Genomic DNA, 49489 nt, shown 5'->3' on the forward strand with positions numbered 1-49489 from the left:
CGGCGCGCTCGACCTCATCGCCACGGCGCGGCTGCTGGCGCCGGCCGTCCGCATCGAGGCCATCGGAGCGGCGGATCCCGACGTCCGGGACGTGCTCGCGGCAGCCGACCGGGACGGGGTCCTGCGCTGGTACGGCTTTCTGCCCAACGACCGTGCCCTGGCCCGGCTGGCGGGCGCCCTGGCCGGCCTCTCCCTCCTGCACGACCGGCCCAACTACCGCCACTCCCGGCCCACGAAGGTCGTCGAGTACATGGCCCATGGCGTCCCCGTCGTCACCACACCCGTCCCGCCGGCGGCGGCGCTGGTCGAGCGGCACGGATGCGGTCTGGTGGTGCCGTACGAGGATCCGCCGGCAGCGGCCGCGGCGCTCCGCCGGCTCGCCCACGACACCACGCTGCGGCTCGGCGCCGCACGGCTGGGGCGCGCGGCCGCCCTGTCGGAGCTGGACTGGCGGCACCGCGCGGGCGACTTCGTGGCACAGCTCGAGGCGTGGGCCGAGGAGGGGACGGCCGGTGTCACGGTAGCGGCCGGCACGTCGGGCACCGGCAGCGGCTTCAGGGGCGCACGGCGGCGTCGAGCAGGGGCCCGAGTTCCCGCACGACCGTGGTGAGGGGCCCCACGTCCCGTTCGGCGCGCGCCATCAGGATGGCGCCTTCCAGGGTGCTGATCATCAGCGTGGCCAGGGACTCGGCGCGGGCCGCGGGGACTCCCAGGCCGGTGAGGGCCTCGGCGAGCGGGCCCCGCCAGGCGGCGAACGCGGCGGCCGCCGCCTCCCGCGTGGAGTCACCGCAGGACGCGCCGTCCACCGTGGCGGCGGCGACCGGGCATCCCGCCGCGAACCCTTCCGCCGCGTACTCGTCCGTCCACTGCGCGGCCATCGCCGCGAACAGACCGCTCGGGGTCGGCTCGTCCAGCCCCGCACAAAAGCGTGCGATCCGCTTGCCCGCGTACCGGCCGGCCCAGTCGACGGCCTCGTTGACCAGTTGCTCCTTGCCGCCCGGGAAATAGTGCTGAAGGGAGCCGCGCGGGGCACCGGCGTGGGCGGCGACCTCGCGCATGCCGGTCGCGGTGACCCCGCCCCGCCGGATGAGCTGGGCCGCGCTGAAGACCATCCGCTCCCGCGGTCCGCGCCGCGCCTGCGTCATCGTCGACCTCCGTTCTCCTCTCCCACCCTATGACCGCCGTCATAACTGCCGCTACTATGACCACTGTCATAGTCGGTCCGTGCTGCGAAGGGCGGCCTCCCGTGCGCGTCGGATTCATCGGACTCGGGGTGATGGGCCGCCCCATGGCCCTGCGCCTGGCCTCCGCCGGCACCCCCTTGCTGGTCTGGAACCGCACCCCCGAGCGTGCCGAGCCCCTGCGGGAGGCCGGGGCCGAGGTGGCCGCGGACGCCGGAGAGGTGTTCGCGCGGACCGAGGTGGTGCTGCTGATGCTCGCCGACGAGGCCGCGCTGGATGCGGTGCTCGGCCGGGGAACCCCCGCCCTGGCCGCGCGGGTCGCCGGCCGGACCGTCGTACACATGGGCACGACCTCTCCGGAGTACTCCCGTGCGCTGGAGACCGACGTCCGCGCCGCCGGCGGCCGGTACGTCGAGGCGCCCGTCTCCGGGTCCCGGGTGCCGGCCGAGCAGGGGCAGCTGGTGGCGATGCTGGCCGGTGAGGAGCCCGCCGTGGCCGCGGTACGGCCACTGCTCGCCCCGATGTGCCGGGAGACGTTCGCGTGCGGTCCGGCGCCGGGCGCGCTGCTGATGAAACTGTCGGTGAACCTGTTCCTGATCACCCTGGTCACCGGACTGACCGAGGCGTTCCACTTCGCCGAGCGGCAGGGCCTGGACCGCCGGCTGTTCCTGGACGTCCTGGATGCGGGCCCGATGGCCAGCGGGGTGTCCCGGATGAAGGCACCCAAGCTGCGTGAGCGGGACTTCACGGTGCAGGCGGCGGCGCTGGACGTATTGAAGAACAACCGGCTGATCGCCGAGGCGGCCCGCAAGGCCCACCTCGCCTCGCCGCTCCTCGACGCCTGCCACACGCTGTTCGAGGAGACGGTGGCGCACGGGCACGGCGGCGAGGACATGGTCGCCGTGCTCCGCGCCATCGAGGCACGGACCGCCGAGGCCCCGTAGCCGGGGGACCGCCGCGACCCAGCCCCGCGGGACACCCGGGGACGCCGTACGCCCGCTCGGCGTACGGCCGCAGCACCGACCGACGGTCGCGGACCATGACGGCCCGGCAGTCGCCCCCGTCCGGGTGCCCGCCACGCACGGCGCGACCGACAGACACGGCCCACCACTCCGCGACACCCGACCACTCCCCCACACCCGGCGGCCCCCACGCAGGGCGGTGCGGTCGACACGGCCCACCGGTCCGCGACACCCGACCCCCCACGCCCAGCGGCCCCGCACCCACGGCGATCAACAGACGCGGCCCCCACTCCTCGGCGCCCCTCTGTACCCTCACCCCCGGCGGCCCCTCGCACATGGCGGAGCGGTAGACACTGTCTACGGACAGCTGGTAGACAGTGTCTATGACCGAGTCCGACATCAGCCTGCGGGACCGTCTGGTCGACGCCGGCGTGGAGCTGCTGGCCGCCGAGGGACTGCAGGCGCTGACCCTGCGGGAGATCGCCCGGCGCGCGGGCGTCTCGCACGGGGCGCCGCGCCGCTACTTCCCCACCCATCTCGAACTGCTGTCGGCCATCGCCCGGCGGGGCTTCGCCGAGCTGGCCGACCGGGCGCAGGGCGCCCTCGGAAAGGAGGCCGGCGGGCCACGCGCACGGGTGGCCGCGCTGGCGCGCACGTATCTGGAGTTCGCCCTGGACGAGCCCGGTATGTATGAGCTGATGTTCCGTCACGATCTGCTGGAGAGCGGGCATCTGGGCCTGCGCGGGACGAGCCTTCCGCTGTTCGGGCAGCTCGCCGGTCTGGTCGCCGAGGCGCGCCCGGGTGCCGATGCCCGCCGGACGGCCGGCGCCCTGTGGGCGGCCCTGCACGGGATCGCCCAGCTGTGGCGCTGGCGCAGCCTGCAACTCGCCATGGGCGAGGAGGACCTCGGCCCGCTGCTGGAGACCGTGCTGGCCGCGCACCTCGGCCCGGAGGACGGCCGGTGAACCGGGGCTGGACGCTGACGAGCAGCGTGGCGGGGGCGGTGGTCGTCGCCCTGGACGGTACGGTCCTCACCGTCGCGCAGCCCAGCCTGCAAAGGGAGTTGCACGCGACGTTCGCCGAGGTGCAGTGGACCAGCACCGCCTATCTCGTCGCGGTGGCGAGTCTGCTGGTGTTCGCGGGGCGGCTCGGTGACCGGTACGGGCAGCGGCGGCTGTTCGGGCTCGGCATGCTGGGGTTCGGTGCGGCCTCGGTCGGTATCGGTCTCGTGCCCGCAGTGGGGTGGGTGATCGCACTGCGGGCGGTGCAGGGGGTGTTCGGGGCTCTGTTGCAGCCCGCCACGCTGGGCATGCTACGGGCCGCGTATCCGCCGGACCGGCTCGCCTCGCCGCTGGCCGTGCGGACCGCCGCGATCGGGCTGGCGGCCGCAGCGGGGCCGCTGCTGGGCGGGGCGCTGGTAACCGGCCTGGGCTGGCGGTCGGTGTTCTTCGTCAACGTGCTGCCCGCGCTCGTCTTCGGCCTGCCGGCCCTGTTGCGCCCCGACCGGCACCCGGCGCCCTGCCGGACGCCGCTGGACCTGCCCGGGTCCGCACTGCTCGCGGGAACGCTGGCCTGCCTGGTGTACGCGCTCACGGCCCGGCCCGTCTCCGGCGCGGGCCTCGCCCTCGCCACGCTCCTGGCCGCCCTGCTCGTCCGGCACGAACGGCGCACGCCGAGCCCGCTGTTGCCGGCCCAGGTGATCGGCTCCCGCGCGGTCGGGGCGGCGCTCGGCATCCTGGTCGCCGTCTCCGCGTCCCTGTTCGGCACCCTGTTCGTCGCCACGTACGTCCTGCAACGCCACCTCGGTCTCGACCCGTTCGACAGCGCGCTGCGCAGTCTGCCGCTCGCCGTGCTGATGGTGCTGTCCGCGGCACTGTGCCCCGCCCTGCTGCGCCGCAGCGGTGCACGTCGTACGACCGCAGGCGCGACGGCGGCGCTCTCGCTCGGCGTCCTGCTGTTGTCCCGGACCACCTCCCTGCCCGGACTCGCGTGCGGCTTCGCGTTGCTCGGTGCCGGGTTCGGCACGGTGATGGTGGCGGCCACCCAGGTGATCGTGCGGCGGGCGGAGCCGGAGGTGGCCGGAGTGGCGGGCGGACTGCAGCAGACCGCGCTGAACGTCGGCCCCGCCGTGGGCGTGGCCGCGGCGACCGGGCTGCTGGGGGCCGGCACCGGGCCGGCCCTGCTCGGCCTGGCGGGCGTGGCCGCGCTCGCCCTGCCCGCGGCCCGGGCACTGCCGGGGCCGCCCGGCGTCGTGTCGCTCACGGACACTCGCGATGAACCGGCCCTGGCAGCCGATCCTGCGCGACGATGAGAGCCGGTGGCGGCCGGGCGGACAGCCGGGCCGCGCCGGGGACGACGCGACCGGAGGAAGAGCGATGGCACAGCTGCGACAGGACGTCGAAGCGGCGGAGGCGGGACTGGACGGCGCGGCGCTGGACCGCCTGGACCGGCACTTCGCCCGCCTTGTCGACGAGGGGCGCCTGCCCGGCTACCTGGTGGCGGTGGCCCGTGGCGGCCGGGTCGCCCACCTGACCACGTACGGCCTGCGCGACGTCGCGGCCGGACTGCCGGTCGAGCCGGACACGCTGTGGCGGATCTACTCGATGACCAAGCCGGTCACCGCGGTCGCGGTGCTGCTGCTGGTGGAGGAGGGCCTGCTGTCCCTGGACGACCCCCTCGACCGGCACCTGCCGGCCTTCGCCGGCCCCCGCGTGTACGAGGGCGGTTCGGGCGCCGGCCTGCGCACCCGCCCGGCCGCCGGCCCGATCCTGATCCGCCATCTGCTCACCCACACCGCGGGTCTGACCTTCGGCTTCTACCACCGCCACCCCGTGGATGCCCTCTACCGCGAGTCGGGACTGGAGTACTCGGTGCCGCCGGGCGCCGGACTCGCCGAGACCGTCGAGGTGTACGCACGGATGCCGCTGCAGTTCGACCCGGGCACGCAGTGGAACTACTCGGTCGCCTCCAACGTGCTGGGCCGGGTGATCGAGGTGGTCTCCGGGCAGCCGCTGGACACGTTCTTCGCCGACCGCGTCCTGCGCCCGCTCGGCATGACCGACACCGGCTTCCACATCGGGCCCGCACAGGCGGACCGGCTTGCCGAGATGTACGGCGAGACGGACGAGGGCGGGATCGAGCCGGCGCCGGGACTGCCGGTGCACGGCCGGCCGCGGTTCCTGTCCGGCAGCGGCGGCCTGGTCTCCTGCGCACACGACTTCCACCGGTTCATGGAGATGCTGCGCCGGGGCGGCGAGCTGGACGGCGTACGGCTGCTGTCCCCGCAGACGCTCGCCGGGATGACCCGCAACCAGCTGCCGGGCGGCGCCACCATCCGTTCCTTCGGCGCCCCGGTCCACCAGGAGGCGGGCAACGACGGCCTCGGGTTCGGCTTCAACGTCTCGGTGGTCACCGATCCGGCCCGCACCCTGGCCCCGTCCGGTCTCGGCACGTACGGCTGGACGGGCGTGGCGACCACCGCGTTCTGGGTGGACCCGGCCCACGATCTGACCGTGCAGTTCATGAGCCAGGTCCGCCCCAGGAAGCTGAAGGTCTTCCCGGACCTGCGGCGGCTGGTCCACGCGGCCCTGACGGACTGACCCCGGGCGGCCCGCCACTGACCCAGGGACAAGGTGAACTCTTCTCCTCATCCGACCAGTTCGCCCGCTACCGGGCGAGGGCCAGGGTGAACTCCATTCCGTGTACGGCGAGTCGGCCCGCCACTGGGCCAGGGCCAGGGTGAACTCCATCCCCTGCACGGCCAGTCCGGCCCGCTACTGGCCGAGGGTCAGGGTGAACTCCATCCCTTGTCCGGCGAGTTCGGCCAGCCAGCGGTCCGACCGCTGGGCGGTGTCCGCCGCCCGGTGCAGGCCCGCCGGCAGGCTGCCGTCCAGGATGTGGCCGACGCCCAGGGCGAGCGGGCGCGAGACGCAGCGGGCCATCGCGGACTCCTCGGCGTCACCCGTCAGGTCGAGCAGGTACGCGCCCGTCCAGGTGCGGCCCTCACCCGCGTCGACCTCCAGGGAGACGGACAGCACCACCCGGTCGCGGTCGGCCTCCGTGGTCGGGTGGGCGGCCGCGAGCTCCCGGGCCAGCGCGGCGATCCTGTCGTCGTCGCCCGTCGTCAGCTCCTCGAAGACCGGCTGCCAGGCCTTCAGCCAGCCGTCCAGCCGGAGGGTCCCCCGGACGAAGGTGCGCGGGGACCAGGCGGCGGGCAGGTCGTACTGGGCGATGAAAGGGATGCTGTCCCGGTTGGGGTAGGCCTCGAAGGTCTCACCGGCCAGGACGAGCGTCCGGGTCGCCTCCCAGGGGCGGTCCGCAGTGGTCTCGGTGCCGTCGTCCAGGTAACGCGCGGGCGAGCGCAGGGCGTTGAGGACACCGAGCGGGGCCCAGCTGAAGCGGTAGCGGAACTCGTTCGGCACGGCCGGGACGCCGCCGCAGTACGACGTGAGCCGGTAGGAGGCCGGCGTGTGTTCGCCGATCCGCGACCGGGCGCGGCCGATGAGACTGTGCGCGAACAGGTGGTCGATGCCCGGGTCCAGGCCCGCCTCGGTGAGGACGACGAGACCGGCCGCCCGCGCCGCCTCGGCGTGCTCCAGCACTTCCGGCGACACATAACTGGAGCAGGCGAAGTGCGCCCCGGCCCGCACGCACGCGGCCAGCAGCCCGGCGTGCTCCGGTGCCGGCAGCATCGACACCACGACGTCGCCGGGCGCGAGTGCGGCGGCGAGGGCGCCCGGACGCAGGGCCCGGGACTCGGCGCGGCCGGTCAGCCCCAGGCCGGCCAGGGCCCCGGCAGCCCGGTCCTCGGTGCGATGCCACAGCAGCACCCGGCCGGCCGTGGCGCACAGGTCGGCCAGCCCGCTGCCGGTGGACAGGCCGGCGCCGACCCAGTGGACGGTGCCGCTCGCCGGGACACGGTCAGTCATGACGACAACTCCCCTTTGCGATGCCGAGTTCACGGCAGGCCTGGTGGAACCGGTCGAGACAGCGGCCCCAGGCACCGCCGGAGCCGAAGGCGAGCAGCTGCGGCAGCAGAGCCGCCGAGAAGTCGACGCTGGACTCGCGGGGCAGCAGGGACGGCAGGTTGTCGATGGCGATCAGATCCAGCGGGGGCTCCCCCCGCAGACGGCGCACGGGCTCCGTCCAGTCGGTGGTGCGGTCGTACACCGGCAGGACATTGAACGGGGAGCCGACGTCACACGTGACGTCGCACAGGGTGCGCAGCCGGCGGGCCGGGGAGTCCAGGTCCTCCTCGCGCAGGAACGGCGGGACCAGGCTGGTGGCGAGGACCGCGTTCACCATCACGTCGTGCCGGAGCAGGGCGCCCCGGTCCAGGTCGCGGGTCTCCGCCAGGTCCCAGCGGGTCGCCTCGACGCCCGCCGTGTCGAAGGCGCTCCAGGCGCCCCGGCCGCTGCGGCCCAGGGCGCCGATCACCAGTGCCGCGAACGCCTGGTCGCCGGCGGCCGGCCGCAGTACGGCGTCCAGGTCGTCCTTGGCCGTGGGCGTGAGCGGTGCCGCCAGCCGGCCCCGGTGCTGGAGCACGGCGAGCGCGGCGCCCAGATAGCCCGCCCAGAAACCGAAGGCGGCGAGCCTGCGGCCCTCGTCGTCCACCAGGTACTCCAGGTCCAGCAGCGCGCCGCCGCCGGCCGCGAACCGGCGCAGCAGCTCCGCGGCGCCCGGCTGCCGCTTGTAGGCGTGCCCGAAGAAGATGTGGCGGTGCACCAGCCCGGCCGGCTCGTCGGGCAGCTCCTTCAGACCCAGGATCACGGCGGTGCGCGGTGCCGTCACCCAGGAGCCCGCTGGAGCGCGGTGGCAGCCGGCTGCCTCGTACTCCTCCACCGGGAAGATCCGCTGCGGGGACTCCTCGACGGTCAGGCGCGCCCCGCTGTCGACCAGGCGGCGGGCGTCGGCGGGAACGACCGGTGTGCGCCGTTCGGTCGTACGGGGCTCGTGACGCAGCCACAGGTGCAGCTCGCTCATACCAGGTTGGCCTCCGGGCGCGGGGCGTCGGCCGTGAACCGGCCGGCACTCAGGGGGCTGATGTCCAGGAAGGGTACGCGGCCGAGGTACAGGTCGCGGACGACCTCGCCGACGGCCGGTCCCTGCAGGAAGCCGTGCCCGGAGAAGCCGGTCGCGTACAGGAACCTGGAGACCGTCGTCGCCTCACCGATGAGGGCGTTGTGATCGGGCGTGTTCTCGTACAGGCCCGCCCAGCCTCCGGTGCGCCGCAGATCCAGCAGGGCGGGCGCGCGCCGCTGCATCGCCTCGGCGAGCCGCGGGATCCAGCGGTCGTGGGTGTCGGTGGCGAAGCCCGGTTTCTCGTCCGGATCGGACATGCCGAGCAGCAGTCCGGGGCCCTCGCGGTGGAAGTACAGGCTGGTGCTGAAGTCGATGGTCATGGGCAGGTCGGGCGGCAGGCCGGGGACTGGCTCGGTGACCGCGACCTGTCGGCGCAGCGGCTGCACCGGCAGATCCACGCCCACCATGGCGCCGACCGCCCGCGACCAGGCGCCGGCCGCGCAGATCACCGTGTCCGTCTCGATCCGGCCGAGGGTCGTGCTGACCGCGGTGATCGTGTCCCCGTGCAGTTCGATGCCGGTGACCTCGGTGTGGCGCAGGATGCGTGCGCCGTGGGCGCGGGCGGCGGTCGCGTAGCCATGGACGACGGCCTCGGGGGTGCAGTGGCCGTCGTCGGGCGACCAGGCGGCGGCCAGCAGGCCTTCGGTGCCGATCAGCGGGGAGAGCCGGCGGGCCTCCCGCGGGGTGAGCAGGCGGCTGGGCACCCCGAGGGAGTTCTGCAGCCGCACCCCCGCCTCGAAGGAGGCCACCTGCTCGGGGGTGGAGAGCAGGAACAGATAGCCGACCCGGTGCAGCCCGATGTCCTGCCCGACCTCCTGCGCGAACCGGTCGAACGCCTCCAGGCTGCGCGCGCCGAGCTGGATGTTCAGCTCGTCCGAGAACTGCGCCCGCACTCCGCCGGCAGCCTTGGAGGTGGAGCCGGCGGCCAGCTCGTCCCGTTCGGCGAGGACGACGTCGCGCACCCCGGCGCGGGCCAGGTGCCAGGCGATGCTCGTCCCCATCACCCCGCCGCCGACGATGACCACCCGGGCCCGAAGGTTCACGCCGCCTCCTTCACCGCTCCACCGTCTCACCGTGCGGTCACGATCGCCCTCTGATCCTGTCCACCCGGCCGCCCGCCGAACCGGCCGGCGTCAGGAGCCGTGGGCGACGGCGTCCAGGTGCGGCAGGTGGTGGTCCATCCGCTCGCGCTTGGTCCGCAGGTAGGTGATGTTGCTCTCGCACGGCTCGATCAGCAGCGGCACCTGTTCGGCGACCTCGATGCCGTGCCGCACCAGCGCCTCCCGCTTGGCCGGGTTGTTGGACATCAGCCGTACCGAACGCACTCCGAGGTCGCGCAGGATCTCGGCGGCGACTTTGTAGTCGCGGGCGTCGACCGGCAGGCCCAGCGCGAGGTTCGCCTCCACCGTGTCCAGGCCCTCCGCCTGCAGCGCCATCGCGCGCAGCTTGGCGAGCAGGCCGATGCCACGGCCCTCGTGTCCCCTCAAGTAGACGACGATGCCGCTGCCTTCGGTGACCACCGCGCGCATGGCGGCCTCCAGCTGGTCGCCGCACTCGCAGTGCCGGGAGCCGAACGCGTCCCCGGTCAGGCACTCCGAGTGGAGCCGGACGAGCACGTTCTCGTTGCCGATCTCGCCGTACACCAGGGCCACTTGCTCATCACCGCGGTCGTGGTCCAGGTAGCCGATCGCCTGGAATTTCCCGTACACGGTGGGGAGCGGTGCATTCACGACGCGTTCCGCGCCCGAACGCCGCGGGGACTTCTTGCCGAGTACGCCGATGTTGACGCTGGTGTTTTCTGTCATGATCTGATTCCTAAGCAGAGACGAAAGGCCGTGAAAAGATGAGTGGTTCGGGCGCGCGGGTGGCGGCGTACGGAGTGGCGAGCGGCGTGGTGCCGACGGACACCACGGAAGACGTACGGACGCGGGGGGCGGGCGTTTCAGCACAGGTCGCCGTCCTTCCCGTCGGGAGCTTCGAACAGCACGGTCCGTTCCTTCCGCTGGCGACCGACACGCTGGTCGCATGTGCCGTGGCGCGGGAGATCGCCGTCGCGTACCCGGTGCACCTCCTTCCTCCGGTGACGATCTCCTGCTCGCACGAGCACGTGGCCTGGCCGGGGACCGTCAGCATCTCCTCCGTGACCCTCCACGCGGTGGTCTCGGACATCGCCGCGTCCCTGCGCCGCTCGGGCGTCGACGCGCTGGTGGTGGTGAACGGGCACGGCGGCAACTACGTGCTGGGCAACGTCGTCCAGGAGGCGTCCGCGCGCGGCGAGCGGATGGCGCTGTTCCCGGCCGCCGAGGACTGGGAGACGGCGCGGGAACGGGCCGGTGTGGTCACTTCGCTGCTCACCGACATGCACGCGGGAGAAATCGAGACCTCGATTCTGCTGCACGCTCACCCCGAATTCGTCCGCCCTGGTAACGAGTCCGCCGATTTCACCGCCGACGACCGCCGCCAGCTGCTCACCGTGGGAATGTCCGCCTATACCGAATCGGGCGTCATCGGCCGTCCTTCCCTGGGTTCGGCGGAAAAGGGAAAGGCACTGCTGGCGAGCCTCGCGGAATCCTTCGAGCCGTATTTCGCACTGCTCACCCGGGCCGCCGGGGACGAGTAGTCCGGGGCGGGTGCGCGGCCGGGGCCCGTGGGGGCGGCCCCGGCCGGCACACGCAGTCCGACCGCTGAGTCCTCGGCGGGGAGGCACTCGCCTGCGGCGGAGTCGTCAGCGGGAAGACACTCGCCGACCGCGGAGTCCTCAAGCCGCAGATACTCGCCGACCGCAAGGCCTTCAGCCGGCAAACGGTCACCGGCCGACAGACGGTCGCCGGCCGGCAAACGGTCGCCAGCCGACAGACGGTCACCGGCCGACGGGCAGTCACCGGCCGGCAGGCCGGGGGTGGGCGCGGGGCGGGGAGCGGGCACCGGGCCGGTGGCCGGCGTGGGGGATCCGGTGCGCAGGCCCTCGTACCAGCGCCAGGCGAGGACGACGGCCCCGGGCAGACTCGCCACGAAGCTCAGCACGCCGTAGACGACGGCCACCGCGACGCCGGTGTCCGCGCCGAGCCCCGCCGCGCCGAACGCCCATGCGGTGACGCCCTCGCGGGGACCGAAACCGCCGACGTTCAGCGGCAGGCCCATCGCCACCAGCGCCAGCACCGCGAGCGGCACCAGCACGGCCACCGGGGCGGCCGAGCCGGCGATCCGGGCCGCCACGACGAACATGGCCAGATGACCGGCCAGGACGATCGCGGAGGACACCGCGACCCCGGGTCCGCTCTCCCGGGAGGCCAGGCCCCGGCGGGCCTCGCCGAGGGTCTGGCGCAGTGCGCCGCCCCGCCGGGCCGGCGGGCGGTTCATCCGTACGGCGACCACGACGGCCAGCGCGCCGGCGGCGGCCAGGGCCACCAGCGGTGCGAAGCCGCGGACGTCGGCGCGCACCGGCGACGGCAGGGTCAGCAAGACCGCCGCGCCGGCCGCGGTCAGCGCGACCTGCCCCGCGACCCGCTCCAGTACGACCGCCTTCACACCGCGCCTGAGGTCACCGGCGCTCTGCCCGTGCCGGACCGCCCGGTGCACATCGCCCAGGATCCCGCCGGGCAGGGCCGCGTTCAGGAACAGCGCGCGGTAGTAGTCGGCGACGGCGGCGCCCAGCGGGAGGCTCAGCCGCAGCCCCCGGGCCACCAACTGCCAGCGCCAGGCACTGAACACGGTGGTGACCACGCCGATGCCCAGCGCCGCCAGCACCGTCACGGTGTCGATCCGGCGCAGCCCGTCCAGCAGCACACCGGTACCGAGCCGCCACAGCAGGGCGACGAGGATGACGGTACCGACGAGTGTGCCCAAGTGGGTACGCAGGGCACGGGAGTTGAGGCGCCCGGTGCCGACGGCCCGGCCGGGGGTCGTGGTGTGCGGCGACCTGGGGGGTGCGGCGGGTGCTTCGGCCGGGGACGCGTGCGGGTGTGCCGGCTCCTCGGGCGCGACACGATCGCTGGACACGCCGTCACGAGTCACGCCGTCACGGGTCGCGCCGGCCGAGAACACGTGGTCGCGAGTCGCGCCGGCCGGGGCCACGTGGTCGCGAGCCACACCGGCCGAGGTCACGCCGTCGCGGGTCACGTCCGTCTGCGCGACCGGCGCCACGCGCCGGCGCAACCGGCCGGTACCCGGCGCCACGCGCGCGTGTGCCGGGTCCGTCGGCGTCGTACGTGCCGGTCTGCCGGTGCCCGTCCCGGGCACCACCCTCGTGCCGGCTCCCGCCGCAGCCCCCGTACTCATGCCGCGCCGTTCGTCGGCCGGGGCAGGGCCAGCAGGTCGCTGTGGTGGAGGGTGACCCGTAGCGTGCCGGCCGCGCAGGCGGCGAGGCGGGCGTCGAGGTAGCGCTCGGCGCGGTCGGCCAGCTCGGGCCGTTGCTCGACGGCCGCGCCCACCCAGCCGCGCAGCCACTGCTCGGTCAGCGCGGCCTCGTCGGGGCCGAGCCGCCACGGGCTCGGTTGCACGTGGACCGTGGCGCCGCGCTCGGCGAACGCCTCACAGGCCACGGTGATGGCGTCCGGGCCGAGCAGTCCGGTGTGCCGCTGGTGGGCGTTGAACGCGTCGGCGATCTCGGTGTCCAGCGGGTCCGCCGGGGTGAGTTCGACGCGCCCGGCGACGGAGAGGGTGAGCAGGGCCGGGCAGCCGGCGCCCACACAGGCGTCCGCGAGGTTCTCGATCTCCTCCTGGGTGAGGACGTCGAGCAGCGCGGACGCGGTCACCAGCGAGGCTCCGGTCAGCGCGTCCGGGGTGAGCCGGGCGATGTCTGCGCGCCGGGTCTCGACCGTGACCCGGCTGCCGTCGGCGGCGGAGCGCGGGGAGGCCACGGCGGCGAAGTGCAGCAGGTAGGGATCGCGGTCGTGCAGGATCCAGTGCTGGGCGCCGTCCAGGCGGGGCGCGAGCCAGCGGCCCATCGAGCCGGTGCCGCAGCCCAGGTCGTGCACGACCAGTCCGCCGGACCGGCCCGGCAGGTTGGCCAGCCGGATACGCAGCGGGTCGAGCAGGTCCTGCGCACGGGCCGCCGCGTCGGCGGTCTCGCGCAGTTGCAGCCACTCGGGCGCGTACCGCGGGGGCTCCTCGGAGTCCCCGTCCCGCAGCCGTACGGTCGCCCGCTCACCGGGACGGGTCACGGGTCCGGCGCCCGCGATGACCGTGGCGGCGGTACCGTCGGAGACAGCACCGGCATCGGCACCCGCACCGGCACCGGCCGACACGTCCGCCGCGGTCCCCGAGGAAGCACTCCGCTCCTCCGTCCCGGAAGCGTCCCCGGCAGCAGACTCGCCCCCCAGCACCCCCGAATCCACACCGCTTTCCACAGCCGGCACCTCCTCGCTCCGCGTGTTCGCGGTCCTCCGCACCGGCTCCCCTTCAACAGGTCCCGGCTGAGCCGGTATCAGTCCGCCGGTCTCCGGCAGGACCGGAGCCGGCCCGCCCGGTCCCGGCTGCGCCGGAGCGAGCCCGGCCGGATTGCCCCGGCGGCTCGCGCCACCCCTGGCTCCGGTCATGCCGCCCTCCTCGGGGGTTCGGGGAGTCGTCCGAGGACTCCGGCCAGGCTGCGGGCGGTGGTCGCCCAGCCGTCGAGCGCGGCACGTCGGCCGCGGGCCGCGGCCTTGAGACGGCGGCGCACGTCGGGTTCGCCGAACCAGCCGCGCAGTTCGGCGGCGAGCGCGGCTGGGTCCTCCGGCGGGACGAGGATGCCGGGCACCCCGCCGTCCGGCGCGCGGCCGACCGCCTCGGGCAGCCCGCCGACGTCGGTGGCGAGGACCGGGATACCGCGGGCCAGGGCCTCGGTGACCGCCATGCCGTAGGTCTCGGCGTACGAGGTGAGGACCATCAGGTCGGCAGCGGCGTAGGCGGCGTCGAGGTCGGCACCGGAGCGCGGACCGGTCAGGTGCAGCCGGTCGGAGAGCCCGTACCGGGCGATCAGCTCGCGCAAGCCGGCCACGTACGCGGGGTCGTGGCCGAGCCCGCCGACGCACTCGCAGGTCCAGGGCAGGTCCCGGACCGCCGCGAGGGCCTCCACCAGCCGGTGCTGGCCCTTGCGCGGCGTCACGGCGGCCACGCACAGCAGCCGGGAGACGCCGTCGGTACCGGGCGCGAGGGGTGCGATGTCGGCGCCGGGCGCGGCGACGTGCACCCGGTCGGGGGCGAGTCCGTGGTGGGAGACGAGCCGGCGGACCGCCCAGTCGCTGGTGGCGACGACCGCGGGCACCGCCCGCAGCACCATCCGCTCGCGGCTGTCCAGGTCGGCGGCGACGGCCGGGTCCAGGCCGGTCTCGTCACCGAGCGGCAGATGGACGAGGACGGCGAGGCGCAGGCGTGCGGCCTCGGGGACCACGATCTCCGGGACACCGCAGGCGACCAGGCCGTCGAGGAGCACCACCGCGTCGTCCGGGAGGCCGCGGAGCAGACGGGCCAGGCCGTCCCGGGCCGCGCCGTCGGGGCACGGCCAGCTGCCGGGTACGGCGTGCCGGGTGACCTGCCAGCCGAAGCCGGGCAGGTCCAGGCAGACCCTGCGGTCGTAGGCGTTGCCGCCGCTGGGGGTGGCCGGGTCGTCGACTCCGCCCGGCATGACGAAGTGCACGTTGCGCAGGGACATGGGGATGATTCCGGCGTTCTCGGCGACGGTGGCCTGCGCGGGCACGTATGTGAGACGGGCCCGTTCCACGGTCAGGTCGGTCACAGGCCACGCTCGTAACTCGCCCAGGCGATGTGCGACTCGTGCAGGGTGACCGTGATCCCCGCCAGGCCCTTGGCGCCCTCCCCCAGCGCGCCCTTGTGGACGCGTTCGGCGAGCCGGTCGGCAATGACCTTGGCCAGGAACTCGGTGGAGGTGTTGATGCCGGCGAACTCGGGTTCGTCGTCGAGGTTGCGGTAGTTCAGCTCGGCCGTGACGGCGCCCAGTTCCTGGGTGGCCAGGCCGATGTCGACCACGATGTTGTCCTCGTCCAGCTGCTCGCGGCGGAATGTCGCGTCCACGAGGAAGGTGGCGCCGTGCAGTCGCTGCGCGGGCCCGAACACCTCGCCGTGGAAGCTGTGGGCGATCATGATGTGATCGCGGACGGTGATGCTGAACAACTGACGACCCTCCAGGTGCGGCGCGTCCGGTCCCCCTGCCCTTGCCCGCCGGGGGATGCCCTCTAGTACGGCTCCCCGCTTCCCCGCGTTCAGCCGTCCCTCACTCTTTTCTCAGGTCAGGCCGTCTCCGCGTAGCGGACCCGGTGGCACAGGGCCGGGATCTCGCCGGAGGCCAGCTTCGGCATGACGTCCGGGAGTTCCCCGAAAGCGCACTCCCCGGTGACGAGCGCGTCCAGCGCCGGGTCGGCGAGCAGGTCCAGGGCGAGCGCCATCCGGTCGGCGTAGCCGCGGCCGGGCCGGGCGGCCGGGGACACGGTGCCGACCTGGCTGCTGCGCACGGTGAGCCGGCGGGAGTGGAAGGCCTCGCCGAGCGGCAGGGCCACGCTGCGGTCGCCGTACCAGCTCAGCTCCACGACCGTGCCCTCAGGGGCGAGGAGCTGCAGGGCCCGGGTCAGGCCGGCCTCGGTGGCGCTGGCGTGCACGACGAGGTCGCAGTCGCCGAGGGCGTCGGCGGGCGCGGCGAAGTCGGCGCCGAGCGCCTCGGCGGTCTTCGCCCGGTCCGGGTCGGCGTCGACCAGTTGCAGCCGGACGCCCGGGAAGCGGGCGAGCAGCGCGGTCACCGCGCAGCCGACCATGCCGCCGCCGACCACCGCGATCCGGTCGCCGATCAGCGGTCTCGCGTCCCACAGGGCGTTCACGGCGGTCTCCACGGTCCCGGCGAGCACGGCCCGCGCGGCGGGCACCCGCTCGGGCACCACGGTGACGGCGCTCACCGGAACGACGTAACGGCTCTGGTGCGGATACAGGCAGAACACCGTACGGCCGACCAGTCCGGCCGGACCCTCCTCGACCACGCCCACGCTGAGGTAGCCGTACTTCACCGGTCCCGGGAAGTCGCCCTCCTGGAACGGCGCCCGCATCACGTCGCGTTGGCTCTCCGGCACGCCGCCACGGAAGACGAGCGTCTCCGTTCCCCGGCTGACGCCGGAGTACAGCGCGCGCACCAGGACCTCGTCCTCGGCGGGCTCCGGAAGGGTGACGTCGCGCAGCTCTCCGTGGCCGGGCGAGCCCAGCCAGAACGCGCGGGCCGAGCGGTTCATCGGCATTCTCCTGAACGATCGGGAAGTTGTTCACGTACCGAGTTGTGCACAGGCCGCGCAGAGTACGCGGCGTTGATCGACTCTGTCACTCGGCCGGAGGAATGCGCGGTGGCCCTGAACAACACGTTTGACGCGAGGCTCCAGCAGGAGACCGCCGTGGGAGCAGGTGTGCAGCTCCTGCTGCTGGCCCTGCTCGGCTCGGCGATCGGCATGGGGCCGGCCGGCTGGCTGACGGGGCTCGCCTTCGCGTTCGCCACCTGGGCGGTCCTCTCCCGCGCCCTGCACCGCTCCCGGCTCCGCTCCTTCGGCCCCGCGAACCGGGTCACGCTCGGCCGGGCCACCCTGGTCGGCGGGGTGACGGCGCTGGTCGCGGACTCCTTCGAGAGCGCGCCGCCGGCGACGCTGCTGGTCGCCCTGACCGCCGTGGCCCTGCTGCTGGACGGCGTGGACGGCAAGGTCGCCCGCCGCACCGGCACCTCGACCGCGCTGGGCGCACGCTTCGACATGGAGGTCGACGCGTTCCTGATCCTGGTGCTGAGCGTGTACGTGTCGATGGAGCTGGGCCCGTGGGTGCTCCTGATCGGCGGCATGCGCTATGCGTTCGTCGCCGCGGCCCGGTTCGCCCCCTGGCTGAACGCCCCGCTGCCGCCGTCGTTCGCCCGCAAGACGGTCGCCGCGGTCCAGGGCGTGGCCCTGCTCGTGGCCGGCTCCGACTTGCTGCCGCCTCCGGTGAACCTCGCGATCGTGCTGTCCGCGCTGGGCTCGCTGGTGTGGTCGTTCGGCCGGGACGTGCTGTGGCTGTGGCGGAACTCGGGCACGGCTGCGGAGGCGACGGTTCCCGAGCCGGAGCCGCGGGTGCTGGAACTGGCGGCGCCCTGAGGGCCTGCGTGGAAGGGCCCGGACCGACTGCCGGACGTTGTTGGTCGATTCCGCCCCGCTGGATCATCCGCCGATGCCGGTCGCATCAAGGAGCCGGACCAGTTCCTTGCGGCCGTACCCGAGCAGGGCGGCACGATGAGCCGCCGTCAGCAGCAGTTGCGCCACGATCTGCCCCTCGGAACCGTTCCTGTCGTTGCCGAGCCATTCCTGTGGTTTCTCGATGCCCAGGCTGTTCATCACCAGCCCATGCTCGCGACGGATCTCTGCGACCGTACCCGTGACCGCGTCCAGGAGTGTCTTTCCCGGGCGCTCGCACTCCAGGGCGAAGCGACCCCAGTCGGCCGGAGCGCAGCCTGTGGGCGGACTCGCTCGCAGGCCCGCGTACCGTTCGTCGCCGAAGGCGGTGTCCGCGAACTCCTCGTGAACGAGACAGAAGCGGTGGAACCCGGGCGGAGCGAGTGGTGGTGGGGGCGTGTACTCCCACCCTGCGTCCTCATGCAGTCGCCGCTCGACCTCTTCCTCGTCGGCCAAGGTCACGGTGAAGCCGGTTTCGTCGTTCCGTCCGGTCGTGGTGCCGTCGGCATTGCGGCGGAAGGACAGTCCCATGCGTGTCTCCTTCGATTCCGATGACCGGGAAACTCCCGTCACACCGTCGAACGAACCGCCCCCGCCGCACGCGCCCGCTCCCGCCGACATCACCCGATCAGGTGAACGACAGGCGCGGGGAAGCCGATCGCCGCCAAGGTCGTCCGCGTGCAGACTGCACGCTGGTTGCCGCCGCGGCCCTGATGTCCAGCCGAGCCGACGGATACGACGCCCTTGGCAGGGGCCGGGTGCTCCTGGCATCCGGCCCCTCTGCCTTGTTCCTGTGCTTCGTCAGCTCTTCTGTTCCACCCGCACCCAGTCCACCTCCACCTGCACTCCCCCGCCCGCGATGCGGTCCACGCTCGACTGCGGCAGGCCCCAGTAGGGACTTGTCACCTTGTTCCAGCCGGCCGGGTAGGCGCCGCCGAGGGCGAGGTTGAGGATCACGTACTGGTTGTGGTCGTAGACCCACTGGCCGCGGGTGGATTCCAGCACGTTGCGGGTCGTCTCCTGGACCAGGCGGTCGTCGACGGAGAAGCGCATGGCCGTCGGGGTCCACTCGACCGCGTAGGTGTGCCACTGGTCGGCCGTGGCCCCGCCGGGATACGTCTGGCGGGCGCCGATGTTGCCGTCCGCCGAGTAGCCGGGGCCGTGCAGGGCCGAGCTGGTCCAGTCGGGGTAGCCGATGTTCTCCATGATGTCGGTCTCGCCCGAGGCCGGCCAGGAGACGGAACGGTCGTCCACGTTGGAACCCAGTAGCCAGAAGGCCGGCCAGAAACCGCCACCGACGGGCAGTTTCATGCGGGCGCTGACCTTGCCGTACGTGAAGTCGAAGTGCGTGTTCGTGTCGATGCGGCCCGAGGTGAAGTCGTAGGTGCCGCCGCCTGCCTGTGTGCAGCCCTTGCAGTATTCGGCCTTCAAGACGAGGCTGCCGTTCTGCGTGCGTACGTTATCCGTCGAGTCGACGTACGCCTGTGACTCGCTCCTGGGGGTAGGTGTGCGCGGTGACCGAGCCGCCGGTGCCGGCGGTCTCGGTGTAGAAGGGCGTCCAGGTGGTGCCGTCCTTCGAGGCCTCCAGGACGTAGCGGTTGCCGTAGGCCGCCTCCCAGTCCAGGACGACCCGGTCGACGCGGATGACCGAGCCGAGGTCGACGCGGATCCAGGCGTCGTCGGCGAAGTTGCTGGACCAGCGGGTGGTGCCGTTGCCGTCGAGGGCGAGGCCGGGTGCGAGGCCGGCGTTCTCACTGCCGGAGGCGGTGACGGCGGTCGGGTTCGTCGCGTAGGCGGCGGCCGCGCGGTCGGTGTCCCAGGCGACAGCCGCGACGGCGGAGGCGGTGGAAGCGGCGGAATTCACGGAGGCGGCGGAATCCGCGGGGGCGGGGGCCGCGGAGGCGGGGACGGCCAGGAGCGGGGCGGCTGACAGCAGGGCCGCCGTGGCGGTCAGGGCGGCGATCAGGGTGCGGCGGATGCGGGATGGCATGCGGCTCTCCTTGTGGGGTGGAGGGGCACTGGTGCGGATCTATGTCGCGTACATGACAGTCCTGTTGGGGTCGTAGGCCGTGCGGCCGCAGGTCGTGGGGTCGTAGGCCGCGCGATCGTAGGCACCGCGATCGCAGGCATCGCGATCGTGGGCCGCGCGATCGTGCGGGCCGGTGGACGCGGGCTCCCCTTGCGCGTCCACCGGCCGTCCGGGCCCGGCTCAGGCGGCCCGGCGTGTGCGGCCGCGGTGGACGCGGACGATGTCCGCGTACCGGTGTCCGCTGCCCTTGATCGTGCGCATCTGGGTGCGGTAGTCGACGTGGACCAGGCCGAAACGCTTGTCGTAGCCGTACGCCCACTCGAAGTTGTCCAGCAGCGACCAGGCGAAGTAGCCGGCGAGCGGGGCACCCTTGCGGGTGGCCGCGGCGCAGGCGGCGAGGTGCCGCTCCAGGTAGTCCTGGCGCTCGGGATCGTCGATGCTGCCGTCGGGGCGGACGACGTCCGGGAAGGCGGAGCCGTTCTCGGTGACGTAGATCTTCCGGGCGCCGTACTCATCGGTGAGCCGCATCAGCAGCGTCTCGATGCCTCCGGCGTCGATCTCCCAGTCCATGCCGGTGCGCGGGACGCCCTCGCGGCGCACGGAACGGACGTACGGTGCCGGCCCGTCCGGGTCGTCGGCGACGTACGCGGGGAAGTAGTAGTTCAGGCCCAGCCAGTCCAGCGGGGCGGCGATCGTCTCCAGGTCGTCGCCGACGACGGGGAGTTGGACGCCGAAGGTCTCGACCATGTCGGCGGGGAAGCCGCGGCCGTGCACCGGGTCGAGCCACCAGCGGTTGACGTGGCCGTCGTGACGGCGGGCCGCCTCGGCGTCCTCGGGGCGGTCGGTGGCCGCGTGCACGGTGGAGAGGTTGTTGACGATGCCGACCTGGGCGCCGGGGGCGGCGGCCCGGAGGGCCTGGGTGGCCAGGCCGTGGCCGAGGAGCAGGTGGCAGGAGGCCCGTACGGCGGCGGTCAGGTCCGTCCGGCCGGGGGCCATCTTGCCTTCGAGGTGGCCGATCCAGGCCGAGCAGGAGGGCTCGTTGAGGGTCGCCCAGAGCTTGACGCGGTCGCCGAGGCGTCCGGCGACGGCCGAGGCGTAGTCGGCGAAGGCGAAGGCGGTGTCCCGCTCGGGCCAGCCGCCGCGGTCCTGGAGCACCTGCGGCAGGTCCCAGTGGTAGAGCGTGACGGACGGGCTGATGCCCGCCTCCAGCAGGGCGTCCACCAACTCGTCGTAGAACGCGAGGCCTTCGGGGTTCACCGCACCCCGCCCGTCCGGGATCACCCGCGGCCAGGCCACGGACAACCGGTAGGCGTTGACGCCGAGCCGACGCATCAGGCCGATGTCCTCGCGCCACCGGTGGTAGTGGTCGCAGGCGATGTCGCCGGTGTCACCGTTCGCGACCTTCCCCGGGGTGTGCGAGAAGGTGTCCCAGATGGAGGGCGAGCGGCCTCCCTCGGCGACGGCCCCCTCGATCTGGTACGCCGCTGTGGCCGTGCCCCACAGGAAGTCGTGCGGGAAGGCGGCCAGGTCGATGCGTTCGGACACGGAAGTCCCTTCGGAGTGCGGGGTGCCGGTCACTTGACGGCGCCTGCCGTCAGGCCGGCGACGAGATAGCGCTGGAGAAGAAGGAAGCCGGCCACGACGGGCACGCTGACGACCAGCGAGGCGGCCATGATCTGGTTCCAGTAGACGTCGTTGAGGGTGGAGTAGCCCTGGAGGCCGACGGCGAGGGTGCGGGTGGTGTCGTTGGTCATGACGGACGCGAAGAGCACCTCTCCCCAGGCGGTCATGAAGGCGTAGACGGCGACCGCGACGATGCCGGGGACCGCCGCCGGTACGACGATCCGCAGCAGCGCGCCGAGCGGGCCGCAGCCGTCCACCAGCGCCGCCTCGTCCAGGTCGCGCGGCACCGAGTCGAAGTAGCCGATCAGCATCCAGATGGAGAAGGGGAGGGAGAAGGTGAGATAGGTGAGGATCAGGCCGCCGCGGGAGCCGAACAGGGCGATGCCGGTGGCGTTGCCGATGTTGACGTAGAGCAGGAACAGCGGGAGCAGGAAGAGGATGCCCGGCAGCATCTGCGTCGACAGGACGGTCACCGTGAAGACGCGTTTGCCGCGGAATTCGTAGCGGCTGACGGCGTAGGCCGCGAACACGGCGATGACGACCGAGCACAGGGTCGCCGCGCCGGCGACGATCAGCGAGTTCACGAAGTACTTCGCGAGCGGGACCGTCGACCAGATGTCGATGTACGGCCGGACGGTCAGCCCGCTGGGCAGCCAGCGGAACTTGCCGGTGACGTCGGCGAGCGGTTTCAGCGAGCTGGACACCATCACGTACACCGGCACCAGTACGAAGCCGGTGAGCAGGGTGAGGAAGATCCGCCGGGACCAGAGGAAGGAACTCGGCGGAGCCGTGGGGGACTTACGCATCGTGGGCCCTCCGTCCGCGCGAGGTGAGCAGCAGGTACCCGCCGGTCACGACCAGCAGGAAGAGCAGCAGCAGGACGGACATGGCCGATCCGGTGCCGAAGTTCCAGGTGACGAAGGAGGCCTGGTAGATGTGGACCGAGATGAGGTCGGCGGCCTCGGGCGCGGACTTGCCGAACAGCACGTACGGCGTGTTGAAGTCGTTGAACGTCCACAGGAACAGCACCAGGACCAGGACCTGGTTGACGGGCCGCAGCGACGGCAGGGTGATACGGCGGATCTGCTGCCACGTCCCGGCGCCGTCCAGCGCGGCCGCCTCGTACAGCTCCCGCGGGATGTTCTGCAGTCCGGCCATCACGATCAGGAAGGCGAACGGCCAGCCCTTCCACACTGACACGGTGAGCAGCGCGTAGAAGCTGTTGTCGCCGATGAGCCAGAAGGACCGCTCGTCGGTGAGGTGCAGCTGGTCGTGCAGGACGTGGTTCACCAGGCCGTTGTCGTGCTGGAACATGAACACCCAGGTGATGACGGCCGTGTAGACGGGCAGTGCGTACGGCACCAGGAACAGGGCGCGCAGCAGGCCCCGGCCGCGGAAGGTGTCCTGCATGAAGACGGCGGCGGCGGTGCCGATCAGCCAGCACAGGGCGACCGACAGCAGGGTGAAGCCGACGGTGACGAAGAAGGAGTGCAGCAGCGCCTTGCCGACGGGGGCGTCGAAGTCCACCGACACCTTGTAGTTGCCGAGGCCGGACCAGGGGGCGGTCCCCCAGTCGCGGATGTAGAACTGGGTGAGTTCCTTGAAGCTCATCACGATGCCGATGGCCATCGGCACCAGGTGGACGAGGAGTTCGAGCAGCAGGGCGGGCAGGAGCAGCAGGTAGGGCAGTCCGATACGGCGGATCCGCCCGGTGCGGCGGCGGGGTTCGCGCGCCGCACCGGGGGACGTCTTGCGCACCGGCTCTTTCAGGGCGGTGGTGGTCATCTCGGATCAGGCCGCCGGCATCTGCTGCTGGGCCTTCTCCAGCTTGGCCCTGACGGAGGCGGTGGTCACCGCGCGCCCGGCGGCGGCGTCGGCGAACAGGTCCTTCACGGCCGTGCCGACCGCCGTCTCGAACTGCGACTCGGAGGGAACCTGCGGCAGCGCCGCCGCGCTGGTGGCGAGGGTGTCCTTCAGGACGGCGGTGGCCGGGGCGTTGAAGGCCGCGTCAGCCTGCGCGGCCTTGACCGGCGGGATGGAGCTGTAGGCCGTGTTGAGGATCTTCTGCTCGGCGTCGGAGGTCATGAACTTCACGAACCGCGTGGCGCCGTCGAGATTGTGGGTGTTCTTGAAGACGGCGATGTTGATGCCGGCGACCATCGAGTTGACCTGGGTGCCGGTGCCGGGGGTGCCGGACTGCACGGGCACGGGGGCGACTCCGTAGGCGTCCTCGCCCATGCCCTGGGACTTGAGGTTGGCGGCGGCGGACTGCCACAGCAGCATGGCCTGCCTGCCCTTGGCGAAGTCGCTGACCGACTGGTTCTGGGCGTACTCGGCGTCGCCGGTGGGGACGACCTCGTGCTTGGCCATCAGGTCGACGTACTGCTTGACCGCGTCGACCACCTTGGGGTCGGTGAAGTCGGGCTTGCCGTCGGCGGTGAAGAAGTCGGCGCCGTGCTGCTTGGCGAAGACGAAGACGTGGTGGACGTTCTCCGCCAGGTTCGAACCCTCGGCGCCGAGCACCGACTTGCCCTTGGCCTTGATCTTCTTGCCGTCGGCGAGGAGTTCGTCCCAGGTGGCCGGCGGCTTGCCGATGCCGGCGTCGGCGAAGATCTTCTTGTTGTAGTAGAGCGCGTACGCCATCGAGTACAGCGGGACCGCGGCCGGGTCCTTGCCCTCGGCGCCCGTGGAGCCCAGCGCTGAGTCCACGAAGCGGTCCTTGCCCCCGATCTTCGCGAAGTTCTTCTCGTCCCACGGGAGCAGCCCGCCGGTCGCCTGCAGAGAAGCGCTCCAGGTGTTGCCGATGTTCAGCACGTCCGGACCCTGACCGGAGGTGGTCGCGGTCAGGATCCGGTTGAGCAGATCCGACCAGGGCACGACCTCCAGCTTCACCTTGATGCCCGTCTGCTTCTCGAACTTGTCGAGTTCGGGCTGGAGGACCTTCTTGTCGACGGCGACGCTGGCGCCCTGGTTGGAGGCCCAGTACGTCAGCGTCTTGGGCGAGTCGTTCGACCCGCTCCCGTTCGACGAACCACCTCCGCAGGCCGTGGCCGCAAGGGCGAGAGACAGGGTGACGGCACCTACGGCCGCGGCTCGGATCCTGCGCATGGCTCCTGGTGTCCCTTTCCGGGAGTCGAGAACCACGAAGGCGCTCGGCGGGGACCGGCACCCCGTTCGACCCCCGAACGCCCTCATGGCTTAATTTACGACGTGAGTTAAACCTCAGGGTCATCGCTCGTCAAGGGATCCGGCACCGGCAACCGCACCGACGCACCGGCCAAACGCGGCAAACTGGGAGGCCAGGCGGCAGGGTTGGGCAGCCGTACGGTGTGTGACCTGCGGTGGAAGTGCCGCAGCGCCGTTCTGCAACGGTTGTATGTCGATGGGCCGATGAGCCGGCAGGGGCTGCACCCGGCGGCACCGCAGGCGCGGCAGGCGCTGCCGGCGGTGCGGCAGGCGCGGCCGGCGGTGCGGCAGGCGGTGCGGAACCGGTCCCGCACCGCCGGACGCACTACCGGACCGCTGCCGCCTGCGGCGCCGGCGCGTAGCCCGCGGGGCGGCTGGTGAAGGTGCCCCGGCCCTGGGTGCGGCTGCGCAACCGGGTTGCGTAGCCGAACAGTTCGGCCAGCGGCACGGTCGCGGTCAGCACGGCCGCGCCACCCCGGGTCTCCGAGCCGCCGACCCGGCCGCGGCGGGCGGCCAGGTCCCCGAGCACGCCGCCGACCGCGTCCTCCGGCACGGTCACCGTCACCTCGGCGACCGGCTCCAGCAGCACCGTCGTACAGGCGCGCAGCGCGTCCCGCAGACCCAGCCGGCCGGCGGTGCGGAAGGCCGTGTCGGAGGAGTCCTTCACATGCGTGGAGCCGTCGGTGAGCGTGACGCGCAGCCCGGTCACCGGGTGCCCGCCGATCGGTCCCTCGGCGAGGGCGTCCCGGCAGCCGGCCTCCACCGCACGCACGTACTCCTGCGGCACCCGGCCGCCGACCACGGCGGACCTGAACTCGAAGCCGGTGGTGCCGGCTTCTGGCCCGAGCGGCTCCACGTCGAGCACGACATGGGCGAACTGTCCTGCCCCGCCGTCCTGTTTGACGTGCCGGAACACGAACCCGTGCACACCACCGGCGACCGTCTCCCGGTAGGCGACCCTGGGCCGGCCCACGGTGACCTCAGGACCACCGTCGCAGCGGATCTTCTCCACCGCGACCTCCAGGTGGAGTTCACCCATCCCGGACAGGACGGTCTGCCCGGTCTCGGCGTCGGTACGCACCACCAGCGAAGGGTCCTCCTCGGCGAGCCGGGCGAGCGCCGTGGCGAGCCGGCCGGTGTCCGTGCCCCGTCGTGCCTCGACCGCCACGGACACCACGGGCTCGGCGGCAACGGGCGGCTCCAGCAGCAGCGGGGCACCGGCGGCGCACAGCGTGGCGCCGACCTTTGCCGACTTGACACCCGCGACCGCGACGATGTCACCGGCCACCGCCCGGTCGAGCTGGACGTGCCGGTCCGCCATGACCCGCAGGATGCGCGCCACCCGCTCGCTGCGCCCGTTGCCCGGGTCCCACACGGTGTCCCCCTTCTCGATCGTGCCCGAGTAGACGCGCACGTAGGCCAGCCGCCCGGTGCTGCTCGCGTTCACCTTGAACACCAGCCCCGCGAACGGCCCTTCGGGATCGGCGGCCCGCAGTTGTTCGGCGCCCTCGTGGACACCGCGCACGGCGGGTACGTCCAGCGGCGACGGCAGGTAGGCCAGCACCGCGTCCAGCAGCGGTTCGATGCCGCGGTTGCGGTAGGCGGAGCCGCACAGCACGACCACGCCGTCCCCGCTGTGGGTGAGGTCGCGCAGGGCCGCGGTGAGGACCGCGGCGGAGAGCGTCTCCCGGTCGCAGTACTCCTCCAGGGCGGCCGGATGCCGTTCCGCGACCGCCTCCTCCAGCGCGCGCCGTCGTCGTACCGCCTCCTCCCGCAACTCCTCGGGCACCGCGCCTTCCACGGCCGCGCTCTCCCCGTCGTGCCACACCAGGGACCGCATCCGCACCAGGTCCACCACGCCGGTGAAGGCGTCCTCCGCCCCGATCGGCAGCTGTACGACCAGGGGGGTGGGGTGCAGCCGTTCCCGGATGGAGTCGACGGCACGGTCGAGGTCGGCGCCGGCACGGTCCAGCTTGTTGACGAACGCGATCCTGGGGACGCCGTGCCGGTCGGCCTGGCGCCACACCGACTCGCTCTGCGGTTCGACCCCGGCCACGGCGTCGAACACGGCGACCGCCCCGTCGAGGACGCGCAGCGACCGCTCGACCTCGTCGGCGAAGTCGACGTGACCGGGTGTGTCGATAAGGTTGATGCGATGGCCGTCCCAGGTGCAGCTCACCGCGGCGGCGAAGATGGTGATGCCGCGGTCGCGTTCCTGCGGGTCGAAGTCGGTGACGGTGGTGCCGTCGTGCACCTCGCCCCGCTTGTGGGTGGTGCCCGTCGCGAAGAGGATCCGCTCGGTGACGGTGGTCTTGCCCGCGTCGACGTGAGCGAGGATGCCGAGGTTGCGGACGGCGGCGAGGATGTCGGTGTAGGTACGCACGGCCCGGTGCCTTTCGGGAAACGATGCTGGAAAAGGGCAGCGCGATTCCCCGTGCGCCGTTCGGAGCGGACGGTACGGCGCCGGCCGGGCGGGATGCCGGGCAGGGCGCCGGGGTGTCAGCGGGGCGTCACGGGATCCGGTGCCGGCCGCGCAGCGGGCACCGGCCGGACGAGGACACGAGGATCACCTCGTACCGGGAACGGGGAGCCATGACAGCGGTGCGCTCATGCACGGCCGGGCTCCCCTCACTCGTCGACTCGTCGGTCCGATTCCGTCCGGCGGTCCCGCTGCGGGGCGGCGCCGGATGCGTGGTGAGTCTAAGCAGGACGGTTGGGCCGGGGCATGCGATTTTCCCGCGGCGGGGCTGTGGCGGGAGGCCGGGAGGACCAGGAGGCCGGGAAGCCGGGAGGACCGGGAGGACCGGGCCCGGCGGGTCGGGTGGCCCGACGGTCGGATAGGCCCGACGGTCGGTTAGGCCCGACGGGTCGGATAAGGCCCGACGGGTCCGATGGGTCGGACACGCCCGACGTCGGATGGGTCGCACAGGACCGATGAGTCGGAGGGGCGGAGGGTCGGACAGGCCCTCGGTCGGCGTCGGCGGTTGGCCGTCGGCGTCGGCCCTCGGCGTCGGCGGTTCGCTGCACGCTGCGGTCCGCCACCCGTTTGCCACCTGACCGTTGATCATATTTCCGGGTCTGCCGGGTTAGCGTTCTGCCGCGATCAGCCACGGTGGCAGGCCCTCGTAGGTGGAGCAGCACGGTGAAGCGGCAGCAGAAGGGACCAACCCGCCTGCGCAGGGCGGCGGCGGGCGCGGTGGCAGCGGCTCTGGCACTCGTCGGCTGCGCTGCGGACGGGGGTGGCAGCACCGCCCCGAGTGCTGTCCCGGAGCATCCCGGCACCGCGCCGGGCACCGCCTCCCCCGCCTGGCGCTCGTGGGGCCTGCCCCCGCTGCCCCCGGCCCCCGGACCACCGGCCGACAAGCCGGTCAAGCTTTCCGCCACCGGAACCGTCCCGGTGTTCACGCGGGTCCCGACCGCGCAGCGAGTCGTGTTCATCACCGTCGACGACGGACGCGAGAAGGACCCCGGATTCGTCCGGATGCTGCGGGACCTGAAGATCCCGGTCTCGATGTTCCTGACCGCCGACGCCATCAAGTCCGACTACGGCTATTTCAGGCAGCTGCAGGCACTGGGCAATCACATCCAGAACCACACCCTGCACCACCCGGTCATGACCGGCGTCCCGCCGGCCCGCCAGAAGGAGGAGGTGTGCGGCGACCAGAAGCTCCTCACCGAGCAGTACGGCACCGCGCCACTGCTGTTCCGGCCGCCCTACGGGGCGTACGACGACGCCACCAGGACCGCGGTCGACGCGTGCGGGCCCCGGGCGATCGTCGGGTGGCGGGCGTCCATGCAGATTCGCGGCCTGCGGTATCAGGACGCGGACCGCAGACTGCACCCCGGGGACATCGTCCTCGCCCACTTCCGGGGGCCGGCGGAGCTGAAGGGCACCACGATGACGCAGATGTTCGCGCACCTGCTGACGCACGTGCAGCGGCAGGGGTTCGCCGTGTCCCGCCTGGAGGACTACATCCAGCCCCCGGCGGACGGCCGGCGTGGTCACGCGTAACGGAAGACAGCCCCCCGGCAGTCACGCGCGGCGGACTGCGTTCACACGTAGCGGACGGCAAGGGCCCGCACCGTCTCGGCGATGCGGTCGCGGAGTTCGGCCGGTGCCAGGACCTCGACGTCGGCGCCCAGCCGCAGGAACTCCCCATGGGCGTGGTCGAGCGATTCGATGGGCACCCGGGTCTCCGTCCATCCGTCACCCGCCGCCTGCACGCCGAGGCGGCGGGCGCCCTCCGGGGTGACCCGCACCCGCGCCTCCCCGCTGTGCAGCCGGGCCCGGAAGTCGGCCAGATAGTCGCTCCAGTACGTGCGCAGGTCGAATCCGTCCGGTGCGGCGAACTCCTCCTCCAGCGAGCGGAGTCCGATGATCTGGTCGACCCGGTAGGTGCGGACACCGCACGGCCCGCCGGCGACCAGGTACCAGCGGCCGGCCTTGAGGACGAGCCCGTACGGCTCCACCCGTCGCTCGATCTCCTCCGGCGCCCGCCAGCGCCGGTAGCGCAGGACCACCGCCCGCGGCTCCCACACCGCGGCGGCGACCGCGGCCAGGTGAGGCGTACGGTAGGCGTCGCCGTACCAGCCGGGGGCGTCGAGCAGGAACCGCTCCTGGATCCGCCCGGCGTGCTCGCGCAGCTCCGCCGGGAGGGCGGCCCGCAACTTGAGCTGGGCGGTGGCGAGGGCCTCACCTAGGCCGAGTTCGGCGGCGGTGCCGGGGAGTGCGGCGAGGAACGCGGCCTGGGCCTCGTCCGCGGTCAGTCCGGTGAGCCGGGTCCGGTATCCGTCGACCAGCCGGTAGCCGCCGGCGTGTCCGGCCTCGCCGTACAACGGGACTCCGGCGCCGGCGAGCGCCTCGACGTCGCGGTAGACCGTCCGGACGGAGACCTCCAGTTCCTCGGCCAGCTCCTGGGCCGTCATCCGGCCCCGGTTCTGGAGGAGCAGGAGCAGGGTGACCAGTCGGCTCGCGCGCATGCCGCCCAGTATCCGCATGTCCACTGACAGTGGATGTCAGTGGAGTGTCCCTAACCTGCGACGCATGGACGACTTCGAGTTCCTGCCCGGCTCCTGGGAGGTGGCCGACCGCCGCCCCACCACTCCGCCCGGCCCCGACACCAGCACCAGCACCAGCACCAGCACCAGCACCAGCACCTGGGCGGAGTTTCCCGGACACCCCGGGGTCGGGCCGCTGTTCGGCGGTGCCGGCGACACCGGCGCGATCTCCTTCCCCACCCTCGCCGGGCAGGGCGTGACCCCGCGCCGGTCGGACCGGGCGACGGAACGCTGGTCGATCCGCTGGTCCGACAGCCGAACGGGCCGGCCGGACCCTTCGGTGACCGGCGGCTTCACGGGCGACCGCGGTGACTGCCACGGCGCGGGCACCTACGACGGACGCCCGGTCCGGGTGGACTTCACCTGGTACCGCCTCGGCCCGGACACCGCCCGCTGGGAGCAGGAGTCCTCCGCTGACGTCGGCCGCACCTGGGAAGTCGACTGGACCATGGATCTCACCTGCACCGGGCGGGCCGCCGCATGGTGATCGTGGAACTGAGGCAGTACACCCTGCATCCGGGAGCCCGCGAGACGCTGATCGACCTGTTCGAGCGCGAGTTCGTGACCGGTCAGCAGGCGGCCGGCATCACCGTCGGCGGCCGTTTCCGGGACCTTGACGACCCGAACCGCTTCGTCTGGCTGCGCGCCTTCCCCGACATGGTGCACCGCCGGCGCGCGCTGGAGGCGTTCTACACCGGCCCGGTCTGGCGGGAGCACCGCGACGCGGCCAACGCCACCATGGCCGACAGCGACGACGTCCTCCTGCTGCGCGGCCCGGGCTTCGCACCGGAGCCGGGCGCCCGCGAGGTGAGCGCGACGGTCTGCCACCCGTCCGACGCAGCCGCCTTTGACGCGTACGCCGTCCGGCACCTGGGCCCGGGCCATGCGCTGCACCGCACCGAGCACGCCGAGAACGACTTTCCCCGCCTGCCCGTTCGCACCGGGGAGGACGTCCGGGTCTGGTTCGGCCCGGCCGAGCCGCCGCCCTGGCCGGTCCGGCGAGTGCGGCTGGAACCGGTGCGGCCCTGGTGAGCGTTCGATTCCCGGTTGTCCGTCACTCGAGCCGGTCCGCCACCGAGCCTTCCGCACCCCCTTTCCGAACCACCCTTCAGCAGCCCGCTCCGGCTGTTTCTCGCGTGTCCGCCACTGCGCGTGTGAACGCGTCAGGGTTGTCGAACATGATGTTGTGGCCGGCGTCCGGGACGATCCGGACCGTCACCCCCGCGGCCTCCAGACCGGCCCGGCCCGGCAGTTCGCCGCTCAGTTCGCCCTGAAGACAGACGCGCTCCACGCGTGCCTGCTCGAACATCACCCGCATCACCGGGTCCGTGCCCCGGACCAGGTGGGTGGCCGAGCGATGGAGCGCAAGCGGATCTGCGAGCCGCATGGTCGCTGCCCACGTGGGGCCCACCTGCTCCAGCACGCGCGCGAAGCCGCCTCCACGCACGAAGTCCTCCTCCGTGTACGACGAGATGCCACTGCTTGCCGCCGTGGGCGTGGGGTGCCGGTCGAGGTTGCCCTCGGTGATCACCAGGCGTGCCACCAGGTCGGGCCTGCGGTGCGCGAGGACGATGGCGACCGCGCCGCCCATGCTGTGCCCAGCGATCACACCGCCGCGGACCTCTGCCTCGTCGAGTGCGGCGGCCAGCGCGTCGGCGTGGTCCTCAAGCGTGTAGCCGAAGTCTGCGGGCCGGTCACTGATGCCGTGGCCTGGCAGGTCGACGAAGAGCATTCTGCGGCCTGCGAGTTCCGGGCGGGCCGCGATGTGGGCGTGATAGACGGTCGAGGCGGCACCCAGGCCGTGCACGAACACCGTCGCCGGCCCTTTTTCCGATGTCTCCGTCCATCGGATCAAGCTGCCCTGCGCATCGAATCCGGCATGTCGCACTGTCCGCTCCCCCTGTCTGCCGCCCCATGGCCGCTCTGTGCCCGTACATGGCCGCCGCGGATCCGCTCGCGGCATCACCGACCCCCCGACCATACATCGTGAGCGTAGTACTACGTCAACGATGTACTGCGACGTGAGGGAGAATGCACACATGCTGGAACTGTCCATCCTCGGATTCCTCTACGAAGCCCCTCTCCACGGCTACGAGCTGCGCAAGCACATCACCGCGCTGACCGGGCACGTGCGCCCGGTCGGCGAGTCCACGCTCTACCCGGCGATCAAGCGCCTGGAAAAGGCAGGACTGCTGACACGTGAGACCCAGCAGGGCCCCGCAGCCGCACCCCGGCATGTCCTCAGCCTCACCGACGACGGCAGACGGGAGCTGCGGCGCCGCCTCGCCGAGCCCGACGGCCCCGATGTGACGGACGAGAACCGTTGGTTCACCCTGCTCGCATTCCTCCGTCACCTGGAGGACCCGGCCGCCCAGGCCGACGTACTGCGGCGCAGGCTGGCCTTCCTGGAGGAGCCCTCGAGCTTCTTCCACGACGGCGAGCGGCCGCTGCGCGCCGAGGAGTTGGACGACCCGTTCCGGCGGGGCGTACTGACCGTGGCCCGGGCAACCACCAAGGCGGAGCTGACCTGGCTGCGGGCCACGCTCGCGGACCTGGAGGCAGGCACGAGGAGCGCGGAGCGAAGTCACTAGGCGCGGCTGAAGTCACTGGGCCCGGCTGGCGAGTCGTACACGAAGGCGGAGGCGAAGGGCCGCAACGGTCACGGCGCCACGCAAGACGGGTGTCCTCTTGTCCGCGTGTCCTCTTGTCCACGCGAGCAGCCCCGGCACAGCGATTCTTGAGCGCGCCGGCAGTCCACTCCGCTTCATTGCTACGGCGGTATGCCTGCCGGCGCCGGACGACCAACGCCGAAACGCCGGTCGAGTCTCAGACTCGACCGGCGTCTCGTTCAGGTATCCAGGAGATCGTCGGATCGTCCCAGCTGGTGTCCGAGGGGGGACTTGAACCCCCACGCCCGATAAAGGGCACTAGCACCTCAAGCTAGCGCGTCTGCCATTCCGCCACCCGGACCAGGTGTCTGTCGCCTGGCGCGGGGTGTTCCCCGCGGCGACATGGACAACAATACCAAGGTTTCGGAGTGCGTTTCACCTGCGTATCCGTCGGCCGGGCGGCGGCCCGGGGGGCTGACGGCCGCAGATCGCCGACAGTATGCAGTCCGCAAGATCCTGCCTACGGTGCGTAGAGGATCACGGCATGAACTGGTACTCCGGGAAGTTCCCGGGCATCCGTTCCGGCCCGGTGCGCGAGCGCGAGCCGTCAGGGCTTGCCGATCTCCCGGACCAGCAGCGGGGCGAGGAGATCACGGGGCTCTCCGCGAGCGCGTCCAGGGTGGCGGCGACCCGGGCCCGCCGCTCGGGCAGCGGAACGTGCGGCCAGGTGCGGTGCCGGTCCAGGGCGGCGCGTACCGCGTGCTGGGCGGTGGCACCGTCCAGGCTCCGACTCCCCGCGATCTTCCTGCTGTTCCCCCTCTACGATCTGCTCACGGATCACCGGAGGGGGAACATCGCATGCGCGAGGACACCACGCCCGCGGAAGGACCGGCGCGGGCGGACAGCCAGGCACGACAGACCGGGGAACCGGGGCGCCGGGTCACCACCCTGGAACTCTTCTTCGACCTGGTGTTCGTCTTCACCCTGACCCAGCTCACCGTCCTGCTGGCGCACGACCTGTCGTTCGCCACGGCCGGCCGGGTGGCGCTGATCCTCGTCGTCCTGTTCTGGATGTACGGCGCCTACGCCTACCTCACCAACCAGGTACCGCCCGACCGCCCGTCGCGACGGCTGCTCCTGATGCTCGGCATGGCCGCCTTCCTGGTGTGCGCGCTCGCGATACCCCGCGTGTTCGAGGACACCGCAGTGGTCTTCGGACTGGGTTTCCTGCTCGTGGTGATCGTGCACACGGTGCTGTACACGCGCAGCCACGGCTGGGACTCCGTCTGGTACGGCGTTCCGAACGCGGCGGCCGCCCTGTCCGTGACGGCCGCGGGTGTCGTCGACGGCCTCGGGGCGGACGCGCTGTGGCTGCTCGCGATCGCCCTGCAGTTCGTCACCCCGTTCATCGCCGAGCACGGTCCCGGCCGCAGGGACGGACGCAGCGCGGCGGCGCTCCGGATGCAGTTGGGGGCCCTGGATCCGGCGCACTTCGTGGAGCGGCACGGGCTGCTGCTGATCATCGCGTTCGGCGAGTCCGTGATCTCCATCGGCGTCGGCATCGGTGATCTGCCGCTCACGCCGGGGCTGTTCAGCGGGGCGTTCCTCGCGCTGGCGCTGGCGGTCGCGTTGTGGTGGACGTACTTCGTGCGGGACGAGGAGGCCGCCGAGTCCGTGTTCCGCGCGACTGCGGCACCGCGCCGGTGGCGGCTGGCGATGAACGCCTACTACTACGCCTTCCTGCCCATGCTGCTGGGCATCGTCTACCTGGCCGCCGGGGTGAAGAAGGCCCTCGGCCACCTCGGTGACCATCCGCACTGGGGCCCGGCGCTGGCGCTCGCGGGCGGTGTGGCCCTGTTCCTCGCGGGCGACGCGGCGTTCCGGCGAACCCTGGGTCTGCGCCCGGTCCGCTACCGCGCCGCCGCGGCCCCGCTCGCCCTGCTGACCGCCCTGCCGGGCACCCGCCTGCCCGCCTACGCCGAGCTGCTGGCCCTGGTGGCGCTGCTGACGGGCATGCTGGCGGTGGAGGCACGGTGGTGCACGACGGCATCCGCGGCACGGGAACCGGCCGGCGCCTGAGGCTCTCCGCCAGACCTCGCGATTCCGGCAGGGTCCGCGCGGGAGGCCCTGGCGGGGACGCTCAGTCCTCGGGGCGCTCGTGGTACGACCGCCGGGTGTGCTGGGTGTGTTCGCGCATCAGACGGGCGGCCCGCTGCTCGTCCTGGGCGGCGATGGCGGTGATCAGTTCGCGGTGCTCGATCCATGACTGGCTGCCGCGCTGCCGGGCCACGGGCGTGTGGTACCAGCGGACCCGCCGGTCGACCTGGGCGGCGAGATCGGCGAGGACCGTGTTGCCGGCCAGTTCCATCACCTTGGCGTGGAAGGCCGCGCCGAGGGCGACCGCGCCGTCCACGTCCTCGGCCGCCACCGCCTTCTCGCCCTCGGCGCACAGGTCCTCGAGGGCGGCGATGCCGGGGCTGCCGGCATGGGCGGCGGCCAGCCGGGCCGCCTCCGCCTCCAGCAGCGTGCGCACGGTGAGCAGCTGGTCGGCCTCGTCCTCGGCCGGCTCGTGCACGAACGCCCCCTGGGCGGGCCGCAGATCGACCCATCCCTCGGTGTCGAGCCGCTGCAGTGCCTCGCGCACGGGCTGCCGGGAGACGCCGAGGTGCCCGGCGAGTTCGCTCTCCACGAGGTGCTGACCCGGCTGGAGGGCGCGGGTGGTGATGAGTTCCAGCAGCGCCTCGTACACGCGTTCACGCAGCGGACCGGGCCGTTCCAGCTTGGGCAACGCCCCCTGCGGCAGTCCGGTCGACAACATCGCGTCCCCTCCTGGGCCTCTCGGATCGCGTGGACACCCCGTCCGCGCTTCCACCCGCCCCGCCCCCGACAGGAGCGCTGGACGCCTGGACGCTCGGTATCGGCTGTGAGGCGTCTGCCGTCCGAGGCGTCTGCCGTCCGAGGCGTCTGCCGTCCGAGGCGTCTGCCGTCCGAGGGTCTGCAGTCTACGGTGCACAGGATCCACGAGGAGGGCGCGCAGGAGGCGGCGGGAGCCGTGCGGAATGGGCGTCGCGCTCCCCGGCGCCTCACGGGCAGCGTACGACCTGCCCGGCGTAGGACAGATTGCCGCCGAACCCGAACAGCAGCACCGGGTCGCCCGGGCGGAGCGCTCCCCGTTCGAGCAGCTTGGAGAAGGCGAGCGGGATGCTGGCGGCCGAGGTGTTGCCGGACTCGGTGACGTCGCGGGCGACGACAGCGTTGACGGCGCCGAGCTTCTCGGCCAGCGGTTCGATGATGCGCAGGTTGGCCTGGTGGAGGACGACCCCGGCGAGTTCCTCGGGCGCCACCCCGGCCTTCTCGCAGGCACGGCGGGCGACGGCGGGCAGCTGGGTGGTGGCCCAGCGGTAGACGCTCTGCCCCTCCTGGGCGAACCGCGGCGGCGTGCCCTCGATCCGTACGGCGTGCCCCATCTCCGGCACCGACCCCCACAGCACCGGGCCGATCCCGGGCTCCTCCCCCGGCGGGCAGGCCTCGACCACGGCGGCTCCGGCGCCGTCGCCGACGAGGACGCAGGTGGTGCGGTCGGTCCAGTCGGTGACGTCGGACATCTTGTCGGCACCGACGACCAGGGCGCGGGTGGCCGCTCCGGCGCGGACGGTGTGGTCGGCGGTGGCCAGCGCGTGGGTGAACCCGGCGCACACCACGTTCACGTCCATCGCCGCGGGCTGCGGGATGCCGAGCCGGGCCGCGACCCGGGCGGCGGTGTTCGGGGAACGGTCGATCGCGGTGGAGGTGGCGACGAGGACCAGGTCGATGTCGCGCGGGGTCAGGCCGGCCGCGGCCAGCGCCTTGGCGGCGGCGTGCGCGGCCAGTTCGTCGACGGGCTCGTCGGGGCCGGCGATGTGCCGGGTACGGATGCCCACCCGGCTGCGGATCCACTCGTCGCCGGTGTCGACCATGCCGGCCAGGTCCTCATTGGTGAGCACCTTGGCGGGCTGGTAGTGACCGATGGCGGCGATGCGCGAGCCGTTCATGCCGGGGATCCCCCTCGTTGCCGTGTGTAGCGGGATCCACCAGTCTGATCAGTGACTCACGGGTACGGCGGCAGGTGAAGCCACAGGAATCGGGCGCCGGGATTGTCGGCTCCCGTCAGACCGTCGGACGTGCACGCATCCCGCCCGTGCTCACCAGCCGGTCTCCGGCTCACCGTGCGGCAGACCGGGACGGCCACGGTGTGCGCGTACTGCGGGGCGGGCTGCACGCTCACCTTCCGTGTGCAGGACAATGAGACCGTCGAGGTCACCTCTCCGCACGACGACCCGGTGACCCACGGCAACCTCTGCATCAAGGGCCGTTTCGGCTGCCAGCACGTACAGAACCGGGGCTGATCAGGACATGGGACGAGTCACGGAACGACGCAAGGTCCTCCGCATCCGGGACGGGGCGGTCTCCTCCCGGCCGGACACGCTCGTCGCCGAGGAACCCCTGGAGATCAGGCTGAACGGCAAGCCGCTCGCGATCACCATGCGCACCCCCGGGGACGACTTCGCGCTGGCGGCCGGCTTCCTGGTGAGCGAGGGCGTGCTGGCGGCCGCGTCGGACCTCCAGAACATCGTCTACTGCGCCGGGGCCACCGTGGACGGCTCCAACACCTACAACGTGGTCGACGTGAAGACCGCGCCCGGTGTCGCCCTGCCGGACTTCACCCTGGAGCGGAACGTGTACACGTCCTCCTCCTGCGGGCTGTGCGGCAAGGCGAGCCTGGACGCCGTACGGACGACCGCGCGCTGGCCCATCGCGGACACTCCCCCGCTGCGGATCACCGCCGGCCTGCTGGCGAGCCTTCCCGACCGGCTGCGCGCGGCCCAGCGGGTCTTCGACCGGACCGGGGGCCTGCACGCGGCGGCCCTGTTCAGCGAGGACGGCGAGCTGCTGGACGCACGGGAGGACGTGGGCCGGCACAACGCCGTCGACAAGCTGGTCGGGCGCGCGCTGCAGAACGGGGACCTGCCGCTGTCCCGGACGATCCTCATGGTCTCCGGCCGGGCCTCGTTCGAGCTGGCGCAGAAGGCCGTGATGGCGGGCATCCCGGTGCTGGCCGCGGTGTCGGCGCCGTCGTCGCTGGCGGTGGACCTGGCGGCGGAGACCGGGCTGACCCTGGTGGGCTTCCTGCGGGGCAGCTCCATGAACGTGTACGCGGGTGAGCACCGGATAGCCCTGCGGGAGGCGGCCGCCCAGGGCTGACCGGTTCCCCCACGGCACGGCGGCAGGTCCGGACAGCCCTGCGCGAGGCGGCCGCCCAAGGCCGACCGATTTCCGACCGGTTCCCCGCGGCACGGCGGCAGGGCCCTGGCCGGCGGGGAGCGCCCCCTGCGCCGCGGGTCCCCGCTGTGCCTTCGCGGAGCCCCGCTGTGCCTTACGGGACACTGGTCAGCGGAAGGTCAGGTCCCGCGAGCGTGTCACCGTGCCCAGCCTCGGGAAGTCCAGCCTGACCGATGCCTCGTGCTCGGCCGCGGTGAACGCCGCCATGGTGTCCTCGGCGAAGACCAGCTCGTAGCCGAGGTCGGCGGCGGCGCGGGCGGTGGACTCGACGCCGAGGTTGGTGGCGATACCGCCGAAGACCAGGGTGCGGATGCCGTGGGCGCGCAGCCGCTCGTCGAGATCCGTGCCCTGGAACCCCCCGATGGTGCGCTTGACCACCTCCAGGTCGCCCTCCTGCCGCAGGCCCGACACCAGCCCGCTGCCGGGCGGCTGTTCGGCGACCGTCGGACGTTCCACCCGGATCAGGACGACGAGCGCGCCGGCGGCACGGAAGGCGGTCGCCAACTCCTCGGCGGCGGCCAGGGCTTCGGTGCCTTTGCGGGGTTCCAGCGGCAGCGCGACGATGCGGTCCATCAGGTCGACGAGGATGAGTGCGGTGCGCTGCGGATCGAGCACGGGAGCTGCGGTCATGACGGAACGTTAGCCGCCGTCAGCCGTCCGTGCCGGAAATCCGGATCAACAGGCCCATGAACTGATCGCGTTCGGCGGCCGAAAGGGGGGCGAGCAGTTCGTCGTTGGCCGCGCGGGCGGCCTTCTCGCAGCGCGCGAGGAGCCGGGCACCGTCGCCGGTGAGGGTGACGGCGTTCTTGCGCCGGTCGCGGGGGTCGGGGGCACGGTCGACCAGGCCGGCCGACTGCAGGTCGTTCAGGATGCCGACCAGGTCCTTCGGGTCGAGGTGGACGCTGCGGCCGAGGTCGGCCTGGGCGACGGGGGCGAGGTCGTGGACGGCTGACAGGACGACGTGGTGCCACATCTTGAGGCCCTCCGCGCCAAGGGCGCCGGCGACGAGGGCGCGGCCCCGCGCTGCGGCCCGGCCGAGGAGCCAGCTGGGGAGGGAGCGGATCGCGGGCAGGGGTGCTTCGGCCATACCGGCAGCCTAGCCGAAGAATCATTGGACTTCCCAATGAATCTGGCCTACCGTCGGGCTCCCGACAAATTCATGGGTCTTCCCAACGATCTGCGCCGCCGGACTTGCCCGGCCCTGGAGGTATGTGATGCGTCGCGTCCGGTACGAGTCCACCGGTGGCCCGCTGTTCCTGGAGGAGGTCCCCGTCCCCGAGCCCGGCCCCGGTGAACTGCTGGTGCGCTGCGAGGCCGTCGGGATCACCCTGCCCATGGTCCGGAAGGTCACCGAGGCGCCGGAGCCGGTGCCGCTGGGCGGCGAGATCGCCGGCGAGGTGGTGGTGGCCGGTGAGGGAGCGACCCGGTTCCGCGCCGGGGACCGGGTGACCGGGCTGTGCTTCGGGCACGGGTACGCCGACTTCGCCGTGGTGCACGAGTCCATGGCCACGCCGGTCCCCGACGGCGTGGACGCGGTGACCGCGGTCGCCCTGGTGCGCAGCGGCCTGGTGGCGCTCGGGGCGCTGGACGCGGCGCGGCTCGCGCCGGGAGAGTCGGTCCTCGTCACGGCGGCGGCGAGTGGCGTCGGGCACCTCGCGGTGCAGCTGGCGCGGGCGCGGGGTGCGGGCCGGGTGGCCGCAGCCGTGTCCGGCCCGGAGAAGGCGGACTTCGTCCGGGCCCTGGGCGCGGACGAGTGCGTGCGCTACGACGACGACTCCTGGGGCGAGCCCGTCGACTGCGCGCTGGACGCCGTCGGCGGTGAGCTGCTCACCCCCGCCCTCGCCGCGCTCGCCCCGCACGGCCGGCTGGTCGCCTACAGCTCGGGCGGCGGCACCGTCCGGGCGTACGACCTGCTCGTGGGGGCCAAGTCGGTGATCGGCTTCCAGATGGCGCTGATCGCCCGCGGCCGGCCGGAGCTGTACGAGCAGTGGCGGCAGGAGCTGTGGCGGCTGTTCTCCGACGGGACCCTGAAGCCCGCCGTGCACGGGGAGTTCGCGCTGGAGGACGCGGCCGCGGCGCACGACGTCATCTCCGCCCGGGGAAACCTCGGCAAGGTCGTTCTGCGTCCGTAAGTGCCCGCACGCTTCTTGTGGGGTGCCGCACCCCCAACTACCGTCGATGAGACGCACGTTGGACGTGGGATGTCCGGATGTCCAGATGTCCGGCCGACGAAGGGCAGGTCGCACCGTGCCGTCAGGTCTTCGCGCCCGTCTCAGATCCGCACTCGCCACCGCCGCCCTCACCGGGGCAGCCCTTCTCGTACCGCTCGTGCCGGCCCATCCGGCCCCCGCCCGACCGACCCCCGCCCAACCGGTCGCCGCCCGACCGGTCGCCGCGTCACCGGCGTTCGAGCAGCAGATCCTCTTCAAGGCTTCCCAGGACCCCGGGTACGCGTGCTTCCGTATCCCGGCGATCGTCCGGTCGACCGACGGCACACTGCTGGCGTTCGCCGAGGGCCGGGTCCTCAACTGCGGGGACGCCGCCGACATCGACATCGTGCTCAAGCGCTCCACCGACGGCGGGCGCACCTGGGGCCCGCTGCAGGTCGTCAACGAGGGCGCCGGCGACACCCACGGCAACCCGGCGCCGGTGGTGGACCGCGACACCGGCCGGATCTGGCTCGCGGAGACGTACAACACGGGCCGCACGGACAGCGCCGGTTGCTCGGTCCCCTGCGACCGCACCCCCCATCTGCAGTACAGCGACGACGACGGCAGGACCTGGTCGCAACCGCGCGACCTGAGCCCCGAGATCCTGCCCGCCGAGTGGAACTCCTGGTACGCGACCGGGCCCGTGCACGGCATCCAGCTCACCCGGGGCCGCTACGCGGGGCGCCTGGTCTTCGGGGTCAACACCGAGACGTGGAACGGCAGCAGGGTGACCGCCAACCACGCGGCCCTGATCGTCAGCGACGACCACGGCGGCCACTGGCGGATCGGCGCCACCGACAGCTGGCCCATCGCCGCCGACGGCACCTTCCGGCAGAAGCCGTCCGAGGTCACCCTCGCCGAACGCGACGACGGCACCGTGCTGGTCAGCGGCCGGGAACAGGACGGCACGGACCTCGGTCACCGCACCCAGGCGGTCAGCCGGGACGGCGGCGGCAGCTTCACCGCCCAGTTCCGCGACCTGCCCGATCTGTACACGCCGCAGGTCCAGGGCTCGATGCTGCGCCTGGGCGACCGGCTCCTGCTGGCCTGCCCCGGCGACCCCGACCGGCGCCGCACGATGATGATCCGCTCCTCCTACGACGGCGGCAGGACCTGGGACAGCGTCGACCGCGGCACGGTCGTCACCACGGACTGGTCCGGCTACTCCGACCTGGCGCGCCTCGGCTCCGGCACGGTGGGCCTGATGTACGAGGGCGGTGCGGTGGACGCCCGCGACGAGATCCGCTTCGCCCGCTTCACCGAGGACTGGCTCACCGAGCGCCGGGGCCCCGATCCGGCCACCGCAGACCGCGCCCGGCACGCCCCGGCCGCCGCGGTGCTCGGCGACGCGGAGGAGACGGACGGGGTGTCCGCAGGGGCGCTGCAGTTCGACGGCACCGACGACGCCGTACGCCTGCCGTACCGCTCCTCGCTCCCCCTGGGCACGAAGGACTTCACGGTGTCGCTGTGGTTCCGGTACACGGCGGCGTCCGGGGAGCAGCCCTTCCTGTGGATGGGGGGCATCGGCACCAGCCAGCCGCAGGTGTGGCTGCGCGGGGAGCCGGCGAACAACCGGGTCCAGGGTCTGATCACGGTGCGCAACGGAGCCGCTCCCCCGCAGTCGGCGTACGTGCGCACGGCCACCGCGTACAACGACGGCGGGTGGCACCAGGCCGTGCTGCGGCGGGGCGGCGGACGTCTGTCGTTGACCGTCGACGGTGCGCAGTCCTCGGTCGCCGATGTGCCCGGCACGGTCAGCCGCAACTCCCCCTTCGGCGTCCACGTCGGTCAGCGGATGGACAGCCGCGCCTTCTTCACCGGCGCGCTGGACGAGGTGCGGGTCTGGAACCGGGTGCTCACCGACGAGGAGCTCGCGGATCCGGACGTGCTGCGGTCATCGTGGGACACGGTCCTGTGGCTGCCCCTGAACCGGGTGAGCGGCGGCTGAGCCGTCGGGCGGGCCCGCGGTCGTCTCCGGATCGCGGGCCCGGCGCTTGGCGATGACCGCGCACACCATCAGCTGCATCTGGTGGAAGAGCATCAGCGGCAGGACGGCCAGGGAGGCATGGCTGCCGAACAGGACGCTCGCCATGGGCAGTCCCGAGGCGAGGGACTTTTTCGACCCGGCGAACTGGATGGCGATCCGGTCCTCCCTGCCGAAGCCGAGCGCCCTGCCGCCGTACCAGGTCAGGGCCAGCATCACGGCCAGCAGGACGGCCTCGACACCGAGCAGTCCGGCCAGCCGTACGGGGCTGACCTGGTGCCAGATGCCCTGGTTCATCCCCTCGCTGAAGGCGGTGTAGACGACCAGCAGGATGGAACCGCGGTCGACCAGCCCTAGGGCGTTCTTGTGCCGGGTGACGAATCCGCCGACCCACCGCCGCAGCAGCTGGCCGGCGACGAACGGCACGAGCAGCTGGAGCACGATCTTCACCACCGAGTCGGTGGAGAACCCGACCTCGCCGCCGAGCAGCCCCGCCGCGAGCAGCGGGGTGACGATGATGCCGACGAGGGAGGAGAAGGAACCCGCGCAGATCGCGGCGGGCACGTTTCCGCGGGCGATCGAGGTGAACGCGATGGACGACTGGATCGTGGACGGGACCAGCGTCAGGAACAGCAGGCCCTGGTACAGGGGCTGGGTCAACAGGACCGGTACCAGACCGCGGGCGGCGATCCCGAACACCGGGAAGACGACGAAGGTGCAGGCCAGAACCGTGACGTGGAGCCGCCAGTGCTTCAGTCCGTCCAGCGCCTCGCGGGTGGACAGCCGGACGCCGTAGAGGAAGAAGAGAAAGGCGATGGCGGCCGTGGAGGCACCCGAGACGACGTCGGCCGAGGTGCCGCCGGCCGGCAGGAGTGCGGCGATGCCCACCGTCCCGAGCAGCAGCACGATGTAGGGGTCGATCGGCATCCAACTCGGCCAGCGCAGGCGTTTCACGGTACTCCGATTGCTGTGCGTGTCTTCCGGTCCGGGCCACAAGGCCCCTCTCCATCGTCCTCTCCGGTCTGCCGATCGGGAATCCCGTACGCCACTCTGACTGTCATCACGCTGCGCGATAGCGGGCTAGGCTCGGTGGCGTGTACGAACCCACGCAGCTGCGCACCTTCCTGGCGGTCGCCCAGACGCTGAGCTTCACGCAGGCCGCCCGGCGGCTGGGGCTGCGCCAGTCGACGGTCAGCCAGCATGTACGCCGGCTGGAGGACGAGGTGGGCCGGCAGCTGTTCGCACGGGACACCCATTCGGTGGAGCTGACCGAGGACGGCGAGGCGATGCTGGGCTTCGCCCGCCGGATCCTGGAGGTCCACGAGCAGGCGACGGCGTTCTTCACGGGCACGCGCGTGCGTGGCCGGCTGCGTTTCGGCGCCTCGGAGGACTTCGTCCTGACCCGGCTGCCGGAGATCCTGGAGGGCTTCCGCTACGACCACCCGGAGGTCGACCTGGAGCTGACCGTCGAGTTGTCCGGCACGCTGCACGAGCGGCTTGCTGCCGGGAAGCTCGACCTGGTGCTGGCCAAGCGGCTCCCCCAGGACCCCCGCGGTGAGCTGGTCTGGCGCGACGACCTGGTGTGGATCGGCGCCGAGCGGCTGCGGCTGGAGCCCGAGCGGCCGGTCCCGCTCATCGTGTACCCGCCGCCGGGCATCACCCGGGCCCGTGCGCTGGAGGTGCTGGAGCGGCAGGGCCGTCAGTGGCGGATCGTGTGCACCAGCGGCAGCCTCAACGGGCTCGTCGCCGCGGCCCGGGCCGGACTCGGGGTGATGGCCCACTCCCGCCGGCTGATCCCGCCGGGCCTGTTCCGGCTGCCGGAGCGGGCCGGCCTGCCCGACCTCGGCAGGATCGATTTCGTCCTCGTCCACGGCCACCGCCGGGGCCCGGCCGAGGGCGCCGCGAACGCGCTGGCGGCGGCGATCCTGGCGGGTGGGGAGCGGCTGCGGCGCAGCGGCGGCTGACGCCCGGGGCCCTCATGGCGCCGGGCGGCGGATCAGCCGGACACTCACCGCGCCGGGCGGTACCCGGGACCGGCCCTCACCACCGCGAGCTGTGCCTCGGGCCCACCCGGGCGGTACCTCGGACCGGCCCCTCACCACCGCGAGCGGTACGTCGGAGCGGCTCTCACCGCGCCGGGCGGTACGTCAGCTGCTTCACCCGGCGCAGGAAGGGCGTCGCCTCCACGTACTGGACGCCTTCCAGGTGGCCCAGGGGGCCGCTCAGGTAGGCGTACAGGGCCGCGGTGTCGCGGACGACGACGGTGACGACGATGTGGGACGGGCCGGCGGTGGCGGACGCGAAGGCGACCTCGTCATGGGAAGCGAGGGTCCGGCCGACGGAGTCCAGCGCGCCCGGGGCCGTGGTGATCCAGAGGATGGCGGCCCTGGGGTAGCCGAGGATCTCGGAGTCGTACTCGATGTCGACGTACACCGCGCCGGAGGCGAGCAGGGCGGACAGGCGGCGCTTGACCGCGGACTCGGAGCGGCCCGTGGCGCGCTGGAGTTCGGGGTAGGTGGCGCGGCCGTCGCGTTCGAGCACGGCGAGCAGCGGGGCGTCCTCGGGCTCCAGGCGGACCGGGCCGGGCTCCGGGTGCCGGGGGCGCAGGGCGGCGATCTGGTCCTCGCCGAGTGCCCGGAACTTCGGCAGCCAGCCGACCGGACCGCCGTAGAAGCGGTGCAGGAGCTGCAGGGCGCGGATCTCGACGACGCTCGGGGTGCGGGGCAGCTTGCCGAGCAGCAGGTCGTCGTGCTCGCCGGGGTTGCGCGGCCGGGTCATGCAGGCGATCTCGGTGCCGCCGGAGGCCAGCCCGATCCAGTGGGTGTCGGGGCGCCGGGCGAGCGCGTCGGCGATGACGGTGGCGCCGTCGGGCGCGCAGCGCAGGCGGAGCATCCACTGGTCCTGGCCGAGGCGTACGGCGTCCCGCAGGACGACGACCCGGAGGCCGCCCTCGGCGCACAGGCGGCGGTAGCGGCGGGCGATCGTCTGGTCGGAGACACCGAGGACGGCGGCGATCCGGCTGAAGGGAGCCCGGCCGTCGATCTCCAGGGCGGAGAGAAGCTGGAGATCCAGCAGGTCGAAAGTGTCGGATTCCATCTGCAGCATGCGCTCCCCCATCGGATTCCGTCGCGACTGCCGTGGTGAGACGTCCGATCGGCCGTCGCGCCGTCATCGTACGCAGCGATACGCAGCCCGTCGGTGAAGGGGAGTTGAGGACATGCGTACCTGGGGGACGCTCACGGCCGTGTGCCTGGGCACGTTCATGCTGCTGCTGGACGTCACGATCGTGGTGGTGGCGCTGCCGGACGTGGCGGGCTCGCTGCACGCGTCGCTGGGCGATCTGCAGTGGGTGGTCGACGGATATGCGCTGACGCTGGCCGCGCTGCTGCTCGGGCTGGGTGCCGCGGCGGACATCCTGGGCCGGCGCCGGATACATGTGGCCGGTGTGGTGCTGTTCGCGGCGGCCAGCCTGCTGTGCGGGCTGGCGTCCGGGCCGTGGATGCTGGTCGCGGCGCGGGCGCTGCAGGGCATCGGCGGGGCGGCGATGTTCGCCACCACGCTGCCGCTGCTGGGCTCCGCCTACGAGGGCCGGCAGCGGTCGGCGGCCCTCGGGGTGTGGGGTGCGGTCAGCGGCGGGGCAGCGGCGGTCGGGCCGGTGCTCGGCGGGCTCATCACCGTGGGCCCGGGCTGGCGGTGGATCTTCTTCGTGAACCTGCCGGTGAGTGTCGTGGCGGTGTGGCTGACGCTGCGGATGGTCCCCGAGTCGCACGGGCCGCGCGGGAGGAGCGTCGACTGGGCGGGTACGGCGGCCTTCGCGGTGTTCGCGGGCGGTGCGACGTATGCCGTGGTGCGCGCCGGTGAGGACGGTTGGACGGCGTCCGCCACGCTGGCCGCGTTCGCCGTCGCCGCCGTGGCTCTGGTGGTGTTCGTGCTGGTGGAGCGGTGGGTGGCGCATCCGCTGCTGGATCTGTCGCTGCTGCGCCGGCCGGCGTTCGCCGGCACGATGCTGGCCTCGTTCGCCTTCAACGGGGTGGCGTTCGGCGGGATCGCCTTTCTGTCGATCTGGATGCAGACGCTGCTCGGCCTGTCGCCGGTGCTCGCCGGGCTGACGCTGCTGCCGATGACAGCGGTGTCCATGGTGGTCGCGGTGCTGGTGGGGCGGCTGCTGCACGGGGTGCCGGCCCGGCTGACGGTCGGCGGCGGTCTGCTGCTGGTCTCCGCGGGCACCCTGTGCCAGGCGGTGCTGGACGCGGGGTCGGACTGGACGGCCCTGGTGCCCGGGTTCGTGCTGGTCGGGGTCGGCACCGGGTTCGTGGCGCCGACGGTGGCCGGGGCGGCGCTGGCCGCGGTCCCGGCGGAGCGGTCCGGGATGGCGGGCGGCGCGGTGAACACCGTCCGGCAGCTCGGGTACGCGCTGGGGGTGGCCGTCTTCGGCACCGTGCTCACGTCGCGGATGACCGGCGCGCTCCCGCAGGACGCGGCGCAGGCGCTGGCCGGCGGCGGTGCCGCGGCCCTGCGCGACGGGTTCCCGGAGCACACGCTGCGGTCCGCGTTCGCCTCCGGTCTGAACGGGGCGCTGGTGGTGGCGGGCCTGGCCGGGATGGTCGCGGGTGCTTCGGTGCTGATGCTCGTACGGGCGGAGCGGCCGGCCCCTCGGCGGGCCTCCGGCGCGCCGGCCGGGGAAGCGGTGGCGTCCCGCGACTGAGCGGCGGCCTGGCAGCGCACGGCCGGAGGCGGTCACGGAGCAGGGCTCCGGGCTGCCTCGCGGGGTGCGGTGCGGTAATCGGCGCGTACAGATTCGGTGGAGATTACGGCACCGAAACTTACTGACCCGTCAGTATTGTGTCCGTCCCTTCCCCATGTGCGGGCATTTCACAGCACCCGGGCGGGAAAAACGTGAGGTTTGCTGGGTTTCCGCCCCCCTCCCGCGCGCCGACTTGGTGGGGTAGCTTTCACGGCGCTGTGCGGTGCATGGAGCACGACACTGAGGCGCGAGACACGGGGAGCGAGGTTGCGCGAGTTCACCACCCCTCCGCTGGCCTCACCGGCCCCGGTGGGCGGTCTGGCAGACGCCGTCTTCGAGCATGCCCGGACCGATCCGCTCCACATCGCGCTCGGCCGCAAGGACGACTCCGGACAGTGGCGGGACGTCACCGCCGCCGAGTTCCGCGACGAGGTCCTCGCCCTCGCAAAGGGCCTCCTCGCCCGCGGCGTCCGGTTCGGCGACCGGGTCGCGATCATGTCCCGCACCCGCTACGAGTGGACGCTCTTCGACTTCGCCCTGTGGACGATCGGCGCGCAGGTGGTGCCCGTCTATCCGACCTCCTCCGCCGAGCAGTGCTTCTGGATGCTGTACGACGCCGAGGTGTCCGCGGCGATCGTGGAGCACGAGGACCACGCGATGACCATCGCCACCGTCATCGACCGGCTCCCCCAGCTGCGCCAGCTGTGGCAGCTGGACGCCGGCTGCGTGCAGGAGCTGTACGACGCCGGCGCGCACCTGGACGACGAGGTGGTGCACCGGCACCGGGAGGCGGTCACCCCGGACTCGGTCGCCACGATCATCTACACCTCCGGCACCACCGGCCGCCCCAAGGGATGCGTCCTCTCGCACGGCAACTTCATGTACGAGGCGGACACGATGATCCAGCGGTGGCAGCCGGTGTTCCACACCAAGAAGGACGACGAGGCGTCCACGCTGCTCTTCCTCCCGCTGGCGCACGTCTTCGGACGGATGGTGGAGGTCGCCGCGATCCGCGGCCGGGTCCGCTTCGGGCACCAGCCGCAGCTGCACGCCGCCGCTCTGCTCCCCGACCTCGCCGCCTTCCGGCCGACGTTCATCCTCGCGGTGCCCTACATCTTCGAGAAGGTGTTCAACGCCGCCCGCCGCAAGGCCGAGAAGGAAGGCAAGGCGGGACCGTTCGAGAAGGCCGTCGACATCGCCGTGAAGTACGCGGAGGCGGTCGAGGCGAAGGCCTGGGGCACGGGTCCCGGTCCGTCGGCGGGGCTGCGGATGCAGCACCAGCTCTTCGACAAGCTCGTGTACGCGAAGGTGCGCGCCGCGATGGGCGGCCGGATCCGCAACGCGATGTCGGGCGGCTCGGCGATGGACCGCAGGCTGGGGCTGTTCTTCGCGGGCGCCGGGGTGCAGATCTACGAGGGCTACGGCCTGACCGAGTCGACGGCCGCGGCGACCGCGAACCCGCCCGAGCGCACCCGCTACGGCACCGTCGGCCAGGCCATCCCGGGCGTGACCGTGCACATCGCCGACGACGGGGAGATCTGGCTGCACGGCGGCAACGTCTTCCAGGGATATCTGAACAACCCGAAGGCCACCGACCAGACGCTGCACGACGGCTGGCTGGCCACCGGCGACCTGGGTTCGCTGGACGAGGACGGCTATCTGACCATCACCGGCCGCAAGAAGGAGATCCTGGTGACCTCCGGCGGCAAGAGCGTCTCGCCGGGGGTGCTGGAGGAGCGGGTGCGGGAGCATCCGCTGGTCAACCAGTGCATCGTGGTCGGCAACGACCGGCCGTACATCGCCGCCCTGGTCACCCTGGACCAGGAGGCCGTCGAGCACTGGCTGCAGATGCGCGGCAAGGCGCGGATGACCCCGGCCGAGCTGGTGCGCGACGCGGACCTGGAGACGGAGGTGCGGCGGGCGGTGGTCGCCGCCAACACCCTCGTCTCGCAGGCCGAGTCGATCCGCACCTTCCGCATACTGGCCCAGCCGTTCACCGAGGAACACGGCCTGCTGACGCCGTCGTTGAAGCTGAAGCGGAAGGCCATCGAGAAGGCGTACGGGAACGAGGTCGAGGCCCTCTACCACGCCTGACGCCTCGTCACCCGAGCACCGTCAGCCGACCGTCACACGGAAGCAGGCCGCGGTCGGCCAGGGGCAGGTTCACATGCATGTACCGGGTTCATCGGCACGACCGGTGGCACGTACGGAGTGGCGCACGACGGGCGTCGGTCGATGGTCCGGACCGGAAGGGTCGGAGGCGTTTTCCGGCCACTGTGTCCCAGACACTGACTCGTCGGTCAGTTGCGACGGATTCCGTGGTCAGGAATGCACGGCGGCCGTTGATCGTTGACGATAGGAGTACGACTTGTCGACTACCTAAGGATCAAGAGGCTCGTGAGCAGCAAGGTCCCCCCGATCATCCTCAACAACGGCGTCGAGATGCCCCAGCTGGGCTTCGGCGTCTGGCAGGTGCCGGACGACGAGGCCGAGCAGGCCGTCGCCACGGCGCTCGAGGCCGGGTACCGCAGCATCGACACCGCTGCGATCTACGGCAACGAAGAGGGCACCGGCAAGGCCATCGCCGCATCCGGCCTGCCGCGTGAGGACATCTTCGTCACCACCAAGCTCTGGAACAGCGACCAGGGGTACGACTCCACGCTGCGCGCCTTCGACGCGTCACTGGAGAAGCTGGGACTCGACCACATCGACCTGTACCTGATCCACTGGCCGCTGCCGTCCCGGGGCAAGTACACCGACACCTACAAGGCGTTCGAGAAGCTGCACGCCGACGGCCGCATCCGCGCCATCGGTGTGTCCAACTTCCTTCCCGAGCACCTGGAGCGGCTGATCTCCGAGACCTCCGTCATCCCGGCGGTCAACCAGATCGAGCTGCACCCGCATCTGCAGCAGCGCGCTGCGCGCGCGTTCCACGCGCAGCAGGGCATCCGGACCGAGGCGTGGTCGCCGCTCGGCCAGGGCAAGGGCCTGCTGGAGGTGCCGGCGGTGGTCGCGATCGCCCAGAAGCACAACCGCACCCCGGCCCAGGTCGTGCTGCGCTGGCACATCCAGCTGGGCAACATCGTGATCCCCAAGTCCGTGACGCCGGCCCGGATCCAGGAGAACATCGAGGTGTTCGACTTCAGCCTGGACGACGAGGACCTCGCGGCGATCAGCGCACTCAACGAGGACCGGCGCCTGGGTCCCGACCCGGCCACCTTCGACATCGGCTGACACCTACGCCGACGAGGGCTGACGCCCCGCACTGCACGGCCGTGGGGGGGGGGGGGGGGGGGGGGGGGAGGACGATGGATTCGATTGGGGAGAAGAAGGACCCGC

At 72.5% G+C, this 49489-nt stretch carries 42 protein-coding genes, 1 tRNA gene and 4 pseudogenes (1 of these 47 running past the window's edge); 20 read left to right on the top strand and 27 right to left on the bottom strand.

Annotated features, from left to right (window positions below):
- On the top strand, positions 1–610 hold the 3' portion of the coding sequence (locus tag ACZ4SF_RS11600; RefSeq protein WP_468381608.1) for a glycosyltransferase. 599 nt of this gene lie to the left of the window's left edge; 610 of the gene's 1209 nt are visible here — the last part of the coding sequence; the start codon falls outside the window, past its left edge; the stop codon is at positions 608–610.
- Here ACZ4SF_RS11600 and ACZ4SF_RS11605 read toward each other — a convergent pair.
- Complete coding sequence (locus ACZ4SF_RS11605) at positions 555–1145, bottom strand: TetR/AcrR family transcriptional regulator (protein ID WP_468381611.1); 591 nt, start codon at positions 1143–1145, stop codon at positions 555–557. The two genes, ACZ4SF_RS11600 and ACZ4SF_RS11605, sit on opposite strands and share 56 nt — an antisense overlap.
- Before the next feature lie 101 nt (positions 1146–1246).
- Here ACZ4SF_RS11605 and ACZ4SF_RS11610 point away from each other — a divergent pair, with 101 nt between their 5' ends.
- The 4 genes from ACZ4SF_RS11610 (at position 1247) to ACZ4SF_RS11625 (ending at position 5742) form a co-directional block, all read left to right on the top strand.
- Entirely contained in the window at positions 1247–2125 is an 879-nt protein-coding gene (locus tag ACZ4SF_RS11610) for an NAD(P)-dependent oxidoreductase (protein ID WP_468381614.1), read from the top strand.
- A 401-nt stretch (positions 2126–2526) separates the two neighbouring features.
- On the top strand, positions 2527–3108 hold the full coding sequence (locus ACZ4SF_RS11615) for a TetR/AcrR family transcriptional regulator (protein WP_468381617.1): 582 nt from the start codon (positions 2527–2529) through the stop codon (positions 3106–3108).
- Positions 3105–4454, top strand: coding sequence for an MFS transporter (locus ACZ4SF_RS11620; protein ID WP_468381620.1), 1350 nt, complete (start codon positions 3105–3107; stop codon positions 4452–4454). Before ACZ4SF_RS11615 ends, ACZ4SF_RS11620 begins: the two co-directional genes overlap by 4 nt.
- Positions 4455–4518: 64 nt before the next feature.
- On the top strand, positions 4519–5742 hold the full coding sequence (locus ACZ4SF_RS11625; RefSeq protein ID WP_468381623.1) for a serine hydrolase domain-containing protein: 1224 nt from the start codon (positions 4519–4521) through the stop codon (positions 5740–5742).
- A 174-nt stretch (positions 5743–5916) separates the two neighbouring features.
- Here the strand turns inward: ACZ4SF_RS11625 and ACZ4SF_RS11630 are convergent, their stop codons facing one another.
- From ACZ4SF_RS11630 to ribA, 4 genes are all read right to left on the bottom strand, one after another.
- A complete protein-coding gene (locus tag ACZ4SF_RS11630; RefSeq protein ID WP_468381626.1) occupies positions 5917–7071 on the bottom strand; it encodes a saccharopine dehydrogenase family protein in 1155 nt (384 codons plus the stop codon).
- Positions 7064–8125 (bottom strand): saccharopine dehydrogenase, encoded by a 1062-nt coding sequence (locus tag ACZ4SF_RS11635; RefSeq protein ID WP_468381629.1) that lies wholly within the window; start codon positions 8123–8125, stop codon positions 7064–7066. The genes ACZ4SF_RS11630 and ACZ4SF_RS11635 overlap by 8 nt, the downstream gene beginning before the upstream one ends.
- Positions 8122–9267, bottom strand: coding sequence for an NAD(P)/FAD-dependent oxidoreductase (locus ACZ4SF_RS11640; RefSeq protein ID WP_468381632.1), 1146 nt, complete (start codon positions 9265–9267; stop codon positions 8122–8124). Before ACZ4SF_RS11640 ends, ACZ4SF_RS11635 begins: the two co-directional genes overlap by 4 nt.
- Before the next feature lie 90 nt (positions 9268–9357).
- Positions 9358–10029: a GTP cyclohydrolase II gene (ribA, locus tag ACZ4SF_RS11645; protein WP_468381635.1), complete on the bottom strand. Its 672-nt coding sequence runs from the start codon at positions 10027–10029 to the stop codon at positions 9358–9360.
- Positions 10030–10067: 38 nt separating this feature from the next.
- Between ribA and ACZ4SF_RS11650 the strand changes: the two genes are divergently transcribed.
- On the top strand, positions 10068–10844 hold the full coding sequence (locus ACZ4SF_RS11650) for a creatininase family protein (RefSeq protein ID WP_468381638.1): 777 nt from the start codon (positions 10068–10070) through the stop codon (positions 10842–10844).
- Between the two features lie 434 nt (positions 10845–11278).
- Here the strand turns inward: ACZ4SF_RS11650 and ACZ4SF_RS11655 are convergent.
- The 5 genes and pseudogenes from ACZ4SF_RS11655 to ACZ4SF_RS11675 all read right to left on the bottom strand — a co-directional run.
- A pseudogene (locus ACZ4SF_RS11655) lies at positions 11279–12502 on the bottom strand (lysylphosphatidylglycerol synthase transmembrane domain-containing protein); the annotation flags it as partial.
- The gene (locus ACZ4SF_RS11660) at positions 12499–13470 is read right to left on the bottom strand and encodes a class I SAM-dependent methyltransferase (RefSeq protein ID WP_468381641.1); all 972 of its coding nucleotides are present in this window, start codon (positions 13468–13470) and stop codon (positions 12499–12501) included. The pseudogene ACZ4SF_RS11655 and the gene ACZ4SF_RS11660, both read right to left, overlap by 4 nt.
- A gap of 287 nt (positions 13471–13757) precedes the next feature.
- Positions 13758–14939: a glycosyltransferase family 4 protein gene (locus ACZ4SF_RS11665; RefSeq protein ID WP_468381644.1), complete on the bottom strand. Its 1182-nt coding sequence runs from the start codon at positions 14937–14939 to the stop codon at positions 13758–13760.
- A complete protein-coding gene (locus ACZ4SF_RS11670) occupies positions 14936–15334 on the bottom strand; it encodes a 6-pyruvoyl trahydropterin synthase family protein (protein WP_468381647.1) in 399 nt (132 codons plus the stop codon). Before ACZ4SF_RS11670 ends, ACZ4SF_RS11665 begins: the two co-directional genes overlap by 4 nt.
- 116 nt (positions 15335–15450) lie before the next feature.
- A complete protein-coding gene (locus tag ACZ4SF_RS11675; protein ID WP_468381650.1) occupies positions 15451–16434 on the bottom strand; it encodes a zinc-dependent alcohol dehydrogenase in 984 nt (327 codons plus the stop codon).
- 108 nt (positions 16435–16542) lie between these two features.
- On the opposite strand from ACZ4SF_RS11675, the gene ACZ4SF_RS11680 reads away from it, so the two are divergent.
- Complete coding sequence (locus ACZ4SF_RS11680) at positions 16543–17313, top strand: CDP-alcohol phosphatidyltransferase family protein (protein WP_468381654.1); 771 nt, start codon at positions 16543–16545, stop codon at positions 17311–17313.
- Positions 17314–17376: 63 nt separating this feature from the next.
- On the opposite strand, the gene ACZ4SF_RS11685 is transcribed toward ACZ4SF_RS11680, so the two are convergent.
- The 7 genes and pseudogenes from ACZ4SF_RS11685 to fusA all read right to left on the bottom strand — a co-directional run bounded on the left by ACZ4SF_RS11685 (position 17377) and on the right by fusA (position 26609).
- Positions 17377–17919: a hypothetical protein gene (locus ACZ4SF_RS11685; RefSeq protein ID WP_468381656.1), complete on the bottom strand. Its 543-nt coding sequence runs from the start codon at positions 17917–17919 to the stop codon at positions 17377–17379.
- 270 nt (positions 17920–18189) lie between these two features.
- Positions 18190–19378: pseudogene (locus tag ACZ4SF_RS11690) on the bottom strand (family 16 glycosylhydrolase).
- A gap of 219 nt (positions 19379–19597) precedes the next feature.
- On the bottom strand, positions 19598–20962 hold the full coding sequence (locus tag ACZ4SF_RS11695) for a GH1 family beta-glucosidase (RefSeq protein ID WP_468381660.1): 1365 nt from the start codon (positions 20960–20962) through the stop codon (positions 19598–19600).
- A 29-nt stretch (positions 20963–20991) separates the two neighbouring features.
- Positions 20992–21846, bottom strand: coding sequence for a carbohydrate ABC transporter permease (locus ACZ4SF_RS11700; protein ID WP_468381663.1), 855 nt, complete (start codon positions 21844–21846; stop codon positions 20992–20994).
- Positions 21839–22825 carry a carbohydrate ABC transporter permease gene (locus tag ACZ4SF_RS11705; RefSeq protein ID WP_468381666.1) on the bottom strand — a complete coding sequence of 329 codons (987 nt, stop codon included), beginning with the start codon at positions 22823–22825 and terminating at the stop codon, positions 21839–21841. Before ACZ4SF_RS11705 ends, ACZ4SF_RS11700 begins: the two co-directional genes overlap by 8 nt.
- A 6-nt stretch (positions 22826–22831) precedes the next feature.
- The gene (locus ACZ4SF_RS11710; protein WP_468381670.1) at positions 22832–24148 is read right to left on the bottom strand and encodes an ABC transporter substrate-binding protein; all 1317 of its coding nucleotides are present in this window, start codon (positions 24146–24148) and stop codon (positions 22832–22834) included.
- Positions 24149–24551: 403 nt separating this feature from the next.
- Positions 24552–26609 carry an elongation factor G gene (gene fusA / locus ACZ4SF_RS11715; protein ID WP_468381673.1) on the bottom strand — a complete coding sequence of 686 codons (2058 nt, stop codon included), beginning with the start codon at positions 26607–26609 and terminating at the stop codon, positions 24552–24554.
- 759 nt (positions 26610–27368) lie between these two features.
- Here fusA and ACZ4SF_RS11720 point away from each other — a divergent pair.
- Positions 27369–28238, top strand: coding sequence for a polysaccharide deacetylase family protein (locus tag ACZ4SF_RS11720; protein ID WP_468381676.1), 870 nt, complete (start codon positions 27369–27371; stop codon positions 28236–28238).
- A 41-nt stretch (positions 28239–28279) separates the two neighbouring features.
- On the opposite strand, the gene ACZ4SF_RS11725 is transcribed toward ACZ4SF_RS11720, so the two are convergent.
- Complete coding sequence (locus tag ACZ4SF_RS11725; RefSeq protein ID WP_468381679.1) at positions 28280–29206, bottom strand: helix-turn-helix transcriptional regulator; 927 nt, start codon at positions 29204–29206, stop codon at positions 28280–28282.
- A 64-nt stretch (positions 29207–29270) separates the two neighbouring features.
- Here ACZ4SF_RS11725 and ACZ4SF_RS11730 point away from each other — a divergent pair, with 64 nt between their 5' ends.
- A complete protein-coding gene (locus ACZ4SF_RS11730; RefSeq protein WP_468381681.1) occupies positions 29271–29771 on the top strand; it encodes a hypothetical protein in 501 nt (166 codons plus the stop codon).
- Complete coding sequence (locus ACZ4SF_RS11735) at positions 29765–30316, top strand: NIPSNAP family protein (RefSeq protein ID WP_468381684.1); 552 nt, start codon at positions 29765–29767, stop codon at positions 30314–30316. The genes ACZ4SF_RS11730 and ACZ4SF_RS11735 overlap by 7 nt, the downstream gene beginning before the upstream one ends.
- 76 nt (positions 30317–30392) lie before the next feature.
- Here ACZ4SF_RS11735 and ACZ4SF_RS11740 read toward each other — a convergent pair whose 3' ends face one another.
- Entirely contained in the window at positions 30393–31172 is a 780-nt protein-coding gene (locus tag ACZ4SF_RS11740) for an alpha/beta fold hydrolase (RefSeq protein ID WP_468381687.1), read from the bottom strand.
- A gap of 151 nt (positions 31173–31323) precedes the next feature.
- Here ACZ4SF_RS11740 and ACZ4SF_RS11745 point away from each other — a divergent pair, with 151 nt between their 5' ends.
- Positions 31324–31875: a PadR family transcriptional regulator gene (locus tag ACZ4SF_RS11745; RefSeq protein ID WP_468381690.1), complete on the top strand. Its 552-nt coding sequence runs from the start codon at positions 31324–31326 to the stop codon at positions 31873–31875.
- 291 nt (positions 31876–32166) lie between these two features.
- On the opposite strand, the gene ACZ4SF_RS11750 is transcribed toward ACZ4SF_RS11745, so the two are convergent.
- Together ACZ4SF_RS11750 and ACZ4SF_RS11755 are read right to left on the bottom strand one after the other, a co-directional pair.
- A tRNA-Leu gene (locus ACZ4SF_RS11750) sits at positions 32167–32254 on the bottom strand.
- A gap of 249 nt (positions 32255–32503) precedes the next feature.
- Positions 32504–32694 (bottom strand): annotated as a pseudogene (locus ACZ4SF_RS11755) (aldehyde dehydrogenase family protein); the annotation flags it as partial.
- Positions 32695–32751: 57 nt separating this feature from the next.
- On the opposite strand from ACZ4SF_RS11755, the gene ACZ4SF_RS11760 reads away from it, so the two are divergent.
- Complete coding sequence (locus ACZ4SF_RS11760; protein WP_468382497.1) at positions 32752–33972, top strand: low temperature requirement protein A; 1221 nt, start codon at positions 32752–32754, stop codon at positions 33970–33972.
- 61 nt (positions 33973–34033) lie between these two features.
- Here ACZ4SF_RS11760 and ACZ4SF_RS11765 read toward each other — a convergent pair whose 3' ends face one another.
- Positions 34034–34711, bottom strand: a complete 678-nt coding sequence (locus tag ACZ4SF_RS11765) for a GntR family transcriptional regulator (RefSeq protein WP_468381693.1) — start codon at positions 34709–34711, stop codon at positions 34034–34036.
- A gap of 265 nt (positions 34712–34976) precedes the next feature.
- Positions 34977–35924 (bottom strand): beta-ketoacyl-ACP synthase III, encoded by a 948-nt coding sequence (locus ACZ4SF_RS11770; protein WP_468381695.1) that lies wholly within the window; start codon positions 35922–35924, stop codon positions 34977–34979.
- Between the two features lie 180 nt (positions 35925–36104).
- Between ACZ4SF_RS11770 and ACZ4SF_RS11775 the strand changes: the two are divergent.
- Both ACZ4SF_RS11775 and fdhD read left to right on the top strand, forming a co-directional pair.
- A pseudogene (locus ACZ4SF_RS11775) lies at positions 36105–36278 on the top strand (2Fe-2S iron-sulfur cluster-binding protein); the annotation flags it as partial.
- Between the two features lie 7 nt (positions 36279–36285).
- Entirely contained in the window at positions 36286–37134 is an 849-nt protein-coding gene (fdhD, locus tag ACZ4SF_RS11780; RefSeq protein ID WP_468381697.1) for a formate dehydrogenase accessory sulfurtransferase FdhD, read from the top strand.
- A 186-nt stretch (positions 37135–37320) separates the two neighbouring features.
- Here fdhD and ACZ4SF_RS11785 read toward each other — a convergent pair whose 3' ends face one another.
- Together ACZ4SF_RS11785 and ACZ4SF_RS11790 are read right to left on the bottom strand one after the other, a co-directional pair.
- On the bottom strand, positions 37321–37842 hold the full coding sequence (locus ACZ4SF_RS11785) for an isochorismatase family protein (protein ID WP_468381700.1): 522 nt from the start codon (positions 37840–37842) through the stop codon (positions 37321–37323).
- A 19-nt stretch (positions 37843–37861) separates the two neighbouring features.
- Entirely contained in the window at positions 37862–38299 is a 438-nt protein-coding gene (locus ACZ4SF_RS11790; protein WP_468381703.1) for a MarR family winged helix-turn-helix transcriptional regulator, read from the bottom strand.
- 127 nt (positions 38300–38426) lie between these two features.
- Between ACZ4SF_RS11790 and ACZ4SF_RS11795 the strand changes: the two genes are divergently transcribed.
- Positions 38427–39344 (top strand): quinone oxidoreductase family protein, encoded by a 918-nt coding sequence (locus ACZ4SF_RS11795; RefSeq protein WP_468381706.1) that lies wholly within the window; start codon positions 38427–38429, stop codon positions 39342–39344.
- Between the two features lie 115 nt (positions 39345–39459).
- The gene (locus tag ACZ4SF_RS11800; RefSeq protein WP_468381709.1) at positions 39460–41370 is read left to right on the top strand and encodes an exo-alpha-sialidase; all 1911 of its coding nucleotides are present in this window, start codon (positions 39460–39462) and stop codon (positions 41368–41370) included.
- Here ACZ4SF_RS11800 and ACZ4SF_RS11805 read toward each other — a convergent pair.
- Entirely contained in the window at positions 41317–42333 is a 1017-nt protein-coding gene (locus tag ACZ4SF_RS11805; RefSeq protein ID WP_468381712.1) for a bile acid:sodium symporter family protein, read from the bottom strand. The genes ACZ4SF_RS11800 and ACZ4SF_RS11805 overlap by 54 nt on opposite strands.
- A 167-nt stretch (positions 42334–42500) precedes the next feature.
- Between ACZ4SF_RS11805 and ACZ4SF_RS11810 the strand changes: the two genes are divergently transcribed.
- Entirely contained in the window at positions 42501–43370 is an 870-nt protein-coding gene (locus tag ACZ4SF_RS11810; RefSeq protein WP_468381714.1) for a LysR substrate-binding domain-containing protein, read from the top strand.
- A gap of 163 nt (positions 43371–43533) precedes the next feature.
- On the opposite strand, the gene ACZ4SF_RS11815 is transcribed toward ACZ4SF_RS11810, so the two are convergent.
- Positions 43534–44511 (bottom strand): Lrp/AsnC family transcriptional regulator, encoded by a 978-nt coding sequence (locus ACZ4SF_RS11815; protein ID WP_468381718.1) that lies wholly within the window; start codon positions 44509–44511, stop codon positions 43534–43536.
- Between the two features lie 112 nt (positions 44512–44623).
- Here ACZ4SF_RS11815 and ACZ4SF_RS11820 point away from each other — a divergent pair, with 112 nt between their 5' ends.
- The 3 genes from ACZ4SF_RS11820 (at position 44624) to ACZ4SF_RS11830 (ending at position 49384) form a co-directional block, all read left to right on the top strand.
- Positions 44624–46111 (top strand): MFS transporter, encoded by a 1488-nt coding sequence (locus ACZ4SF_RS11820; protein ID WP_468381720.1) that lies wholly within the window; start codon positions 44624–44626, stop codon positions 46109–46111.
- Between the two features lie 306 nt (positions 46112–46417).
- Complete coding sequence (locus ACZ4SF_RS11825; RefSeq protein WP_468381723.1) at positions 46418–48244, top strand: AMP-dependent synthetase/ligase; 1827 nt, start codon at positions 46418–46420, stop codon at positions 48242–48244.
- Positions 48245–48547: 303 nt separating this feature from the next.
- Positions 48548–49384: an aldo/keto reductase gene (locus ACZ4SF_RS11830; protein WP_468381726.1), complete on the top strand. Its 837-nt coding sequence runs from the start codon at positions 48548–48550 to the stop codon at positions 49382–49384.
- The last annotated feature ends 105 nt before the right edge of the window (positions 49385–49489 follow it).

This window comes from Streptomyces sp. NPDC027663 (assembly GCF_055566415.1).

Bases quoted from the DNA above. Each gene is read 5' to 3' on its own strand.
- ACZ4SF_RS11605 (WP_468381611.1), bottom strand. From the start codon at position 1,145: ATGACGCAGGCGCGGCGCGGACCGCGGGAGCGGATGGTCTTCAGCGCG.
- ACZ4SF_RS11615 (WP_468381617.1), top strand. From the start codon at position 2,527: ATGACCGAGTCCGACATCAGCCTGCGGGACCGTCTGGTCGACGCCGGC.
- ACZ4SF_RS11625 (WP_468381623.1), top strand. From the start codon at position 4,519: ATGGCACAGCTGCGACAGGACGTCGAAGCGGCGGAGGCGGGACTGGAC.
- ACZ4SF_RS11630 (WP_468381626.1), bottom strand. From the start codon at position 7,071: ATGACTGACCGTGTCCCGGCGAGCGGCACCGTCCACTGGGTCGGCGCC.
- ACZ4SF_RS11635 (WP_468381629.1), bottom strand. From the start codon at position 8,125: ATGAGCGAGCTGCACCTGTGGCTGCGTCACGAGCCCCGTACGACCGAA.
- ribA (WP_468381635.1), bottom strand. From the start codon at position 10,029: ATGACAGAAAACACCAGCGTCAACATCGGCGTACTCGGCAAGAAGTCC.
- ACZ4SF_RS11650 (WP_468381638.1), top strand. From the start codon at position 10,068: ATGAGTGGTTCGGGCGCGCGGGTGGCGGCGTACGGAGTGGCGAGCGGC.
- ACZ4SF_RS11675 (WP_468381650.1), bottom strand. From the start codon at position 16,434: ATGAACCGCTCGGCCCGCGCGTTCTGGCTGGGCTCGCCCGGCCACGGA.
- ACZ4SF_RS11685 (WP_468381656.1), bottom strand. From the start codon at position 17,919: ATGGGACTGTCCTTCCGCCGCAATGCCGACGGCACCACGACCGGACGG.
- ACZ4SF_RS11700 (WP_468381663.1), bottom strand. From the start codon at position 21,846: ATGCGTAAGTCCCCCACGGCTCCGCCGAGTTCCTTCCTCTGGTCCCGG.
- ACZ4SF_RS11705 (WP_468381666.1), bottom strand. From the start codon at position 22,825: ATGACCACCACCGCCCTGAAAGAGCCGGTGCGCAAGACGTCCCCCGGT.
- ACZ4SF_RS11710 (WP_468381670.1), bottom strand. From the start codon at position 24,148: ATGCGCAGGATCCGAGCCGCGGCCGTAGGTGCCGTCACCCTGTCTCTC.
- ACZ4SF_RS11725 (WP_468381679.1), bottom strand. From the start codon at position 29,206: ATGCGCGCGAGCCGACTGGTCACCCTGCTCCTGCTCCTCCAGAACCGG.
- ACZ4SF_RS11730 (WP_468381681.1), top strand. From the start codon at position 29,271: ATGGACGACTTCGAGTTCCTGCCCGGCTCCTGGGAGGTGGCCGACCGC.
- ACZ4SF_RS11735 (WP_468381684.1), top strand. From the start codon at position 29,765: ATGGTGATCGTGGAACTGAGGCAGTACACCCTGCATCCGGGAGCCCGC.
- ACZ4SF_RS11745 (WP_468381690.1), top strand. From the start codon at position 31,324: ATGCTGGAACTGTCCATCCTCGGATTCCTCTACGAAGCCCCTCTCCAC.
- ACZ4SF_RS11760 (WP_468382497.1), top strand. From the start codon at position 32,752: ATGCGCGAGGACACCACGCCCGCGGAAGGACCGGCGCGGGCGGACAGC.
- ACZ4SF_RS11765 (WP_468381693.1), bottom strand. From the start codon at position 34,711: ATGTTGTCGACCGGACTGCCGCAGGGGGCGTTGCCCAAGCTGGAACGG.
- ACZ4SF_RS11770 (WP_468381695.1), bottom strand. From the start codon at position 35,924: ATGAACGGCTCGCGCATCGCCGCCATCGGTCACTACCAGCCCGCCAAG.
- fdhD (WP_468381697.1), top strand. From the start codon at position 36,286: ATGGGACGAGTCACGGAACGACGCAAGGTCCTCCGCATCCGGGACGGG.
- ACZ4SF_RS11785 (WP_468381700.1), bottom strand. From the start codon at position 37,842: ATGACCGCAGCTCCCGTGCTCGATCCGCAGCGCACCGCACTCATCCTC.
- ACZ4SF_RS11790 (WP_468381703.1), bottom strand. From the start codon at position 38,299: ATGGCCGAAGCACCCCTGCCCGCGATCCGCTCCCTCCCCAGCTGGCTC.
- ACZ4SF_RS11795 (WP_468381706.1), top strand. From the start codon at position 38,427: ATGCGTCGCGTCCGGTACGAGTCCACCGGTGGCCCGCTGTTCCTGGAG.
- ACZ4SF_RS11805 (WP_468381712.1), bottom strand. From the start codon at position 42,333: ATGCCGATCGACCCCTACATCGTGCTGCTGCTCGGGACGGTGGGCATC.
- ACZ4SF_RS11815 (WP_468381718.1), bottom strand. From the start codon at position 44,511: ATGCTGCAGATGGAATCCGACACTTTCGACCTGCTGGATCTCCAGCTT.
- ACZ4SF_RS11820 (WP_468381720.1), top strand. From the start codon at position 44,624: ATGCGTACCTGGGGGACGCTCACGGCCGTGTGCCTGGGCACGTTCATG.